The sequence below is a fragment of the Streptomyces sp. NPDC020917 genome (assembly GCF_044333795.1).
Classification (GTDB): Bacteria; Actinomycetota; Actinomycetes; order Streptomycetales; family Streptomycetaceae; genus Actinacidiphila.
Map to the genome: position 1 here is coordinate 57,672 of NZ_JBIRRR010000005.1, position 56,499 is coordinate 114,170.

A 56,499-nucleotide genomic window follows, 5' to 3' on the forward strand; every position below is an offset into this window, starting at 1 on the left:
GCCTGATCTTCGACAACATCAACGACAACGGCGGGCTGACGATCGACCGCACGACCGGGGTGGTCAGCGGCTACACCGACGTGTCCGGTTTCTGGGGCGCGCCGCGGATGTTCGTGTACGCGGTCTTCGACCGTCCGATGAACGGCAGCGGCACACTGCCCGGCGGCGGGGGTTCGAAGGTCAGCGGGTACGCGGGCTTCGACCTCGGCGCCGACCGGCAGTTGACGATGCGCATCGCCACCTCGGCGATCAGCCTCGACCAGGCGAAGCACAACCTCGAACTCGAGGTCGGCAGTGCCGGGTTCGACCAGGTACACGCGGCCGCGCAGAAGGCGTGGGACACCGCGCTGGGCGTCATCAAGGTCAGCGGCGCCAGCCAGGACCAGCTGGTCAGCCTGTACTCGAGCCTGTACCGGCTGAACCTGTACCCGAACGAGCTGTTCGAGAACACCGGCTCCGCCGCGGCGCCGGTCTACAAGTACGCCAGCCCCTACTCCCCCGGCACCGGCCAGGCGACGTCCACGACCACCGGCTCCGCGGTCAAGGAGGGCAAGCCGTACGCCAACGAGGGCTTCTGGGACACCTATCGGACGTCGTGGGCGCTGGACTCGCTGCTGTACCCGAAGCTGACCGGCGAGATGATCGACGGCTTCGTGCAGCAGTACCGGGACGGCGGCTGGATCGGCCAGTGGACGGCGCCCGGCTACCTGGGCTTCAGCGGCACCAACTCCGACGCGGCCATCGCGGACGCCTATCTGCGCGGGGTGACCAACTTCGACGTGCGCAGCGCCTACGAGGCCGCGGTCAAGGACGCGACGACGCCGTCGTCCGGCATCACCGGCCGGCCCGACGTGGAGCACTCGACGTTCCTCGGGTACACCCCGCAGACCAGCGGTTCGAGCGCGTCGGTGTCGCTGGAGGACTACCTGGCCGACTACGGCATCTCCCAGATGTCGCTGCAGATGTACCGGACGGCGAAGGCCGACGACCCGCACAAGCGCGAATACCTCGACAACTACACGTACTTCAAGGACCGCGCGCAGCACTACGTCGAGCTGTTCGACCCGTCCGTCGGCTTCTTCCAGCCGCGCAACGCCGACGGCACCTTCGAGCAGAAGGCGTCCTCGTACGACCCTCGGAACTGGAACGCCACCGACTACACCGAGGGCGACGGCTGGACGTACGCCTTCGCGGCGCCCGAGGACGGCAACGGTCTGGCGGCCCTGTACGGCGGCCGGTCCGGACTGGCGGACAAGCTCGACGCGTTCTTCTCCACCCCGGAGACCGCCCAGTTCGGCGGCAGCTGGCTCGGCCCGTACCACGAGATGTTCGAGTCCCGTGACGACCGCATCGGGCAGTGGGCGTTCAACGACCAGCCGTCGATGCACGTCCCGTACATGTACGACTACGTTGGCCAGCCGGCGAAGGCGGCGGAGCACGTCCGCGACGCGGAGAGCCGGCTGTTCACCGGCAGCACGATCGGGCAGGGCTACCCGGGCGACGAGGACAACGGCTCGATGTCGGCGTTCTACATCGACAACGCCCTCGGCTTCTACCCGCTCCAGACGGGGTCGCCGACGTGGGCCATCGGGTCGCCGCTGTACGACCGGGCGACCATCAGCCCGATCGGCGGCAAACCGTTGACGATCAGCGCGGCGGGCAACTCCGACCGCAACATCTACGTGCAGTCGCTGCGGATCAACGGCAAGAGCTCGGACCGCACCTACGTCCAGCACGCGGATCTGGCCCAGGGCGGCCACATCGACTTCACGATGGGGCCGCGGCCGTCCTCGTGGGGCACGAGGGCGTCGGACGCGCCGCCGTCGCTGACCGACGGGACGCAGGCGCCGAACCCGCCGAAGGACCTGGCCGGTTCGGGCGGCGGGACGGCGACCGCCGGGGGTGGGACCGACCCGGCGGCGCTGTTCGACGACACGTCGACGACCGCGGTGACGTTCCCGGCGGGACCGGCATCGGTCACCTACCGCTTCGACCAGCCGCAGCACGTCGACCAGTACACCCTCACCAGCGCCGCGCAGTCCGGCGGCGACCCGGCGTCCTGGACGGTCAGCGTGTCCGACGACGCCACGCACTGGACGCAGGTCGACAGCCGGAGCGGCGAGGAGTTCACCTGGCGGCAGCAGACGCGGGCGTTCACCCCGCAGCACGCGGACGGCACGTACCGGTATGTGCGGATCGACCTCGACGCGCCAACCACGGGACACCAACTGGCACTGTCCGAAGTCGAGTTGCTCGGCCGCCGCTGACGCGGCGGCACCGGTCCGGCGCGCTCGGGGCGCCGGGCCGGTGCCCTCGCCCGGCCCGGGTCCAGGCCACGGCGTGTCGCCGCGGCCTGGACCCGGGCTCCTTTGCGGGGCCGTCCCGCACGCCCTCCACCGGGGGTCAGGCCGAGTGCCGGGACGCGCCGGGGCCGTCGTGGCGGGTGCCGGCGGCGACCGTCGCGAGGAGGGCGAGGACCACGGCGGTGAACCAGGTCGCGGCGCTGGTGAGGCTCATGACCAGGCTGGCGGCGCCCAGGCCGACGGGCAGCAGCGCCAGCCCCAGGTAGGAGGCGAGGAACAGGCCGGCGAGGGCCTCGCCGCGCCGCTCCGGGGCGGCGGTCTCCGCCACGAAGCCGACGGCGGACTTGAACAGCACCCCGGCGCCGGCGCCGGCGAGGATCCCCGCGACCAGGAACACCGGCAGGCTGGCCAGGTGCACGCCGGCGGCGAGCACGGCCATCCCCGCGGCCTGGGCCAGCAGCCCGACGTACCAGCGGGCGCGCGCGCCCAGCCGGCCGGTACCGATCTGGGCCGCCGCGGCGGCCCCGAAGACGGCGAACACGACGAGTCCCGCCAGCGCCCTGGACGGGTGGTGCAGGGTCCCGCCGACGAAGCCGGGCACCACCGAGGTGAACAGGCCGAACACGGCCATCGAGGTGAACCCGGCCGCGGCGGCGGCCAGTTGCCCGCGGTCGCCGCGCCCGGCCCCGATCCGCTGCGGACGGTAGGCGGGCCTGACCGCGGGCCTGCGCACGGTCTCCGGGGTCAGCGCGACGGCGGCCGCGCCGGCCAGCAGCAGGACGACGAAGACGGCGTAGGGAAGGCGCAGCGGCGCCCCCAGGAACTGGGCGAGCAGCCCCGCCGCGAGGGGGCCGAGGCCCAGGCCGCCGATGTTGGCCGCGGTCGAGACGATGTCGAACCGCCGTGTCGGGGCGCCGGGCCGGCCGGCCCGGTGCAGCTCGTGGAGGTAGGCGGTGGCGGTCGCGGTGAGCAGGCCGACGCCGAGACCGGTGACGACCCGGGCGGCGAGCAGGACGGGAAGGGACGGCGCGGACAGGAACAGCGCGGCGGCCAGCAGCTCCAGCCCCAGCGCCGACGCCAGCACCTTCTTGCGGCCGAGCCAGTCCGAGACGTGTCCGCCGAACAGCAGGCTGATCAGCACGCCGACGGCGTAGGCGGCGAACACGACGGTGATCGTGAACGTCGAGAAGCCGTCATGGGCCTGGTAGAGCGGGTACAGGGGCGTGGGCACGGTGGAGAACGCCATGGCCGTCACGAACACTCCGGCGATCGTCCAGAACCCGGCGCCGTACCGGCGTGCGGTGGGCGGTTGCCCGGGCGTGCGGCCGTCGTGGAGGGCGGGTCGCCGGGAGGTGGCTTCCGGGGCGGTGGCGTCCCTGAGGGCGGGCCCGCGCGCGGCGGCGGCCTTCCCGGCCGCGCGGTCCGTGCGCGTCGGCGTTCCCGCGGACGAGGTCAGCGGCATCACAGCACTCCGATCCTTGACGGTGGACTCCGTCGGCGGTGGCACCGGGCGGGCCGCCCGGCCGCCGCCATGCATGCCAACAGGCGGCCGGAGCCGTTGTTTCCCTCCCGGAAGAGATGATCCGAGATGATGGTTATCTGCAGCGGAGATAGCCGACGAGGCGGCCGCGGAAACTGAGGCGGGAGCGGCCGTCGCCGTCGGGAGACCCGGGAGGATGGCCATGGACCTGCGCCAGATGGAGGTCGTCGTCGCGGTCGCCGAGGAGGGCGGCTTCAGCGCCGCGGCCCGGCGGCTGCACGTCGTGCAGTCGGCGGTCTCGGGGACGGTCCGCAGCCTGGAGCGCGAGCTGGGCGCGCCGCTGTTCCTGCGCACCACCCATCACGTGTCGCCGACGCCCGCCGGCCGGGCCTTCCTGCCGGCGGCGCGTGCGGCGCTGCGCGCGGCCGAGGAGGCGCGGGCCGCGGTCGCACTCGCCCAGGGCGAGCTGCGCGGCGAGATCACCATCGGCGTGATGCAGGGGCTCTACACCGGTCTCGCCGAGGCGCTGGCGGAGTTCCACCGCGAGCACCCGGGCGTCGTGGTCCGGCTGCGCCAGGCACCGGCCGGCGAGCTGCCGCAGGCCCTGCGCGACGGCGCCGTGGACGTGGCCGTGGCGGCGCTCGACACGCCCCTGCCGCGCAGCCTCACCACCCGGTTGTTCTCCCGCGAGGAGATGGTCCTGGCCTCGGCGCCGGGCACGGACTCGGGCCTGGCGGGCCCCGCGGTCCCGGTGACGCTCGCGGAGGTCGCCGCCATGCCCCTGGTGGACTTCTCCCCGGGCTGGGCGATCCGGCACGCGGTGGACCGCGCGTTCCGCGCCGCGTCCCTCGCCCGCACCGTCACCCTGGAGGTCAACGACCTGCTGGCCGCCGCCGACCTGGTCCGCCACGGACTCGGCGTGTGCGTCCTGCCCCCTTCGGTGGCCGCCCGTTTCCCCGAACTGCCGGTGCGGCCGTTCGCCGCGCAGGCCCCCGCCTGGGCGATCCGCATCGTCCACCCCCGCGGCGAGGTCCACCCCGCCGTCACCGCGCTCCTGCGGCACATGAAGCCGCCGCGGCGGCCCGGTGCGGGCCGGGTGCCCGAGGGGCGCGAGGATACGCGGAGTTGACAGCCCGCACGCCCGAGGAGAGAGGGAGGGCATGGCCCACGTCGTCGAGTTGGTGACCTATCCCGTCAAGGGGTGCGCCGGAGTGGCGCTGCGCACCTCGCCGGTGACACCGGCCGGTCTGGCGCACGACCGCTGTTTCATGGTCGTCAGCGACGAGGGGGTCTTCCGCACCCAGCGCCGCGATCCCCGGCTGGCCGTGGTCCGGCCCGGCGTCGGCGAGGACGGTGCGCGGCTCGCCCTGCGCGCGCCGGGCGCCGGGGAGCTGGAGATCGCCGTGGACACCGCGGGCACCCGGCGCCCGGTCGACCTGTTCGGCGCGGGCTTCCAGGGCATCGACCAGGGCGACGAGGCGGCCGCCTGGTTCTCCGAGCTGCTCGGCGCGCCCAGCCGCCTCGTGCGCGTGCCGCCGGAGCACGACCGGGTGACCGACGGCAGGATCCCCGGAACCTCCGGTTACGCCGACAGCTGCGCGCTGCACGTCCTGTCCCGCGCCAGCCTGGACCTGCTCAACCGGAAGCTGGCCGAGCGCGGAGCGCCGCCGCTGCCGATGAACCGCTTCCGCCCCAACCTCGTGGTCGACGGCTGGGACGAGCCGCACACCGAGGACCGGGCGCACGCGATCAGCGTCGGCAGCGCCGAGGCCGCGTACGCGAAGCTCGCCATCCGCTGCGCGGTGACGCTGGTCGCGCAGGAGTCCGGGGCGAAGGCCGGGCCCGAGCCGCTGCGTACGCTCGCCGGCTACCGGCGGGCCGCCGACGGCGGGGTCGCCTTCGGCACGAAGCTCGCGGTCGTGCGCCCCGGGCGGGTCCGCGTCGGCGACGAGGTCACCGTGACGGCGTGGGGCGAGTCCGAGCTGCGGCCGCCGCGGCGCGTGGTGGCGCCCCGGCGGCCGGGCACGGCGCCGGTCACCGGCGGAGCCGGAGAAATGTGACCCACCTCATATCAGCGTGGAAATGAAAACCAGAGTCGTCTTGTTGCTGAGGACATGGCACGCAACGACATCCGCCCGATCATCCAGCTCCGGTCCACGGCAGGGACCGGGTACACCTATGCGACCCGCAAGAGCCGCCGCAACGACCCGGATCGTCTTACCCTGCGTAAGTACGACCCCCGTGCCGGGCGGCACGTAGAGTTCCGAGAGGAGCGCTGACCGTTATGAAGTCCGGAATCCACCCCGACTACCACCCGGTCGTCTTCCGGGACCGGGCCGGCGACTTCGCCTTCCTCACCCGGTCCACCCTCACCAGTGAGCGGACCGTCGACTGGGAGGACGGCAACACCTACCCGGTGATCGACGTCGAGATCTCCTCCGCGAGCCACCCGTTCTACACGGGCAGCCAGCGCGTGGTGGACACCGCCGGCCGTGTGGAGCGCTTCCAGCGCCGGTACGGCGGCGGCAAGAACAAGAAGTAGCACCACGGCCGGATCGGTCACCGGTCCGGACCGCGAGGCGGGGTGGGACGAGCGTGATGCTCGTCCCACCCCGCCTTTGGTGCGCTCGGAGCCTCACGCGGGGAGGTGCGCGCGGCGTGACTTTTAGAAGGTCCACCGGGTGTGGGAGTAGACGCCCTGCTCGCGACCGAACCCGTACGCGGTCGCCGGCGCCAGCGCGAACACCGCGACGCCGCCCTGGCGGATCCCGTCGCTGATGCCGTGGAAGGTGCCCTCGGACGAGGTGATGTGCGGCCCGTACTTCGCCTCGTAGGCGGCGATCATGTTCTCCAGGACGGCCGGATCGGCCACCTTCTCGGCCCGGCCCTCGACGATGACGTCCATGCCCTCGGTGAGGGAGTTCCGCCCGGTGGTCAGGGCGCAGTGCGCGTCATGGGCCAGGTTCTTCGCCTTCTGCTCCGTCGGGCCGGTGGAGAAGTACAGCACCCCGTCGTGCTGGGCGGCGATCACGGGGGTGACGTGCAGCCGGCCGTCGTCCCGCACCGTGGACAGCCAGAAGATCTCGGCGGCGTCCAGCAGCCGCAGGGCCTCGGACCACTCGGTGGCGGTGACCTTGTCGGCACCCGGCCGCGGATTGAGCGCGGAGCTGTAGCGGGCGTCGAGTTCGGTGACGGGTTGCCGCGCGGAACCCTGAATCGTCATGGTGGTTCTCCTTCCTCTCCCCCTAACGACACCCGGTCCGCCCGGAACTCATCGCTGTTTCCGCAACGGAGTACCCGGGTGGCGGAACCGGCCCGCGGGACGGCGGCAGTTGACGCCGTCCCCCGCTCGGCGGTGGGGGACGGTCCGCGGTGCTTCTCCGGGTGCCGGCGGGAGGCGGCGGGGCGCCATCCGCGCGGCGTCGCGGCCGGTGGAAGCCGGGTGCCTCGCCGTGGGTAGGGTCGGTGGCGCCGATCTTCCGCTGCCGAGCGTGAGCCGGCCCCGGACAGGGGCCCGGGCGCCGCCGCGGGACGCCCCATGCTCAGGAGGAGCCGACCGATGCCGTACCTGCTGCTGGCCCTCGCCATCGCCGCCGAGGTCGCCGCGACCACCTGCCTCAAGCTCACCCACGGCTTCAGCAGGCTCCTGCCGACGGTCGGCGTCACCATCGGCTACATCCTGTCCTTCGTCCTCCTCGGCTGGGCCCTGAAGCACATCCCGGTCTCCCTGGCCTACGCCGTCTGGTCCGGCGCCGGCACGGTCGCGGTGGCCATCATCGGCTACACCGCCTTCGGCGAGACCCTGGGCCGCATCCAGTGGGTCGGCATCGCCCTGGTCGTCGCCGGCGTCGTCGCCCTCAACCTCCGCAGCACCACCTGACGGTGTCGGGTCTCGGATCCACGCGTAGGTGGTGTCGTCCATGAGCGGGAGGAGCGAGTGGGCGGCGTCGAGCGGGGCGCGGGGGGATGTCAGGGCGGCGATGGGGGCCGGAGGGAAGAGGGACTTGCCCGCCGTGTCCCGGCAGGGGATCCAGGCGAGGTGACCGGGGCCGGCGGTGTCGTCGTGTTCGACGGTGCGAAGCCTGGCGCGGGCCGCGCGTGGTCCAGGGCGGGACAGGTCGTCAGCCCTGCCGGGATGGGCGGGAACCGCGAAATTGGTCTACACCAGCTTTCGCCGGATCGGGTTCGCGGCCTTGACGGGGCCTATTGGTCCAGTCCAATCTGCCGTACCGCGGCACTGCCCGAACCCCGCTGACCATGCCCTGTCGGACCCCACTCCGGAGGATCAGCCATGCCAGAGAGCGAAGCGAGAGTCAGAGCCACCGCACCGCGCGGTCCGTCGGCGCGCGGCCGGCGCGCCCGGCGCGGCGGCGCGCTCACCGTGGCCGCAGCCCTCGTCGCGGCCGCGGCCGCGCTGACCGCCTCCCCCGGCCGTGCCTCCGCCGCGGACGTCCAGCTCCTGGCCGACCCCGGATTCGAGACGGGGACGCTCGGCAGTTGGACGTGCGCCGGCAGCGGTGCGGTCGCGGGTTCCCCCGTGCACTCCGGGTCCTACGCGCTGGTGGGCACCGCCACCGCCTCCGACACCGCGCAGTGCCAGCAGACGGTGGCCGTGCAGCCCAACACCTCGTACACGCTGGCGGGTTGGGTCCAGGGCAGTTACGTCTACCTGGGCGCCACCGGAACCGGCGTCAACGCCAGCACCTGGGCACCGAGCGCCACGTCCTGGACGCAGCTGTCCACGACGTTCAAGACCGGCGCGGGCACCACGTCGGTCACGGTGTTCACGCACGGCTGGTACGGCCAGGGCGCCTACCACGCGGACGACCTCAGCCTCACCGGTCCTGACGGCGGCGGCACGACCCCGCCGACCACTCCCCCCACGACCCCGCCGACGACGCCCCCCACCACTCCCCCGACCACCCCGCCCACCACGCCGCCGACGTCCCCGGGCGGGCCCACCGGCGACGGCAAGATCACCACGCCCACCGGGCTGACCGCGACCAAGGTGACCGGTGGCGCCGTCGTGCTCAGCTGGGCCAAGTCCACCGACAAGTCGCAGAACGGCGACGTCGCCGCGTACAAGGTGTACTCCGGCGGCCAGATCGTGGCCACCTCGATGGGGGCCACGGTCGCGGTCACCTCGCTGCTGCCGAGCACCGCGTACACCTTCGCCGTCCAGGCCTACGACCGGTCCGGGCACGCGTCGGCCACGCTGTCCGACCCGGTCACCGCCACGACCTCGGCCGCACCCGCCGCGCACCCGTTCCGCTCGGCCTACTTCGACCAGTGGGGCATCTACGAGAACGCCTACTACCCCAAGCAGATCGGCGCCACCGGGGCGGCCGCCAAGCTGGACGTGGTGACCTACGCGTTCGAGAACGTCCACCCGAGCACCCACCAGTGCTTCGAGGCGATCAAGGCGTCCGACGCCGGCAACGAGGACGACCCGAACGCCGGTGACGGCGCGGGCGACGCCTACGCCGACTACCAGGCCGACGTGGCCGCGGGCGACAGCGTCGACGGCACCGCGGACGTCTACGAGCAGCCCCTGAAGGGCAACTTCAACCAGCTGCGCGCGCTCAAGGCCAAGTACCCCAACCTGCGCCTGACCGTGTCCCTCGGCGGCTGGACCTACTCCAAGTACTTCTCCGACGCGGCGGCCACCGACGCCTCCCGCAAGGCGTTCGTCTCCTCCTGCATCGACATGTTCCTCAAGGGGAACCTGCCGGCCAACGTGCAGGGCGACCCGTCCGGCGGGACCGCGTCCGCCGCCGGGCTCTTCGACGGCGTGGACATCGACTGGGAGTACCCCGGGTCCCCCGGCGGGCACACCGGCAACCACTACTCCGCCGCCGACAAGGCGAACTTCACCCTGCTCCTCCAGGAGTTCCGCACCCAGCTCGACGCCTACGGCGCCACCGTCGGCAAGCACTTCCTGCTGACCGCGGCGCTGCCCAGCGGCCAGGACAAGATCGCCTACCTGGAGACCGACAAGATCGGCGCCTACCTGGACTACGCCGACGTCATGACGTACGACATGCACGGCTCCTGGGACGCCACCGGCCCCACCAACCACCAGGACCCGCTGCACGACAGCCCCGCCGACCCGACGGCCCCCATCACGCCCGGCGACGCGAAGTACAACGTCGACACCGCGGTCACCGCGTACACCGCCGGCCTGCCCGCCTACGGCATCCCCGGCGGATTCCCGGCCTCCAAGCTCGTCCTCGGCGTGCCGTTCTACTGGCGTGGCTGGACCGGCGTGCCGGCCGGCGGGGACTACGGCCTGTACCAGGCCGCCACCGGCCCGACGCCGGCGAAGGCCCTCAGCCAGGAGGCCGGGCTCGCGGCCTGGAAGGAGCTGGCCCCCACGGCGGCGAACACCCACTGGGACCCGGTGACGGAGAGCTCCTGGATCTACGACGGCACCAACTTCTGGACCGGTGACACCCCGCAGGCGATCCAGGCCCGCGCCGCGTACGCCAAGGCCAGGGACCTGGCGGGCATGTTCGCCTTCTCCCTGGAGAACGACGACGCCTCGGGGACGCTGGTGAACACCATGGCCGACAGCCTCGGCTGACCCGTTCGCGCGCCCGGCGCACCCGCGGGCCGCCCGGTTCACCGGAACCGGGCGGCCCGCGGAAATGCTTTGCGGCCCGGGCGGAGCCGGCCCTAACCTCGGGCATCCGGGGGCGTGATGGCGCGTCCCCTCGGCTTCGAGCACTGGATCGGAGGTGTGGAGCGGGATGACCTCTGACCTCCTCGCGCTCTGCTTCGATGCGAACGACCATGCCCGGGTGGCCGGCTTCTGGGCCGGGTTCCTCGGGTGGGAGACGGTCGAGGATCCGCGCGGCGGCCTCGCACTGCTGCCCGCCGACGACACCGGGTTCCGGCTCCGCTTCGTGCCCAGCCAGGAGCCGAAGATCCGGCAGAACCAGATCCACTTCGACCTGACGAGCCAGTCCCCCGAAGAGCAGCAGCAGTCGGTGGAACGGGCGCTCGCCCTCGGCGGCCGGCACATCGACGTCGGGCAGAAGCCGGAGGAGGGGCACGTGGTGCTCGCCGACCCGGAGGGCAACGAGTTCTGCGTCATCGAGGCGGGCAACAACTTCCTCGCCGACTGCCCGTTCATCGGCGCGCTGTCCTGCGACGGTTCTCAGGCGGTCGGCTACTTCTGGAGCAAGGCGCTGGACTGGCCGCTGGTCTGGGACCAGGACCAGGAGACCGCGATCCGCTCCCCGCACGGCGGCCCCAAGGTCACCTGGGGCGGGCCGCCCGTGGCGGCCAAGACCGGCAGGAACCGGCTGCACTTCGATCTCGCGCCGCCCGCCGGCGAGGACCTGCAGGCGGAGGTCGACCGCCTCGTGGCCCTCGGCGCGACACGCCTCGGCAGCGGCCCGGCCGACACCGCGCAGGTGGTCATGGCCGACCCCGACGGCAACGAGTTCTGCGTGGTCCCCTCCGCCTAGGGGCGGGCGCGCGTCGCCCGGCCGGAGCACGCGGCGGGCGGCGCGTCGCGGCGTTCGGGGCGTTCCGGTGGAAACCGCGCCCGCGGGACCCCGGTGAGGCGTACGTTGCGGCCATGACGATCCTGCACCTGGCCGACGGGCGGTCGCTGGAGTACCTGGTGGCCGGCCCCGAGGACGGGACACCGCTGGTGCTGCACAACGGAACCCCGTCGGCGGCCCTGCTCTTCACGCCGATGGTCGAGGCCGCCGCGCGGCACGGGCTGCGGATGGTGGTGTACAGCCGGCCCGGATACGGCCGGTCGTCGCCGTTGCCCGGCCGCCGGGTCGCCGCGGTGGCCGACGACGTCACCGCCGTCCTGGACGACCTGGGCGCCGACCGTTTCGTGACCGCGGGCTGGTCCGGCGGCGGGCCGCACGCGCTGGCGTGCGCGGCGCTGCTGCCCGTCCGCTGCGCGGCCGCCACGTCGGTGGCGGGCGTCGCGCCCCGCGCCGCGGAGGGCCTCGACTGGCTCGACGGCATGGGCGCGGAGAACGTCGAGGAGTTCGGGGCGGCCGCGGCCGGCGAGGGCCCGCTGACCTCGTACCTGGACACCCAGGTCCCAGGCCTTGCGGAGGTGCGGGCCGGTGAGGTCGCCGCCGCGCTGGGCGACCTGGTGTCCGACGTGGACCGCCGCGCGCTCACCGCCGAGTTCGCCGAGTACACCGCCGCCCTGTTCCGTGCGGCCGTGTCCGGCGGCGCGGCCGGGTGGCGGGACGACGACCTGGCCTTCGTCACCGACTGGGGCTTCGACCTGAACGCGGTCAAGTCACCGGTGTCGGTGTGGCAGGGCGGCGAGGACCGGATGGTGCCGTTCGCCCACGGCCGCTGGCTGGCCCGCCGCATCCCCGGCGCCTCCGTCCACCTCGAACCGGGCGAGGGCCATCTGTCCCTGATGCTCAACGCGTTCGACGCGATCGTCGCCGAACTGGCGGCCTACCTGGACTGAGCCCGTGCCGGTCCGCTCGCCGGTCCCCGGCATCCGGTGGCGGCCGCCCACGTGGTGGGCGGGGTCCTCGGGATCCCGGCCGGCGCGTCGCCGCCCGAAGGGGTGCCGGTCAGCCTCGGCTTCGGCCTGCTCGGCCCCGGCCGGCGCTCCCGGCGCGGGGCACCTCGTGGACCCGCCCCGGCAGGGGTTCCTGCCGGGGCGGGCCGCGGGCGCAAGTGCCCGGCGAAGTGCGGGGCGTCAGAAGGCGGTGATGCCCCGGGGTGTGCCGTTGCCGGTCGGGCCGTCGTAGCCCGGCACGGCGTTGCACTGGTAGTCGCCGCCGCAGTCCGGGCCGTTGGCGCCGCCGACCACGTCGTTGAGGTCCGCGGCGTGCGCGTAGAAGTACGACGCGTCCGGGTAGCGGCCGGGGTTGCCGGCCAGGCCGATCACTCCGGCCAGGAACGGCGAGGCGGCGCTGGTGCCGCCCACGATGGTCCAGCCCGGGTCGAGGGCGGCGGGCGCGAGGTGGCCGCCTCCCCCGCCGCTCCGTGCGCTGTAGTACACGGCCGGGCCGGTCAGCGGGTCGGCGACGGCCGAGACGTCGGCGGTCATCCGGCCGGGGCAGTTCTCGTCGGTCTGCCAGGCGGGTTTGTCGACCCAGGCCGAGCACCCGCTGCCCGCGCGGGCCCACGCGGTCTCGCTCCACCCGCGCGGGTCGGCGGACCGGGTCAGGGAGGTGCCGCCGACGGCGATGACGCTCGGGTAGACCGCGGGGGCGCTGGGGATGGTGTAACCGCTGTCGCCGGACGACGCGAGGATCGCGACCCCGGGGTGGGCGTAGTCGGCCGCGTGCGCGGCGATGCCGTGGTACTCGGTGATGCCGTAGCTGTTGGACACCTCCGTCGCGCCGAGGGCGACGGCGGTGTCGACCGACGCGGCGAGGTCGGCGTCCAGGGCCGAGTCGGCGCCGACCAGCAGGATGCGGCAGGACGGGCAGGCCGCGGACACCATGTCGAGGTCGAGTGCGATCTCCATCCCCCAGCCCACGTCAGGGAGTTGGTCCGTGCTCTGCCCGTCCTGGCCGACCTGCCGGAAGCAGCCGTCGGCGGTGGTGCAAGGCGGCAGGCCGTAGGTGGCCCGGTAGACCGCCAGGTCGGCCTCGGCGGCCGGGTAGCCGCCGGCGTCGACGATCGCCACGGTCTGGTCCTGCCCGCCGTCGGCGGGCAGCCGGTAGGCCGATCGCAGGTCCGCCGGACCCAGGCCGTCGGGCAGGTCGCCGTCCGACGCGTGCCGGGCTGCCGGGCCGCGCAGTCCGGTGCCGCCGTGCACGTCGGTGCGGGCCTGGGCCAGGCAGCGCGCGAATCCGGGCGCTGCCCGGCCGCACACGTCGACGGTGGTGGCAGGGGCGTGTGCCGTGGCGGGCGCGTCCGGTGCGGAGGGCGCGGCCTGGGCGGTGGCCGGCAGCAGCGCGCCGAGCGCCGCGGCCGTTGCGATCAGGGCGACGGCCAGGCGCCGCGTGCCCGTTGTCCGTTCTCGTGCCATGGGAAGGTCTCCTGTCTGCGCGGGCCCGCAGAGCCGGGCCCGCGCGAGGGACGTCGTGAGGCGTGATGTGGGGTCCGGGGAGGCGTGTGCCGCCTCGCCCGGTGTGCCGCGGGCCGCTGTCAGTGGCCGTGGGCCGGCGCCGCCGCGATGGTGTAGGCGTCGGTGACGGTCTGCGTGACCGATCCGCCGAGCGTGTCCTTCGCGGTGACCTGCAGCATCGGTGAAGTGCCCGCCGCCGAGGCGGGGTTGTCCCACCGCGCCGCGTAGTGGCCGTGCGCGCCGGAGACGGACGCGCGGTGCCAGGTCGTTCCGCCGTCGAAGGACACCCGCACCTCCAGCGAGGTGATCGGCGCGGTCGAGCCCTTGCCGTCGTAGGTGAGGTGGCCGACGGTCACCGCCATCGCCTGCACCGGTGAACTGCTGGTGTTCGCCGGGTCGGTGGCCAGGTCGTAGTGGAGGTCGAGGGCCGGCAGGATCTGGCAGGGCGTCCCGTCGGCGCCGCCCTGGCAGGCCTGGGTCGGTGGCAGGGCGCTGCCCGGGTCGGGGACGGCGGGGCTGTGGACGGTCAGGTCGGTGACGGTGTGGGTGGACTGGCTGACGCCGGGATCGCCGCCGGAGTCGGTGGTGAGCACCACCCGGTAGGTGGCGGCGCCGGTCGGCACGCCGGTGAGGACGGCGCTCGGGTAGCCGTTCTCGGCCACCAACTGCCCGTCCACGTAGGCGGTGAGGGTCGAGGGCTGGAACGAGAAGCCGAGGTGGTCGGGGGTGCTGTCGCCCAGCGTCTCGTAGCCGAGCAGGGCCACCGGGCCCGCGGTGCACATGAGGCAGGTGTAGTCGTAGCCGTCGGTGTGGTGCACGCCCAGGGTCGGGGCGAGTGGCCCGTGGAGCCAGTCGACGTCGTAGGTGGCGCCGCCCGCGAAGGCGCGGGCCTCCCCGTGGATCATGCCCGTGGAGGCGCTGACCGTCTCGGACCAGGTGCTGCCCGGGTAGGTCTGGACGTACTCGGTGAGGCGCTGCGGGAGCGTCAGGAAGGTGTAGCCGGAGACCTCCTCGGTGCCCGGCAGGTAGCCGCTGTCGAACGGGCCGGCCAGCAGGGACGCGCCGGGATCGGCCGCGGGGTCGGCGGAGAAGCGGTGGTGCACGGTCGCCAGGAGGCGGGGGTCCGCGGTGTACGCCTGGTCGGCGTCGATGTGGTCGGCGCTGAACGCCAGGTCGTAGCGGTACGCGTCGGCGGGGTCGGTGGCGACGGTGTCGAACCGCGCGCGGAACTGCGCGCGGCCGACGGACGGCGCCGCGGCGGGCGCCATCTCGAAGGCGGCGTCGCTCCAGCTCTCCACGCCCAGGCCGACGGCGGACTGCCCGGTCGCGTCGACGCGTTCGAGGTCCAGGGCGGTGACCTCGCGCACCGAGGGCCGGGGGGTGTGCAGGCTGACGGACGCCGTCGCGGTCCGCGCGTCGAGGGCGACCGCGGCGGCGCCGGTGTCGGGCACGGTGACGTCCATCTGCGTCACCTGGCGCAGGTCGGTCAGATGGCCGTCCTCGTCCCAGGTCGGGAAGATCGTGGCGACGGTGTAGTCGCCGGCCGGTACGGCGACCCGGCCGATTCCGCCGGCGATCGGCACGTCCGCGGCCTCGCGCGCGATCGCGTCGTTGTTCACCACGATCGCGTCGCCGTCGGCCGGGGCGCCGAGCGCGTCGGTGGAGGTGAGCTGCAGGATGTGCAGCGGGTAGTGCGGGGTGACGGCAGCCGCCGTGGGGGCGCCCACCACGGCCAGGGACGTCAGACCGCCGAACAGCGGCGTGCTGCCGGGCTTGCGCCCCGCGGCCACGTCCGCGCCGATGCGCTGCCGCAGCGCGCGGGCGAACGACGCACCGGAGCCCGGGTCCAGGTATCCCTGCGCGGTGGAGCCGGTCACCGACGTCAGGGTGACGCCGGGCGGTGCGGTCGGGGAGGTGCCCGCGGTGAACGCGAGCGTGACGGGTATGCGGGCCCCGGCCTGGACGTCCGGGCGGGCGGCCGCCGGGTCCCCGGTTCGCGTCTGCGCGGCGCCGACGGACCGGGCGTCGCGGGCCAGCGCCGTCACGTCGAACAGCGAGGCGTCGAGCCCCCTCCCGAGGAACGGCAGGGCGTCGATCGGCACCACGTAGTGGTCCGCGCCGGCGCCCAGCTCCCACGAGACGACGCCGTCGTCCCCGGGTCCCGCGGGTTGCAGCAGGTACGACGCGGGCCCACTGCCGTGGCCGGTGACCGTCACCTTCTGCCCGGTCACCAGTGTCACCGAGGCGGCGTCCGCCACGGCGGTGGACCGCGCCTCGGCGGCGGGCGCTGCCGGCGCCGCGTCGGCGCTCGCCGCACCGGGTAAGGCGGCGGCCGTCGCCGCCGCGACCAGCCCCACCAGCAGCCCCCTGGAGGTGCGGCCGCGGGTCGTGCGTCTGGGAATCGTCACTGCGTCCTCCTGAAACGGTGGCGGCCCACCGCAGGAACGGAGGGCCGCACGGGAAGTCCCACCCCTAACAACTCCCGTTCACCGCCGTCAGGTTGACACCGGACACGCATCGGCCCAGACGCCGCCGCCCCGCCGCCCGGCCGGCGCGTGACACCACCCGGGGCGGAGCAGGCGCGCCGGGCCGGGCGCCTCAGGCCACGCGGGTCAGGCCCGCGGCCTCGACCAGGGCGGCGACCCGGCGCGCCTCGTCGGGGGTGAGCGGCAGCAGCGGGTCCTGCGTGCGGGCGTTTGCGATGACGCCGCGGGCGGCCAGCGCCGCCTTGAACGCCCCCAGCGCCGCGGAGATCCGGCCCACCCGGCCCGGGTCGGCGACCGCGATGATGCCGAAGAGGGCGGCCAGCCGCCGCTGTTCCGCGCGGGCGGCGGCGAAGTCCCCGGTCCGGGCCGCGTCGTAGAGCCGGACGTAGCCGTGCGGGTCGACGTTGCCGAGGCCGGGCACGATCCCGTCCGCGCCGCGGGCCATCGCCAGGTCGGCGAGCGTCTCCGACCCGGTGAGGCAGGCCGCGCCGCTGCCTGCGGCGCCGTCGAGGGCCTTCTGGAAGCCCTCCAGGTCGCCGGAGGAGTCCTTGACGGCCGCGATCACCTTCGCCTGCGCCAGCTCCCCGACCACCGCGGGCGGCAGCTTGAAGCCGACGTTCGCCGGGATGTCGTAGGCGACGACGGGCAGTTCGAGCGCCGCGTGCAGCGTCTCGTAGTGGGCCCGCACCTCCGCGTCCCCCACCCCGACGTAGAACGGCGCGGTGACCACCACCGCGTCCGCGCCCAGCGCCTGGGCCCGGCGCGCGTGCCGCAGCACCCGCCGGGTGCCGGTGTCGATGGCGCCGGCCAGCACCGGCACCTGCCCGGCGGCGGTGGCGACCACCGTCCGCAGCGCGGTGTCCCGGTCCTCATCGGTGAGTTGGGCGACCTCCCCGGTCGAGCCGCCGACGAACAGGCCGTGCACGCCCGCGTCGAGCAGGAAGCCGGTGAGGCGCTCCAGCGACGCGGTGTCCACCTCCCCGTCGTCGGTCAGCGGGGTGCACAGGGGCGGGATGACTCCGTGGAACATCAGACCTTCTCGGTGATGACGGGGATGGGGCTGGGGTGGCCGTCGCGCCGCGCGTCCGCCGCCCGCTGCACGCGCGCCGGCACGTCGAACGCGATGAGCAGCACGAGCAGGGCGGTGACCGCCAGCGACAGCACGGAGATCGCGGTGCCGAGGCTGAGCGGCTTGGCCAGTTTGGCGCCGAGCACGGGTGCGGCGGCGCCGCCGAGGGCGCCGACGTTGTAGCTGAACCCGAGGGCGGCGGCGCGCAGTTCGACGGGGTAGTGGTCGCTGACGTACTTCGGCAGCACACCCGAGGCGCCCGAACTGGTGCCGACCAGCAGGAACAGCAGCAGCCACAGGGCGGTGGTGTGGCCCTCGCCGAGAGCGAAGACCGGGTAGACGAAGAACAGCGAGGCCACCAGCATCGCGATGTACGCGCGCCGGGTGCCGAACCGGTCGCCGAGGTAGCCGACCAGGACGCTGCCGACGGCGTACCCGAAGCCCGCGTACAGCAGCGCGTCGGACACCTGCGCGGGGTCGTAGTGCAGGTCGGTCTTCAGGTACGTGGGCAGCAGCGACTGCAGCGGCCATGAGTACAGGAAGGCGCAGAAGACGGTGACCATCAGCGCCACCACGACGGGCCACAGGCGCTGGGCGAACCCCACCGCGAGCACCACGAAGCAGGCGGCGATGACGGCGACCAGCGCCAGCGTGACGGCGAGCGACTCGCCGCGCAGCACCACCAGCAGGGCGACGGCGGCGACCACGCACACCGGCAGGTTCCACAGCTTGGCGCGCCCGGCGAACAGCCGCGCGGTGGCGCTGACCTGTGGCCGCCCGGACTTCCTGGCCTGCTGCCACTCGGCCGCCTCCGGCAGTCGCCGGCGCAGGTAGATCGCCAGCACCACCGGCAGCACCCCGATCCAGAACAGCACCCGCCAGCTGGTGTGGGGCACCACCCAGGCGTAGGTCTTGGCCGCGAGCACGCTGCCCAGCGGGTAGCCGGACAGCAGCATGCCGCTGGCGGTGTTGCGTATCCGCTGCGGCCAGCTCTCGATGATGTAGGTGGCGCTGGCGCTGTACTCGCCGGCCATGCCGAGGCCGACGACCATCCGGAACGCGAACAGCGACCAGTAGTTCCAGGCGAAACCGCACAGCACCGAGCCGAGCGCGTACAGGCAGATGCTGAGCACCATGGCCGGGCGCCGGCCCAGCCGGTCGCCGAGCGCGCCCAGCGCCAGGCCGCCGAACCAGCGGGAGACGAAGGCCGCGGAGACGAGGGTCGCCGCCCGGACCGTGGACAGGTGGAAGTCCTTGCCGATCTCGGTGAGGACCAGCGTGATCAGGACGAAGTCGAAGCCGTCCATGCCGTACCCGAGCCAGGCGGCGCTGAACGCCTTCCAGTCCTGCCGGGCCAGCGTGGCGCGCCACCGCAGCGGCGGTGCTGGGGAGTTGCTCATGGGGCTCGCATCCTCGGGAGCAGGTGACCGGGCACATAGGACGTAGGACGTCCAACGTCCTACTGGGGCGGTAACCTAAACTCCATGCCAGCCCAGCGCAAGCCCCCTGCCGCGGTGTCGGAGATTCCGGAGAGGTTGCGGCGCCCGACGGTCCAGGACCGGATCGTCGACCTGGTGGTGGAGATGGACCTCGACCCGGGCGATCCGCTGCCCCCCGAGCCGGAGCTGATGCGCACGCTCGGTGTCAGCCGCAACTCGGTGCGTGAGGCCCTCAAGGGCCTCCAGGCCCTGGGCATCGTGGACGTCCGGCACGGCTACGGCACGTACGTCGGCAGCGGCGCGCTGCGCTCGCTGGAGCCGGGGCTGCTGTTCCACTCGCGGCTCGGGGTGCGGCGCGAGAACCCGCGGGCGCTGCTGGACATCGTCGAGGTCCGGGCGCTGCTGGAAAGCGGGCTGGTCCGCCGGGCGGCCCGCGAGCTGGAGCGCGCCGACCTCGACCGGCTGCACGAGGAGCTGGCAGCGCTCGCCGCGGACGGCGACGCGGGCCGCGCCGGCCACGACCGGCGCTTCCACGAACTGCTCTACGAACCGCTGGGCAACGTCCTCGCCCTCCAGCTCATCGCCCTGTTCTGGGACGTGTACCGGCAGCTGGAGGCCGACATGGCCAAGCCGCGCACCGACCACGCGCACGTGGTGCGGCAGCACCGGCAGGTGCTGGAGGCCCTGGAGGCCCGCGACCCGGACGCCGCGGCGGCCTCCCTCGCCGAGCACTTCGCCGACGTCACGGCCCGCATCGACCAGTGGGCGGCGGCCCGCTGAGCCACGGCCCGCCGGCCGGTCCGGCAGCCCGCGCGTCCTTCCCCGCTAGTGGTGGGCCCCGGGGTCGAAGCCCTCGGGAGCCTGGTCGAGGAAGGCGCTGACGGAGGCGATGCGGCCGTCGGGGGCGAACACGAGGACGTCGGTGCCGGCGGCGAAGACGGGCTTGCCTCCGGCCTCGATCTCCCACATCAGCCGGGCGCGGCCGTGCAGGATCTGCGCCTCGGCCCGCGGGCGGAACGCCACGTCGCCCATGTGCCCGGCGAACTCGTCGCGGAAGGCCGCCAGCTCCGACGGCCCGCTGAGAACGCCGATCAGCGCGTAGTACGTGACGTCGTCCGTGAACGCCTCGGCTGCCAGGCGCCGCTGCTCCTGCGGCGTCGCGGCGTTCCAGAAGCGCACATAGCTCTCCACTGCCGCCCGCTGCTCGGTCGGGGCCTGCGCGGTGGTCTCGGTCATGGCCGGTTTCCTTTCGTGGCTGGGTGCTCCGGCGCCGGTGGTCCGGCGCGGAGGGTGCGGTCCGCTCGGGCCGCTCGGGCCGCTCGGGCCGCTCGGGCCGCTCGGGTGCGTGCCGCTCGGTCCGCTCGTCCGCTCGGCCCGCGAGTGAGACTGTGCGGCGGGCGCCCGTCCGGTGTCGATGACCTCTGAGGTCATTGCCACCGCGCACCGGGTGGTCCAGCCTCGGAGCATGGTCGACGACGAGCCCGTGGGAATGCTGGTGCGGCGCTGGCGCGAACGCCGCCACCGCTCGCAACTGGACGTCGCCGTGGCGGCGAACCTGTCGACACGGCACCTGAGTTGCATCGAGACCGGACGGGCCAGGCCGAGCCGGACCATGATCGAGCGGCTCTGCGACGAGCTGGAGGTGCCGCTGCGGGAACGCAACGCCCTCCATCTCGCGGCCGGCTTCGCCCCCGCCCACCCGGAGCGGCCGCTCGCCGGGCTGGGCGCGGCCGGCGACGCGGTGCACGCCGTGCTCTCCGGCCACGAGCCCAATCCGGCGATGGCCGTCAACGTGCGGTGGGAGCTGCTCGCCGCCAACCGTGCGGCCGCCGCGTTCCTGGAGGGTCTGCCTCCGGCCCTGTGCACGCCGCCGCTCAACGTCCTGCGGGCCACCCTGCATCCCGACGGGCTCGCCCGGCGGATCCTCAACCGGGCGCAGTGGCACGCCCACGTCCTGCGCCGCGTCCGCCGCCAGCTCGCCCGGACCGGCGCCGCGGGCCTGGCCGACCTGCTCGCCGAACTCGAGTCGTACCCGGTCGCGGAGGACGGCGCCCCCGGCGGCACGGGCAACGGCGCGGGCATGGGCGACGGCAGCGGCATGCGGCCGGTCAACGACCTGGCGATGCCCCTGCGGCTGGCGACCGGCCAGGGCGAGCTGGCCCTGCTCTACACCACGACGGTCTTCGGCTCCCCGCGCGACGTGACCCTGGACGAGATCGCCCTGGAGACCTTCTTCCCGGCCGACGCCGCCACCGCCGAACTGCTCCGCTCCCTCTCCCCCGCGACGTCCCCCGTGCCGCCGCCGGCAACGCCTCCCGCACCGGCGGCCGCCGGCGTCCCCTGCCCGCGGCCCTGCTGCGCTCCCGGCACAGGGGTGTCGCACGCCGGGGGCGACGGGCCGCCCGTGGCAGTCTCTCCCTGAGCACCGCGCGGCCGAGCGACCGCCCGGCCGACGGAGGGAGGCGCCATGCGCCTGCTGCTGACCACCGACACCCATGTGCCGGCGCGGGCCCGGCGGCTGCCGGCCGAGCTGATGGCCGCCGTCGACGCCGCCGACGTCGTCTTCCACGCGGGTGACTGGGTGGACGAGGCCACCCTCGACCTGCTGGCCGCTCGCTCCCGCCGGCTGGTCGCGGTGTACGGCAACAACGACGGCCCGGGGCTGCGGGCCCGGCTGCCGGAAGTGGCCACCGCCGAGGTGGCGGGCGTGCGGTTCGCGGTGGTGCACGAGACGGGCCCGGCCCGCGGGCGCGAGGAGCGCTGCGCGCGGCAGTTCGCCGACGCCGACGTCCTGGTCTTCGGGCACAGCCACATCCCGTGGGACACCGCGGCCCCCGGCGGGCTGCGGCTGCTCAACCCCGGCTCGCCGACCGACCGGCGGCGCCAGCCGCACTGCACGTACATGACGGCGGTCGCCGACGCCGGCGCGCTCTCGGACGTCGCCCTGCACCGGCTTCCGCCCCGCAGCGCGGCGGGAGGCGGCGTGCAGGTCCGGTGAAAGCCGCGCGGTCAGGGGTGGCGGCGGGCATCGAGCGGCGGCCCCGCGGGTAGCGATGGGTGACGTGGATGACCTGAGCGACGCGAACGACACGAGAGACCCGAACCAGCCGGAGCGGAAGGCGGGGACGGCCGGTTCGCCCCTGCCCGCGCGGCCCGGCGACGAGGGCGGCACGCCGCAGGACGCGCAGGTCGTGGTGGTGGGTGCGGGCCCTGCCGGGTCCAGTGCCGCCTTCCATCTGGCGCGTGCCGGTCTGGACGTGCTGCTGCTGGAGAAGGACGAGTTCCCCCGCGAGAAGGTGTGCGGGGACGGGCTCACGCCGCGCGGCGTGCACCAGCTCATGCGGATGGGCGTCGACATCGGCGGCGACGGCTGGCACCGTTCGCGCGGCATGCGCTGGGTGTGCGGCGACCGGGACGTGTGCATCGACTGGCCCGGCCTGGCGCGGCTCCCGGACTTCGGACTGACCCGCACCCGGCACGACTTCGACGAGATCCTCGCCCGGCACGCGCAGGCGGCCGGCGCCCGCCTCCAGACGGGGGTGAAGGTCACCGGCCCGCTCACCGACCGCACCGGCCGGGTCGTCGGCGTCCGCGCGGTCGCCGGACCCGACTCCCGGCCCGTCGAGCACCGTGCGCCGCTGGTGATCGCGGCCGACGGCGCCTCGGCGCGCCTGGCCGTCGCGCTGGGCGCGCACCGCGACAAGGCCCGGCCGATGGGCACCGCGGTCCGCCGCTACTACCGCAGCCCCGAGCGCTCGCACGAGGAGTACCTGGAGCTGTGGGCCGACCTGCCTCACCCGTCGACCGGGGACCGGCTGCCGGGCTACGGCTGGATCTTCCCGCTGGGCGACGGCCGGGTGAACGTCGGTCTCGGCCTGCTCACCCGCCACCGCAAGAACTCCGCCGACCTGCGCGGGGCGCTGGCCGGGTGGCTGGAGCGGACCCCGCCCGAGTGGGGCCTGGACGAGGCGGGCGCGGACGGGCCGCTGCGCAGCGCCGCGCTGCCGATGGGCCTCAACCGCCGTCCCCAGTACGGCCGCGGCCTGCTGCTGGTCGGCGACAGCGCGGGCACCATCAGCCCGTGGAGCGGTGAGGGGATCTGCCAGGCGATGGAGTCGGGCGAGGCGGCGGCCGAGGCCGTGGCGCTGGCGCTGAGCCGTCCGGACGGGCCGGCCCGCGAGCGCGCGCTGCAGAACTACCCCGCGGAGCTGACCCGCCTGTGGGGCCGCTACTACCGGCTGGGGAACTTCACCGCGACCTACATCCTCAGCCGTTCGGGCTTCCAGCCCGTGCTGCAGCGGATCATCGACCGCCCCTTCCTCGTCAACGGCCTGGCGCGCCTGCTCACCAACCTGACCGACGATCCGTCCCACGACGCCATCGACCACATCCTCAACACCCTCGTGCGCATCACCCCCGCTCCGGTCCGCGGCCGTTGACGGCGGTGCACGGCGGCCGGGGCCCTGCGAACGGGCCCCGGCCGCCGGCTCCGCCGGTCAGCCGATCACGGCGTCGAACAGGTGCATGCCCGGGAGTTGGGGCAGGGTGACGTAGGCGACCTGCTTGCCCGCGGTGAGCGGGAGCGACGTCGCGTACACGCTGACCTGGTGCGGGCCGCTGCCCGTGGGCGGCTGGTTCCAGTTCGCGGTGGTGGCGACCAGGGTGTCCCCGGCGGCGGGCGAGTTGGCCCACCAGTCGGCCAGGGTGACCGTCGCGGTGGACGTCGTGCCGTCGGTGTAGGTGACGGTGAAGTCGCCGCTCTGGGTTCCGGGTCCGCCCGCGCCCAGCAGGCTGAGCCTGGTCCCGCTGCCGGACATCGGGATCACCTGGCCCTGGGTGGCGATGTTGTCGGGCGTGCCCGGGGCCACGTCGGGCCAGGTGAAGGTGGCCGGGCCCGCGGTGACGGGCTGCCCAGGCGTGATGCCGACGGCGGCGAGCTGCTGCGCCGAGTAGCTGTAGCCGGAGCCGTCGAAGTTCGCCGAGCCCGGGTCGGAGTCGTCGCTGACACCGGTGTTGCCGAAGGCCGCGGACCAACTGGTGTAGGGCGTGGTGACGTTGCCGACCGCCTGGGTGACCTTGGCGTGCCCGACCTTCTCCTCGTCGAACGCCGCGTCCAGGGTCAGCTGCCGGGATCCGGGGGTGGCGGTGGCCGGCGGGGTCACCGTGAAGGCCAGGTGGGTGGTGGAACCCGGTGCGGCCTGCGGGAGCCGGACGGTCGCCGGGCTGACGGTCCAGCCGGCCGGGACGCCAGGCGTGACGGCCACGTTCCGCACGGGCACGTCGGCGTCGTTGACGAACGTGCCGGTCACCTGGAACGCCCGGGCCGGCACGATGGACGGCGCCTGCAGGGTGACGCCCTGCGAGCCGTAGGAGCGCACGACGCGCACCGAGCCGCGGGCCGGCAGGTCCTGCGACGAGTCCCCGACCATCAGGCCGTACGTGCCGTCCGCCACCTGCCAGTTGCGGGTGGTCTCGTTCCAGGTGCGGAAGTCCGCGGCGGGGACGTCGAAGGTGACCTTGCGGGTCTGGCCGGGAGCGAGCGCGACCTTCTGGAACTCCTTGAGCTGGCTCGGCGGTTCGCCGGTCGTCGCAGGGTCGCGCACGTAGAGCTGGACGACGTCGGAGCCGGCCCGACGGCCGGTGTTGGTGACGTCGACGCTGGCCTTGACGGTGCCGAGCGAGGTGGTGGCCGGTGCGGAGACCTTGAAGTCGCCGATACGGAACGAGGTGTAGGACAGGCCGTACCCGAAGGCGAACAGCGGGTCGATGTGCCGGTCGTCGTACCAGCGGTAGCCGACGTCCAGGCCCTCGGAGTACTGCACCTTGCCGCCGGAGCCCGGCCATTGGGCGGTGGTGGCGGCCGGTACGTCGCGCAGGCTCTTCGGGAACGTGACGGGGAGCTTGCCTGACGGGTTCACGTCGCCGAACAGCAGGGCCGCGATGGCGCTGCCGTCCTCCTGGCCGGGGTACCACGCCTCGAACACGCCCTGTACCGAGTCCAGCCAGGGCATGGTGACCGCGGAGCCGGTGTTGAGCACGACGACGGTGTGCGGGTTGACCGCGGCGACGTCCTGGATGAGCGTGTTCTCCTCGGCCGGCAGGTCGATGTCCGCGAGGTCGCTGCCCTCGCCCTCGAAGTCACTGGCGAACACCACTGCCACGTCGGAGGACTTGGCGACGTCGACGGCCTGCTGGAGCGGGCTGCTGGGGCCGCCGGGCGGCTGCCAGCCCAGGTCGAGCATCGAGCCGCCGCCGTCCTGGTAGTAGTCGACCTCGATGCTCACCGGCTGACCGGCGGTCAGCGTGACGGTGCCGGTCTCCGTGGTGCCGCCCTGGTCGCGCCAGTTGTCGATGATCCGGTGGCCGTCGACGAGCAGCCGGCTGCCGTCGTCGCTGGTGACCGAGAAGGTGTAGGTGCCGGTGGACGGCGGGGTGAGGGTGCCGGTGTACTTCGCGGACCACTGGCTGGCGGGGACCGACGGCGCCGGGGGGCTGCCGTTCCAGTCGTAGTCCAGCAGTTCGGTGTCGCGGGTGGCGATCGGGTCGCCGGACAGCGTCATGCCCTGGTAGTAGGTGCCGGTCAGTCCCGCGCCGGTTCCGGAGCTCGGCGTGAGCACCGAGGCCGGCACCGTCGGCAGCGCGCCGTCGGGGCTGTCGCCCGCCGCGTACCGCACGGTGGTGTTCTTCCCGGCGCGCGCGGCGATGCCCTGATAGGGGGTGACGACGGAGTCGGCGGCGACGGCGGCGGACCCGCCGCCGGTGGTGAGCGCCTCGTTGCCGGCGTCCCTGCCGATCACGGCGATCGACGACGTCGCGTCCGGGGACAGCGGCAGCAGGCCGCCGCCGTTCTTCAGCAGCACGGTGCCGTCCTCGGCTACCTTCCTGGCCACGGCGGCGTGCTCGGGCGTGGTGACCACCGAACTCGGCGTGCCGGTGGGCGAGTCGGTGAACAGGTGGTACTGGAACATGGCGGTGAGGACGGGCCGCACCAGGTCGTCGATGGTCTGCTGGGACACCTGGCCGTTCTGCACGGCCTGCTTCAACGGCGCACCGTAGTACGCGTCGCCGGGCATCTCCATGTTCATCTGGGCTTGCGCGGAGGGCACCGTGGAGTGGGTGGCGCCCCAGTCCGAGGTGACGAAGCCCTGGTACCCCCACTGGTCCCGCAGGACCTGCTTCATGATGTACGGGTCCTGGCAGGCCGGTTGGCCGTTGATGAAGCTGTAGGAGCACATCAGCGAGGCCGGGTGGGACTGCTTGACGATGGTCTCGAACTGGGAGAGGTAGATCTCCTGCTCGACGCGCTGGTCGATGATCGCGTCGTCGTCGGAGTTGTTCCGGTTGGCCTCCTGGTTGTAGACGGCCCAGTGCTTGAGCTGCGCCATCTCCCCGGTGCCCTGGATGCCGGAGACGTCGGCGGAGCCGATCTGGCCGGCGAGGTAGGGGTCTTCGCCGTAGCTCTCGAAGGCGCGTCCCCAGCGCGGGTCGCGGACGATGTTGACCGTAGGCCCGAGGTCGACGTCGTCGCCCTTGCCCCATTGCTCGCTGCCGACGACCGCGCCGTACTGCCGGGCGAGACCGGAGTCCCAGGTCGCCGCGTCCGCCACCGGCGCGGGCAGCTGGGTGACGCCGGTCATCTGGTGCCCGACCCCGGCGGGCGAGTCGTCCAGGGTCAGCCGGGGGATGCACAGCCGCGGCACGGCCGGCACCGTGCCGGCGTACGCGCTGCTGCCGTCCCCGTGCAGCTCGCCCAGTTTCTCGTCGAGCGTCATCAGGCCGAGCACCTGGTCGACGCGCTGGTCCACCGGCGCCGTCGAGGTGACCCACGGGCAGTCGGACGGGGCGGCAGCCGGCGCGGCATGCGACGACCCCGCCTGTGAAAGGACGAGAACTGACGCTACAGCAACGGTCAGCGCATGAATTCGCCTGCGGCGATAACGCCGCGAAAGGGTACGCATCGCTCGAACTCCTCAGCCTCTGCGGTCGAGTTAGACATCGTTGTCGAGGTGGGACGGGGAGCGCGCCGCGACGGCGCGTTTCCCGGGGAACGATCAGAGCGGGACACCAATCTGCCGCCTACCGAAGGAAACCCGTACACTGCCCGGCATGGACAGCAACGGCTCCGGGGCGCTCTCCGCGCGTCGCAAGCGCACGCGCGACCAGGTCCTCGCGATACTGGCGCAGCACAGCAGCGGGTTGACCAGGGCGAGTCTGAGCCGGATGACCGGGCTGTCGGCGAGCGCGATCAGCGACTGCGTGTCCGGCCTGCGGTCCAGCGGGCTGGTGGTGGAGTCCTCCGCGACGCTCGGGACCGCTTCCGGCCGGGGCCGGCGGGCGACGGTCATCAGCCTGGTGAACGACGAAGGCGTGGTCGTCGGCATCGACTTCGGCCACTCGCACGTGACCGCGGCCGCGGCCACCACGTCCGGCGAGGTGCTGTACCGCTGCGCCGGCACCCTCGACGTGGACCACCGCCCGGGTCCCGCCATGGACCTCGCGGCAGACCTGGCGCGGAGTTGCGTCGAGCGCAGCGGCCACTGTCTGGACGACGTGCTCGGCATCGCGGCCGGCATCCCCGGCCCGCTGGACATCCGCACCCAGGTGGTCCGCCCGCCGACGATCCTCGCCGACTGGGTGGGGCTGGCCCCCGCCGCCGAACTCGCCCGCAGGCTCGGGCATCCGGTGTCGATCGGCAACGACGCCGACATGGGCGCGCGCGGCGAGCAGGCGTACGGCGCCGCCCGCGGTCTCGAGGACTTCCTGTACATCAAGGCCTCCCATGGCATAGGTGCCGGCATCGTCATCGGCGGCCGGCCGTACCGCGGCGCGACCGGGATGGCCGGCGAGATCGGGCACACGCAGATCCCCGACGCCGCCAACTGGTGCCGCTGCGGCAGCCGCGGCTGCCTGGAGACCGTGGTCTCCATCAGCAGCGTCCGCCGGCAGCTCGCGCACGTCCTCGCCACCCACGAGGCCGCGCTCGACGAGAGCGCCGTGCCGCCGCTGTCGCAGCTCAGCGACAACCCGGCCGCCGCCCGGGTGCTGAGCGAGGCGGGGCGGACCGTCGGCCAGGTCCTCGCCGGACTGGTCAACTGCCTCAACCCGTCCGCTCTGGTGCTGGGCGGCGAACTGGGCGCGGCCGGCGAGCCGTTCGCGGCCGGTATCCGCGATTCGGTGGCCCGCTACGCCCAGCCGGCCAGCGCCCAGGCCGCCGAGGTGATCACCGGCCGGCTCGGATCCGAGGCCGAGGTGCGGGGCGCCATCGCCGCCGCCGTGGCCGCCACCAGGACCCGGCGGACGACCGCTTCCTGACGCGGCGGCGAGGCGCCCCGGCACCGCCGGCTCAGCCGCCGGCGGCGTGGAACTCGACCCAGTCGAGGTTGATCCGCCCGCTGTCACCGGCCCCCATGGAGACGGTGACGACCGGGTGGCTGCCGCTGACCGGGATGTCGTCGACGGTGACCGTGCCCCAGCTGTCCCAGCTGTCGGAGACCTTGGGGAAGCCCACCTGGCGCACCGGGTGGCCGTCGACCGACAGCGTCATCGTGCGGGCGTCGCCGTTGGCGTTGGCGTAGCGCAGCGTCAGCGAGCCGGTTCCGGGCGCGGAGGTGGTCCGGTGCAGGGTGTAGGAGGATGCCGCGCCCTCGGACCAGATGCCGTCGATGAAGGCCCGGCCGCTGTAGCCGGTGTGGTTGACGTTGGTCTTGGCGCCCCCGGTGTTGAGCGCGTCCTCCGCCTCGATGTGCCCGGGGTCGGGGCAGCCGTCGAGGGCGGGCGTGCCGGCGGTGTCCGGGCACCGGTCGAGGGAGTCGCGGACGCCGTCGCCGTCCCTGTCCTGGTCGACCGCACCGGTCAGGGTGATCTCGACGGTGTGGCTGCCGCTGAGCGACGCCGGGATGGCGGCGGCGTGCTGCGGCCTGCCGTCGAGGGTGACCGACCGGATCCTGGTACCGGCGCCGTGCAGGGCGATGTCCAGGGTCGCGTCGCGGAAGTGCAGGCCGTGCAAGGTGACGTCGCCCCATCCGGCGGGCAGCGTCGGCGCGAGGGTCAGGGCGTCGTCGCCGAAGCCGAGTCCGAAGACCCCGGAGTCGATCATGTCGAGGAAGGCGGTGGCCGACCATGTCTGGTCGGGCTGCGATCCCCAGTGGAACTTCACGTCGCCGCCGAGCCGCTGGTAGCCGCCGTCGACCACGCCGGTGTGGCCGTTGTAGATCTCCCAGAACCCGCTGTTGGCCTGCGCGAGGTGGGCCAGGTGCGCGGTCTCGGAGGCGAAGGCGGACTGAGCGCCCTGCTGGGCCAGCGCCTTGGCCCACATTCCCTGGACGACGGGCCAGACGATCGCGTTGTGCCGGCCGGGCTGGTCGTCGGAGTAGCGCGCCCAGTTCGGGTAGGTGTCGGGCATGCCCCAGGCCATCTCGGTGGCGTGCGCGAGGACCGACCGCGCCTGGGCGGGGTTGGCGATGCCGAAGATCAGCGCGAACGCGAGCCCGGTGCCCTCCTGGTAGGCGCCGGTGGTGCCGTCCGCCAGCAGCATGTAGTTGTACAGGCCGGTCTTCCGGTTCCAGAAGTGCTTGTTGATGGCCGACTTCAGCGCCTGGGCCTTGGACCGGTAGGCCGAGACCTGCGCGGCGGGCAGACCGAGCCTTGTGGCCATGTTCGCCAGGTTGGTGTAGGCGGCGTAGTAGACCTCGTTGGTGCTGAGGAACATGCCGGTCGCCACCCCGGGCCACGGCATGGAGCCGGTGCTGACCGACTCGGTGGCGTCGGCCGGCGGTGCCGGGTAGCCGGCGATGCCGTCGTTGAAGAAGGACGCGCCGGTGAACAGGCCGTAGGTGGCGTTGTATCCGGCCGTGGTGGCGTGTTCGCGGATGGTCAGGGTGTCGGCCGCCGTCCGGTAGGCGTCCCCCAGGAACGCCCGGTCGCCGGTGACCAGGTAGTGGTTCCACGCGGCGGTGACCCAGATGACCTGGTCCCACTGCTGGTCGTCCTGCTGGATCTGCAGCTTGCCGTCGGCGTCCTTGTCGACCGCCGACCACAGGGTGTTCCGCGCCAGCGCCGGATCGAGCAGGCTGGTGGCGTTCCAGCTGTTCACCGACGCGTCGCGGGTCCAGGGCTGGGGGTAGCCGCCGCCCGCGCGCACGATGCCGACGCCGGGGTCCATCAGGCCGCTCTTGTCGTACACGGCCGGGTCCCAGGTGATGGTGTTGGTCTGCAGCAGGTTCTGCAGCGCCTCCTGGTACGCCGTGCCGTACAGCGCCTGGCTGTCGGGGTGGGCGAACTCCAGCGAGGGGGCGGACGGCGCCGGTGCGGCGTCCCCGCTGCCGGCCGCACCCACCGTGCCGGCTCCGTAGAGCAGGGTGCTGAGCGACACCACGGTGGCCGTGACCAACCCGATGGCACGCCTGCGCCGGTCGACCGTCGATCTGAACCTCATGTCGCACCTTCCTCGGCACCGCATGCGGCAGCACCGGCAAGAGGGGGAGGGTTCGCTTTCCATCCGGAAAAAACATCCGGAGCCAACGGAGTTCGACCGTAGTAAGGAAAAAGTCACGCCGTCAACGGTCCTGCAGCAAGTCGAGCCCGGCCGCACGGCGAACAGCACGAGCAGCACAGAGTGACTGAAGGGGCACCAACACCCGCCCTGCCCTGCGCTTTTGACATGATGTGCGGCGCTTCGGCCCTCGCCGCCGGACGACAGCGCGTACCGCGGGCGCGGCGGTCCACGGCTCGGCGAGGGCGAGAAATTCCTTTCAACGCAAGAACATGTGGGTCTCCTCACCGCTCATGTGATGCCGGGGCGGGCACCGCTCCCCCGGCGCGCGCCGCGGCCAGACGGCGGCGGACCGGCGCGTAGTGGGCGTGGACGGCCCGGGCGAACGCGGCCGCGTCGCCGCTGTGCAGCGCGGCCACCATCGCGCGGTGAGCGGCGACGGTGTCGGCCTGGTCCTGGACGCTGACCATGCTCAGGTGCGGCGCGACGATCTCGTGCACGTCCCAGCAGGCCGAGGACAGCTGCCCGAGGAGTTCGTTGGGGAGGGGTTCGAGCAGCAGCGCGTGGAAGCGCCGGTCGACGGCGATGACGTCGAGGCCCTCACGAAGCCCCTGCTCCATCTCCGCGACCGTGCCGTCGAGCCGCTCCAGGTGCTCCGGCCGCAGCGACGCGATGATCCGGTCCGCCATGCCGCGCTCGACGAGCTCGCGGACGTCGACCAGCTCGGACAGCACCCGGAAGTCGTCCGCGGGGCTGAGCAGTCCGCGGAAGGTCAGGCCCTCGACGAGTGCCGAGAGGCTGAGCCGGCCCACATAGGTGCCGTGGCCGTGCCGGACCTCGACGATGTCCAGCGCGGCCAGCGTCTTCACCGCCTCCCGGATGCTCGACCGGCTCGCCCCCAGGGCCGCGCACAGCTCGTTCTCGGTGGGCAGCGGATCCCCCGGCCGCAGCCGGCTGTCGAGGATGTACCTCTTGATCTCCTCGGTCACCTCGCGCCGCAGTGGCGTTCGGCCGTTGTCGAATCGTGAAATAAGCCGACTCGTCATCCCTTGACGTCCCCTCTGCTGCCAGCTACTTTCAGCCGACAGTACCGGACATCAGATGTCCGATGTTCATCGCCTCGCACATCCGGCGGTGAACCGGCAGTGAACCCGACCCCTCCCGCCTCCCGAGGAGCGAACGTGTTGGAACGGATGACCAAGGACGTCGATCGGCGCGGCTTCCTGCGCATGGTGGGCGCCATGTCGGCGGCCGCCGCCATAACCGGTTCGGTGGCGGCCTGCGGCGGGCCGTCCTCCACCGGCGGCAGCACGCACAGCGGCTCCACCCCGAACGCCGGCGGCACCATCGAGGCCGGCATCTCGTACACGCTGTCCTCGGGCTTCGACCCGATGACCTCGTCCGGCGCCACGCCGGTGGCGGCGAACATGCACGTCTTCGAGGGCCTGGTCGACCTGGACCCGGTGACCCGCGAGCCCTACGCGGCCCTCGCCACCGCGATGCCGCAGCGGGTCGACGGCACCACCTACCGGGCGTCGCTGCGCAAGGGCGCCACCTTCCACGACGGATCGGCGGTCACCGCGGACGACGTGGTCTTCAGCTTCACCCGCATCCTGGACCCGAAGAACGCCTCCCTGATGGTCCAGTTCCTGCCCTTCCTCGACACCGTGCGGGCCGTCGACGCCTCGACCGTCGAGTTCAAGCTGAAGTACGCGTTCCCGCTGTTCCCGACGCGGGTGTCGGTGGTCAAGATCGTGCCGAAGAAGATCGTGCAGGCCGACCAGAAGGCGTTCGACGCCAAGCCGGTCGGCTCCGGTCCCTACCGGCTCGTCGAGGCGACCAAGCAGGACAAGATCGTCTTCGCCCGCTGGGACAAGTACAACGGCTCCCGCCCGGCCAAGGCCGCGGCCATGAACTGGCGGCTGGTGGACAACAACACCGCCCGCGTCAACGCCCTGGTCTCCGGCCGGGTCGAGGCGATCGAGGACGTGCCCTACGTGGACGTCGCGACGGTCAAGGGCAAGGCGGAGACCGAGTCGGTGCAGTCCTTCGGCAACCTCTTCCTGATGTTCAACTACGCACGCAAGCCGTTCGACGACAAGCGCATCCGGCAGGCGCTGCACTACGCGCTCGACGTCGACAAGATCGTCACCACCGCGATGTACGGCCAGGGCATCGCGTCCACCAGCTACCTGCAGCCGAGCCACCCGGACTACCAGCGCGCGGCGACCGTCTACGGCCACGACCCGGCCAAGGCCAAGGAGTTGCTCGCCGCGGCCGGCGCGTCCGGCCTGAAGGTGACGCTGACGACCACCAACACCGGCTGGGTCAGCGACATCGCGCCGCTGATCAAGGAGAGCTGGGACGCGATCGGCGTCAAGACCACGTTGGACGTGGGCGAGTCCTCCGGGCAGTACGCGAAGGTCGACGCGGGCAACTTCCAGGTGATGGCGGCACCGGGCGACCCGTCGGTCTTCGGCAACGACGCCGACCTGCTGCTCAGCTGGTTCTACGGCGCCGGGGTGTGGACCACCAAGCGCTTCCGCTGGGCCGGTTCGCCGCAGGACGTCCAGGTGCGGGGCCTGCTCGACCAGGCCGCGCGGACGTCCGACGAGACCGCCCGCAGCCGGTACTGGGGCCAGGTGATCGACGTCATCGCCGACCAGGCGGTGCTGTACCCGATCGTGCACCGCAAGCTGCCGACCGCGTGGGAGTCGGCGAAGCTCAGCGGCTTCAAGCCGCTGCCCACCACCGGCCTGTCCTTCCTGGGCGTGTCCACCACCTGACCGGCCCGGGCCGGCCCGCACGCGGGCGGCCCCCGCATTCGGGGCCGCCCCGCCGGGCCGGCCCGGCGCCGCCCCCCTTCCCGCAACCACGGTTCCCCCGCAACCAAGGACTCCCGATGCTCCTCTTCCTCCGGCTCGCGCTGCGGCGTGTGGCGATGCTGCCGGTGATGGTCCTGGGCGTCGCCGCGCTGGTGTTCGCGGTGATGCAGTTCTCACCCACCGACCCGGCCTACAACGCCCTCGGCGACAGCGCCACCCCGCAGGCCCGGGCCGCCTTCGCCGCGGCCAACGGCCTCGACGACCCGCTGCCGGTGCGCTACGTGCACTTCCTGGACCGGCTGCTGCACGGCGACCTCGGCGTGACGGTCCCGCCCAGCCAGCCGGTCGCGGACCGGATCTCCACCGCGTTCCCGCTCACCCTCCAACTCACCCTGCTCGGCCTGGTGATCGCGATCGTGCTCGCCCTGGCCCTCGGCGTCACCGGCGCGCTCTGCCGGGACCGCTGGCCGGACCAGCTGACCCGGGTGCTGTCGATCTCCGGCGTCGCGATCCCGTCCTTCCTGGTCGGCATCGTGCTGATCCAGGAACTGGCGCTCGACCACCCGGTCTTCCCGACCGGCGGCTACGTCAACCCGGGAGACTCGTTCACCGGCTGGCTGAAGTCGATGGCGCTGCCCTCGATCGCGCTCGCCGTCCCGGTCGCGGCGGGCCTGGCCCGGCTGGTGCGCACCTCGATGGTCGCCGAGCTCGACCGCGACTACGTCCGCACGGCCAGGGGCAACGGATTGCCGCCCTCGGTGGTCATCCGCGGGGTGCTGCGCAACGCCATGGTCACCCCGCTCACCGTGCTCGGCCTGCGGGTCGGCTATCTGCTGAGCGGTGCCGTGGTCATCGAGCAGATCTTCGACCTGCCCGGCATGGGCCAGCTGATCGTCCAGGGGGTCACCGGCGGCGACGTCGCGCTGGTCCAGGGCACCGTCCTCACCATCGCGGTGGTGTTCCTGGTCGTCAACATCATCTCGGACCTCGTCGTCCTGCTCGTCAACCCCCGCGTCAGGACGGTGTGACATGCGTACCGGATTCCTCCGCAGCCTGGCCCGGCCGGGCATCTCGTTCCGCCGGCTGCCCGTGGCGTCACGGATCTCCCTCGGCGTGCTGGTCGTCCTGGCGCTGGCCGCCGCGTTCGGGCCGATGCTCACCCAGGACCCGCTGACCACCGGCATCCCCGTGCAGGCGCCGAGCGGCTCCCACTGGTTCGGCACCGACCGGCTCGGCCGGGACGTGTTCGCGCGCGTCGTGGGAGGCGCGCGCTACTCCCTGCTCATCGGGCTCGGCGCGACCCTGGTCGCCCTGCTCGCCGGCAGCGTGCTCGGAGCGTTCGCGGCGACCGCCCGCAAGGCGGCCGACGAGACGGTGATGCGGGCGCTCGACGTGGTGATGGCCTTCCCGCCGATCGCGCTCGCCGCGGTGCTGGTCACGATCTTCGGCACGAGCGTGCCGGTGCTCGTCCTCACCATCGCCTTCGTCTACGTGCCGATGCTCACCCGCGTGGTGCGGGCCAACGTGCAGGCGCAGTACGGCGAGGACTACGTCGCGGCGGAGAAGGTGATCGGTGCCCGGCGCTCGTTCATCGTCGTACGGCACGTGGCCGCCAACTGCGCCGCTCCGGTCGCGGTGTTCGCCACCGTCCTGGTCGCCGAGGCGATCGTGTTCGAGGCGAGCCTGTCGTTCCTCGGCGCCGGCGTCCAGCAGCCCAACCCCAGCTGGGGCAACGTGGTGTCGTACGGGCAGCAGATCCTGCAGGCCGGCGGCTGGTGGGCGGCGATCTTCCCGGGCCTGGCGATCCTGGCCACGGTCCTGGCACTCAACGTCCTCGCCGAGGGGCTGACCGACGCGTCGGTCGCACCGTCCTCGTCGCGGGCCGCGGCACCGGCCGAAGCGGTCGCCGCACCCGCGCCGGCGCCCGATGCGGCGAAGGCCGACGTGGCCACGGAGGCCGCCGGCCCCGGCGACGACGTGCCGGCCGACCCGTCATCGGCCGCCGGCTCCGCACCCGCGCCCGCGGGCGCGCCTGCCGCCGCTCCCCCGCAGGACGGCGTGACGGCCTCGCTCGCCGCGCTCGCCCGGCGCATCACGGAGCGGCCCGTGGGCCCGGACCCGGTGGCGGCGAGCGCACCCGAACTCCTCGCGGTGCGCGACCTGTCGATCCGCTTCCCCGACCGCTACGGCGACGTCGCGGTGGTCGACGGGATCTCGTTCAGCGTGCGCGAGGGCGAGACGCTGGGCCTGGTCGGCGAGTCCGGCTGCGGCAAGTCCGTCACCAGCCTGGCGATCATGGGCCTGCTGGCCCGCAACGCCACGGCGAGCGGCACGGTGGACTACCGCGGCCGGAACCTGCTGGCGATGGACGCCCGGGAGCGGCGCGCGCTGGCCGGCCACGAGATCGCCATGGTCTACCAGGACGCGATGTCGTCGCTGAACCCGTCGGTCCTGGTCGGCCGGCAGCTGCGGCAGCTCACCTCCCGGGGCGGCTCGAAGTCCCCTGCGGAACTGCTGGAACTGGTCGGGCTCGCGCCCGACCGCACGCTGCGCAGCTACCCGCACGAGCTGTCCGGCGGGCAGCGCCAGCGCGTGCTGATCGCCATGGCGCTGTCGCGCGACCCGCGGCTGCTCATCGCCGACGAGCCGACGACGGCGCTGGACGTCACGGTCCAGGCCCAGGTCGTGGAGCTGCTGGTCAGGCTACGCGACGAACTCGGGTTCGCGATGGTGCTGGTGTCGCACGACCTCGCGCTGGTCGGCGACCTGGCGCACCGGGTCGCGGTGATGTACGCGGGCCAGCTGTGCGAGCTGGGCGCCACCCGGTCGGTGCTGACCGACCCCGCGCACCACTACACCCGCGGCCTGCTCGGCTCGGTGGTCTCCCTGGAGGCCGGGGCCGACCGGCTGCACCAGATCCGCGGTGTGGTCCCGGCGCCGCAGGCGTTCGACGCCGGCTGCCGGTTCGCCTCGCGGTGCGCGGCGGCCACCGAGCTGTGCCGGACCACGCCGCCCCCGCGCGCCGACCGGGCGCCGGGCCACGGCCTCGCCTGCCACCACCCCGCACCGGCCGTCCTCGAAGGGAGCCTGCGATGAACCGCCCCACCGCTGCCGACGGGCAGCCGGTCCTGCAGCTGGCCGGCGTGCACGTCCGGCACCGCGCCCGCACCGGCGGGCTGCTGCACCGCGACACGGTGCACGCGCTCACCGACGCCGATCTGGAGGTCCGCAAGGGCGAGATCGTCGGGCTGGTGGGCGAGTCGGGCTGCGGCAAGTCGACGCTGGCCAAGGTGCTGACGGGCCTGGGCAGGCCGTCCGAGGGCACGGTGTCCTTCCGCGGCGAGGACCTGTGGACGATGCCGGCCGCCCGGCGGCGCCGGGAGTTCGGCTCGTCGGTCGGCATGGTGTTCCAGGACGCCTCGACCGCGCTCAACCCGCGGATGCCGGTCGGCCGGATCCTGCGCGACCCACTGGACGTGCACGGGCGCGGCACCCGCGCCGCGCGCGAGCAGCGCGTCGACGAACTCCTCGACCTGGTCGGGCTGCCGGGCCATGTGCGCGGCAGCCTGGCGAGCGGGCTGTCCGGCGGCCAGCGGCAGCGGGTGGCGATCGCCCGGGCGCTGGCCCTGGAGCCGGACGTGATCGTCGCCGACGAGCCGACCAGCGCGCTGGACGTCTCGGTCCGCGCGCAGGTCCTCAACCTGCTGGTCGACCTGCGCGAGCGGCTGGGCCTGGGCATGGTCTTCATCTCCCACGACATCCAGACGGTGCGCTACCTGGCCGACCGGATCGCGGTGCTGTACCTGGGCCGGATCGTCGAGGAGGGCCCGGCCGCCGAGGTCGCCGGCGCGCCCGCGCACCCGTACACCAGGGCACTGCTGTCCGCCACGCCGAGCCTGCTGTCGGCCGGCGAGCGGATCGTGCTCACCGGCCGCGTCCCGTCCGCCACGCACCCGCCGTCGGGCTGCCCCTTCCGCACCCGGTGCTGGAAGGCGACCGACGAGTGCGCCACCACCTTCCCCGCCGCGAGCGGCCCGCAGGGCCACCGGCGGCACTGCATCCACCCGGAAACCCCTGCAAGGAGCACCGCATGACCATCCGGCAGACCCGCTTCACCGGAGTCGTCCCCCCGGTCGTCACCCCGCTGACCGCCGAGGGCGAGATCGACACCGCGTCGCTGGAGCGCCTGGTCGGCTTCCTGATCGAGGGCGGCGTGGACGGGCTGTTCGCGCTGGGCAGTTCGGGCGAGACGGCGTATCTGACCGAGTCCGGGCGCACCCGGGCCCTGGAGGTCGTCGTCAAGGCGGCCGGCGGCCAGGTCCCGGTGATCGCCGGGTGCATCGAGACGACCACCGCCCGCGTCGTGGAGCGCGCCGCGATCGCCCGCGGGCTCGGCGCGGACGCCGTGGTCGCCACCGCGCCCTTCTACACCCGCACCCATCCGGCGGAGATCGAGCGGCACTTCCGGCAGATCGCTGCCGAGGCCGAACTGCCGCTGCTGGCCTACGACATACCGGTGTGCGTGCACAGCAAGCTGGACACCGGGATGCTGCTGGAGCTGGCCGCGGACGGCGTGCTGGCCGGGGTCAAGGACTCCAGCGGCGACGACGGCGCCTTCCGCTACCTGTGCCTGGGTGCCGCGGAACTGCCCGGGTTCTCGGCGCTCACCGGGCACGAGGTGGTGGTCGACGCGATGCTGCTCGGCGGCGCGGACGGCGTGGTGCCGGGCCTGGGCAACGTCGACCCGCACGGTTACCGTCGCCTGATGGACGCTGCACGCGCGGACGACTGGGCCACCGCCCGGCGGGAGCAGGACCGGCTCGCCGAGCTGTTCCGGATCGTCACCGTCGCCCGGGACACCTCCGGTACGGCCGCGGGTCTGGGCGCCTTCAAGACCGCGCTGATGCTGCGCGGCGTGATCGCCAGCAACGCGGTGAGCGCGCCGATGGCCCCGCTGGACGCCGACGAGACCGCGGGCGTGCGGCGCATCCTCGACACGGCGGGACTGCTGTGACGGCGGTCGCCGGGGTCGACATCGGCGGCACCAAGATCTCGGCCGGGCTGGTGGCCCGGGACGGGACGCTCGGACGCACCGTCACCGTGCCGACACCCGGCGCCGACGGGCCGGGCGCGGTGCTCGCCGCGGCGGCCGGCGCGGTGCGCCGGCTGGGCGAGCCGGTGGCGGCCGTGGGGGTCGGCAGCGCCGGCGTGGTCGATCCGGTCGCCGGCGTCATCGTGTCGGCCACCGACGCGCTGCCGGGCTGGGCGGGCACGGACCTGCGCGGCGGGCTGCGGGCCCTGCTGGGCGTGCCGGTCGCGGTGGAGAACGACGTGCACGCGCACGCCCTGGGCGAGGCGTGGACCGGCGCCGCGGTCGGCGGGCGGACGGTCCTGCTGGTCGCGGTGGGCACCGGCATCGGCGGTTCGCTGCTCGCCGGCGGCGCGGTGCACCACGGGGCGCGGAACGTCGCCGGGCACGTCGGCCACCTGGCCGCGCCGGCCGCGGCCGGCCGGCCGTGCACCTGCGGCGGCGCGGGGCACGTGGAGGCAGTGGCCAGCGGGCCCGCGCTGCTGGCCGCCTACCGGCGGCACGGCGGCGACCCGGCCGCGGCCGGCCTGCACACCGTCGCGGAACTCGCCCGCCAGGGCGACGCGCTGGCCGCCGGCACGCTCGCCGAGGGCGCCGCGGCGCTGGGCGAGGTGCTCGGCGGGCTGGCGAACGTGCTGGACCCGGACGCCGTCCTGATCGGCGGCGGCGTCAGCGCCTGCGGGGACGTCTGGTGGCGGCCGCTGCGCGCCGCGTTCGCCGCCGCGCTGCTCCCCCCGCTGCGTCCCCTCCGCCTGACCCCCGCCCGGCTCGGCCCCTCGGCCGCGGTGATCGGCGCCGCCCGCCTCGGCTGGGCGGAGCTGGGGGAACGGCCGGACGACGTCGACCCGCCCGGCCTGCCGGGCGGTGCGGTGGTGGGCTGGTGAGCGCGGAGGCGCTGGAGCGGCTGCGGGGGCGGCTGGTGGTGTCCTGCCAGGCGTATCCCGGCGAGCCGCTGCGCGACCCCGACGCGATGCGGCGGATGGCGCTGGCCGTCATCGAGGGCGGGGCGGCCGGGATCCGGGCGCAGGGCATCGCGGACCTGGAGGCGATCCGGGCGGCAACCGACCTGCCGCTGATCGGCCTGTGGAAGGACGGGGCGTCGGGCGTGTTCATCACCCCGACCGCCGCGCACGCCCTCGCGGTCGCCCGCACGGGCGCCGACATCGTCGCGCTGGACGCCACCGGGCGGCCGCGGCCGGACGGCAGGCCGCTGGCCGAGTCGATCGACGCGGTGCACCGGGCCGGGCGGCTGGTGATGGCGGACGTGGCCACCGAAGAGGAAGGGCTGCGCGCCGCCGGGCTCGGGGCGGACGTCGTCGGCACCACCCTGTCCGGCTACACCGCGGACGCACCGCGCCTGCCCGGGCCCGACCTGGGACTCGTCGAGCGCCTCTCCCGGGCCCTGGACGTCCCGGTCGTCGCGGAGGGGCGCATCCACACACCCGAGCAGGCCCGTGCCGCGATGGCGGCCGGCGCGTTCGCGGTGGTCGTCGGCACCGCGATCACCCATCCGACCACGATCACCGGGTGGTTCGCGCGGGCCGTCGGCAACGGACAGCCCGGCCAGGGGGCCTGAGGCCCCGTCCGAGGAACCCGGTGCCGGGCCGCTGACATCGCGTCAGCGGCCCGGCACCGGGTTCCGTCATGTCCGGGCAGTGCGCCTCGCGGTGCGTCAACGCCCGGGCCGTTCACGGCCCTTGACCATGCGGCGGGGGCACCCCTACCGTCATGGGCATCAGACATCTGACGTCATCTGTTCAACTGTTCTGCGCGTCGTGTTCCCCTTGCGCGGGGTCGGGCCCGGCCCCGCGCAACGGTGAACACACCCCCCACGTCCCGCGGTGCCCGGCCCTTCGGGCGGCACCCTGCCCTGCGCCTGGCCCGCGGGCCCTTCCGACGAATGCGAGCGAATCCTTGAGACTCTCCCGTGGATCCCTGCGGCACCGCGCCCTCGCGGCGACCGCCACGCTCGGGGTGGCGGCGGCCGCGGTGCTCGTCGCCCAGGCGCCGGCGAGCGCCGCCACCGGCCAGTCGGCGGTCGTCAGCCAGGACTGCGCCTCCGGTGGCCGCATCCAGGAGACCGTCGTCAACGCCACCTCCACCCCGACGACCTTCACCCTGACCTGGCCCGGCGCCGGCACCTGGACCGCGAACGTCGCGGCGCACGACAGCGGGCACTTCTTCTTCACCAAGCCGACCGGCACCGCGTACACGTTCACCACCACCACGCCCCAGGGCTACGCGAGCACGGTCAGCGGCACCCTCGACTGCGCCTCCGCGCTGCACGCCCTGGTCAGCATGGAGTGCCCCCGCAACGCCGACGGCTCGCTGCCGGCCACCCACCGGCTGCGCCTGACGCTCGACAACCGCACCTCCGCCGCCCGGACCTTCACCGTCGCCTGGCCCGGCCGCCCGTACGGTCCGTGGACGGTGACCGTGCCCGCCATGTCCGGCGACAGCAGCCTGTACTGGACGGTCCCCAACGGAACGCCCTACACCTTCACCACGACCGCCGGCGACTGGAGCCGCACCGAGTCCGGCACGGCCACCTGCGGCCTGGGCGCGGGCACCCCGGGCATGAACGCCCAGACGGTCCTCACCACCGGCACCCCGATCAGCGGCGTCAACACCCTCGCCGCCGACGGGGTCTCGTACACCACCACGACGGCCACCGCGAAGTCCGTCCGCATCCCGGCGCTCGCGGTGACCGCGTCCGGCACCGTCATCGCCACGATGGACGCCCGCATCGACGGCGGCTCGGACCTCGGCGGCGGCACCAACAACATCCAGATCGCGATGGCCCGCAGCACCGACGGCGGCACCACCTTCTCCGCGCCGCGGATCATCGCCCACCCGGCGACCACGACCGAGGGCTACGGCGACCCCAGCCTGCTCGTCGACCGCGCCACCGGGCGGGTCTTCTGCTTCTTCACCTACGCGCCGAAGGTGGGGGTCGGCTACTACGGTTCGGTGCCCGGCGACACCTCGGCCGGCAGCACCACCAACACCCACGTCATGTACGTCACGTCGGACGACGACGGCGCCACCTGGAGCGCCCCGGTCGACCTCAACCCGTCCGTCAGGAACGCGGCGTGGGCCGGCATGTTCGCCTCCTCCGGCCACGGGATCCAGCTCGCCGACGGCCGCCTGGTCCAGCCGCTCGTCTACCACGACACCGCCGGCGACCACGCCGCCAACCTCTACTCCGACGACGACGGCGCCACCTGGCACGCCGGCACCTCCGCGGGTACCGGCGTCAACGAGAGCAAGGCCGTGCAGCGCGGCACCGGGAAGGTCGTGCAGAACATGCGCAACAACGCCGGCGGCAACCGCTGGTACGCCACCGCGGGCGACAGCGGCGCGTCCGACGTCGCCTCCGCGTACGGCACCGCCTGGAACTCCGGGCTGCTGGACCCGGGCTGCAACGGCGACGAGATCTCCTACACCCGGCCGGGCGCCGTGGACGCGCAGCACCACCCGCTGCTCAGCGGCACGGCGGTGCTGAGCAACGCCGCCACCGCGGACAACGCCACCCGGCAGGACATCACGGTCCGGATCAGCCACGACGACGGCGCCAGCTGGCCGCACGAGGCCCTGCTCAGGGCCGGCAGCGGCGGCTACTCCACCACGGCCGTGCTGCCCGGCGGCGGCATCGCCGACCTGTACGAGATCGGCAGCACCGGAGGCATCGTCTACACCGCTTTCACCACGGCCTGGGTGGAGGGCGACTGACGCCCGGTCACCGGCCGTCGCACTGAGCGGGTGGCCCCGGCCGGTTCGTCCGGCCGGGGCCACCGGCAGGTCAGGCGGCTATCCGAGGTGCCGGCGCAGCCAGGCGAGCTTCTCGGCCAGGTGCAGCTCGGTGCCGCCCTCGTGGCCGCTGAACTCGTAGACGCTCACGTCCTTCGGGCCCCCGTACCGGTGGTACGCGGTGAAGCAGGTGGAGGGCGGGCAGATCGGATCCATCATGGCGACGGAGAACAGCGAGGGCGCGGTCGCCCGCTCCACCAGCAGCGCCGCGTCGAAGTAGGACAGCGTCCTGAAGACGTCCTCGGTCCGGTCGGCGTGCAGCCGCAGGTACGCGGCGATCTCGGTGTACGGCGGCTGGCCGGCGATCTCCGCGCCCCGGCGGAAGTTGCACAGGAACGGCACGTCGGCCAGGACGCCCGCGAGGCCCTGCACCAGGCCGGCGGCGGCCAGCGCGATGCCGCCGCCCTGGCTGACGCCGGTGACGGCGATGCGGTCCGGGTCGACCATCGGCAGCGCCCGGGCGGCGGCCACGCAGCGCACCGCGTCGACGTAGACGCGCCGGTAGTAGAACGTCTCCGGCGACTCGATGCCGCGGGTGAGGAAGCCGGGCACGCAGCCGGCGTTCTGCGGCGCGGCGTCGTCGGTCGCGCCGGGAGCCGCCGACCAGCCCTGCCCGCGGGTGTCCATCACCAGGTGCGCGTAACCGGCGCAGGCGTAGGTGAGGTTCTCGTGCGGAAGCCCGCGGCCCCGGCCGTACCCCAGGAACTCCACGACGCAGGCGAGCGGTCCCGCCGCGCCGGCCGGCACCCGCAGCCAGCCGCGCACCGGCCGGCCGTCGAATCCCGCGAACGTGACGTCGTAGGTGTCCACCAGGGCCAGCCCGTTGGGCACGGGCGTCACGACCGGGTCGGCCCCCGCGGTCCCTGCGGCCCCGGCCTCCGCCAGCGTGCGCGCCCAGAAGTCCTCGAAGTCCTCGGGCACGGCGAGGTCCGGCCGGTACTCCCGGCATTCGGCGAGCGACAGGTCGGTCAGGGGCATGGTGACTCCTCGCGTCGGCAGGCGCATCAGCGCCTCAGGAGTACATAGGATATCTGACATCAGATGTTCTCCCTCAACCGCTTCTCCGGTGACGGGCCTGGTCAGACCGCCGGGAACCGCGGGTGGGAGGAGTGCGAGGAGGGAGACGCAGGGGCCGAGCGGGTCAGCCTGCGGTGCCGCGGGCGCGCGCCGCGGCGATACGGCGGCGGACCGGCCGGTAGTGCGTCTGGATCGCCCGGTCGAAGGCTGCCAGATCGGCGTCCCGCACGGCGTCGACGATGTCCCGGTGCACGGCCACGATGCCGGCCTCGTCCTGCTTGGTGACCACCTGCAGGTGCGGGGCGACGAGCGCGTAGACGTCCCAGCACACCGAGGAGAACTGGCTGATCAGCTCGTTCTCCAGGGACTCCAGCAGCAGCGCGTGGAAGCGCCGGTCGGCCTCGACGGTGTCCTCGCCGTCGGCAAGCCGCCGTTCCATCTCCGCCACCAGGTCCTCGAGGGCGGCGATGTGGTCGGAGTGCAGGGTGTCGAGGATCCGCTGGCCCATGCCGCGTTCCATCAGCTCGCGGACGTCGACGAGTTCCTCGAGCACCTTGAAGTCGTCGCCGGGGCTGAGCATCGCGCGGAACGTGAGCCCCTCGACCAGGGCCGACATGCTGAGCCGCCCGACGTAGGTGCCGTGCCCGTGCCGCACTTCCACGATGTCGAGCGCGTCGAGCATCTTCACGGCCTCGCGCACGCTGGACCGGCTCGCGCCGAGCGTGTCGCACAGCTCGTTCTCGGTGGGGAGCAGATCACCGGGGCGCAGCCGGTTGTCGATGATGTACCGCTTGATCCGCTCGGCGACCTCCTGGCGCCGCGACGACCGCGCGCCATTGGTTGCCGCCATCGGCGGAGTCACCACCCCATGCCCCTCTCCTCGCACGACTGCAGCCAGGTTATCAGCAGGACACGGCGACATCAGATGTCGGCGCACCGCCGCCGGTCCGCCGTCACGGGGGCGCGAGGTGGTCCCGGCCCGCGTGCTCGTCGATCAGGCGGTGCAGGCGGGCCGGCACGTCGAAGAAGACGAGGGCCGCCATGAGGAGGGTCAGCGAGAACGTCAGCACCGCGAGGGCCGTGCCGAGCGACACGCGCTCGGCGATCCGGGCGCCGATGACCGGCGCCACCGCACCGCCCAGGGCGCCGACGTTGTAGGTGAAACCGAGCCCCGCGGCACGGCGCTCGGCCGGGAAGTGCCCGCCGATCCAGCGCGGCAGCAGTCCCGACGCGCCGAAGCTGGTCGCCTGGAGCACGAACAGCAGCACGCCGAGCACCGCGAGGTCGTGCCGGACCGCGAAGACCGGGAAGACGAACGCCAGCGACGCCGTCAGGCTGAGCGCGAACGCCCGGGGCGCGCCGAGGCGGTCGCCGGTGAAGCCGGCGAGGACGCAGCCGGCGACGGTCCCGAAGCCGGCGTAGAACAGCACGTCCCGGACCTCGTCGGGCGTGTAGTGCAGCTCGGTCTTCAGATAGGTCGGCAGCAGCGCCTGGATCGGCCAGGTGGCGAGGAACCCCACGAACACCACGGCGATCAGGGCCAGGAACAGCGCCCAGCCGCGCCGGCCGCCGAGCTGCACCCCGAGGGCCGCCAGGCACGCCGCGGCGACCACCGCGGCGGCGGGTGCGGCGGCTCCCGCGGTCCCGGTGAAGACCGCGAGCAGCGAGGCGAGCGCGGCCGCGCTCAGCGCGGCGTTGGCCCAGGCGCGCGCGGCGGTCGCGAACAGCGGCCGGAAGGGGCTGGGGCGGACGGCCGTCTCGGCGATCGCCTCCTCCCAGTCCCGCGCCTCGGGCAGCGCCCTGCGCATCCACAGCGCCACGGCCGCGGGCAGCGCGCCGAGGTAGAACATCCAGCGCCAGCCCAGGGACGGCACGACCCAGGTGTAGACCTGGGCGGCGAGCACGGTGCCGACGGAGTAGCCGGCGATCAGGAAGCCGCTGGCGCGACCGCGCAGCCGGGCCGGCCAGCTCTCCATCACGTACGCCGCGCTGGCGCTGTACTCGCCGGCCATGCCGAGCCCGATGACCAGGCGGGCGGCGAACAGGCTCGCGTAGTTCCCGGCGAAGCCGCAGGCCAGGGTGCCGAGCGAGAACAGCAGGATGCTGGTGGTCATCGCGGTGCGCCGGCCGTAGCGGTCGCCGAGGCCGCCGATCGCCATGCCGCCGATCCAGCGGGTGACGAAAGCGGCCGAGACCAGCGAGGCGGCCTCGACCGCGGTCAGCCCGAAGGCGCTGCGCACCTCGGTGAGCACCAGGGTGATCAGGACGAAGTCGAAGCCGTCGAGGACGTACCCGAGCCATGCGGCCAGGAACGACGTCCAGCCGCTCCGGCCCACCTCCCGGTACCAGGGGACGGCGGGCGCGGCGGGCTTCGGGTGGCTCATGGTCCCCCCAGCATGCCCGGCGCGTGCCCCGCAGGCCCGCAGCGACGGCGCAGGTGCGCGGGCGTCGCCGGGCGGCACTGCGGGCCGGCGGCCCTCTGCCGGGTCCAGCCGTGGCGGGCCCCGGCCGATGGCCCGAGAATGGGAGCGGCTCTGACGGCGCGAGGGGAGCACTCCCATGACCACAGCCTGGGACCTGATGATCGTCACCAGGGACGGCGCGGGCGGGCCCGTCGATCCTGACGACCTGTCCCTCGCCCTTGCCGGTGCGGAACTGCTGGACCTGATGGAAGCGGGTGCGGCGTCCCTGGACGGCGACCGGATCGTTCCCGGGCTGCCGACGTCCACCCGCGACGCCCTGCTGGACCAGGCGGCCGGGTCGCTGCAGCGGGAGCGGCCGCACGAGAGCGTCGGCGCCTGGCTCTGGCGCCGCGGCGAGCGGCTCTCCTCGGCCTATCTGGCCGGGCTGGAGACGGAGGGCTACGCCGTGCGGGCGCGGCACCGCTGGGTGCCGATCCGCTCCGACGACCCGTCCCTGGTCGACTCCCCGGCCCGCGAGCACGCGGCCGAGCGCTGGGCGTCGGGCGAGCCGGTGCTGTCCGTGCTCGCCGCCGCGGCCGGCGTCCCGGACCGTGAACCCGACGTCGCGGGTCACCTTCCCGACGACGTGACCACCGTGCTGGCGGCGGTCGGCAACGCGGTGACGGAACTGGAGGCCGTGCGGCAGCGGCGGCGCGTCGAGCAGCAGGCGTTCGACAACATCTGGCGCGCGCCGTAGGGCGTGCGCGCCGCTGGGTGCCGGGCGGCCGCGGTTCAGCCCGTCATGGTGAGGACGACACGGAACCGGGCCTCGCCGGACATCATCCGCTCGTAGGCGCGGGGCGCCTCGTCCAGCGGGAACACCTCGTCGGAGGGGTGGATCGACCGGTCGACGGCGAACCTGAGGTTGTCCTCGTTCTCGATCGCGGTGCCGGTGAGGTTCCCGCGTACGACGCGCGTGCCGAAGATGAGCTCGCTCGTGCTCAGTTGGAGCGGATCGGGGGCGGCCCCGACCACGACCAGCTGGCCGCGCGGGGCGAGCCCGGCCACGAGCGGCGACATCGACGCGCCGGAGGCGGCGGTCGCGACGACGAGCGCCGCCCCGCCGAACCGCTGCAGGGCGTCGCCCGGGGCCGCCTCGGTGCTGTCGACGTACTCCTGGGCGCCCAACTCGCGGGCGAGCGCGGCCTTCTGCGGGCCGCGGGCGACGGCCACCACGCGGTACCCCATCGCGCGGGCGTACTGCAGGCCCAGGTGGCCCAGGCCGCCGATGCCCTGCACGGCGACCAGCGCACCGGGCCGCACGGCGGCCGAGGCCAGCGCGTTGTAGACGGTCAGGCCCGCGCACAGCAGGGGGGCGCCGCGGGGAACGTCGAGGCCGGGTGGGAGCCGGACGAGACCGGTCGCCCGCGCGTAGACCACCTCGGAGTATCCGCCGTCGACGTCGGTGCCGGTGCTGGGCTGGTCGGAGCAGTTGACGAAGTCGCCGCGCCGGCACGCCTCGCACACGTTGTCCTGGCCGCCGAGGTAGCCGACGCCGACCCGCTCGCCGACCCGCCAGCCGGCCCCCGCGCCGTCGCCGAGCGCCTCGATGGTGCCGATGATCTCGTGTCCGGGCACGACCGGGGTCTCGGGGTCCGGCCGCAGTCCCTCGACGGCCAGTACGTCGCTGTGGCAGACGCCGCACGCGTCGACCCGGATGCGCGCCTGCCCGGGTTCCGGCTCCTTGCGGATGCGTTCGACCGCGGTGAACTGCCGCTGTCCCGCGACCGTCCAGGCGCGGTAGGTCTCCCCGGTCATGACGGCGGCTCCGTGCCGGCCTGCTCGCTGACCATGTAACGGGCGTACCAGCCCGGCCAGTCGGGGTCCTCGCGGCCGATGCGCTTCTCGTGCTCGCCGTGCGCGGCGGCGGCCCGCCGCATCGCGCCGGCCAGGTCCCCGGCCGAGGCGAACGCCGTGGTCGCGGGGTCCAGCCGGCCGGGCAGCCGGGTGGTGATCTCCTGCAGGACGAAGCCGTTGCCGTCGGGGTCGCTGAAGGACAGGAACGAACCGTAGCTGCCGTGCTGCGGATCGGGTCCCGGCACGCGCGCGTCGGTCCCGGCATGGTGGAAGACGCCGCCGGCGTCGTGGAACACCTCGCTGGGGTCGGCACCGTGCCGGGTCAACTCCTCGTGGGCGGCCCGGATGTCGTCCACGATCAGGTGCAGTCCCTCTGCCGAGCCCGGGGCCTGGTCGGTGAGCGAGGAGCCGAAGATGACCGAGGCCGGCGAGCCGGGTGGGGTCACCTGCACCACCCGGAACTTCTCGTCCGGCGCGACGTCCGCGTCGAGCCGCCAGCCCAGCGCCGTGTAGAAGTCCTTGGCCCGGTCGACGTCGGACACCGGCACGACGACGACCTCGAGTTTCATGTCCATGGGATGCGCCTTCCGTCTCGCCCGGCCGTACGCCGCGGCCCGCCTGCGGCCATCAGCCGAGGATCTTCATCAGCCGCTCCGCGAGAACGGCGGCGGAGTGCGGGTTCTGGCCGGTGATGAGGTTGCGGTCCTCCACCATGTACGGCTGCCACATCTCGCCGCGGCTGAAGTCGACGCCGACCTTCTCCTTGATGTCCGTCTCCAGCAGCCAGGGGGCCCGGGGCGCAAGGCCGACGGCCTCCTCCTCGTCGTTGGTGAAGCAGGTGACGCGGTAGCCCTTGAACGGCGACTCGCCGTGGATCCTGGTGGACAGGATCGACGCGGGCGCGTGGCAGACGATCGCGAGCGGCCTTCCCGAGGCGAGCTGGGCCGTCAGCAGCCGGCCCGCGTCGGCGTCGAACGCCAGGTCCGCCATGGGGCCGTGGCCGCCCGGGAGGTAGACCGCGTCGTAGTCCTCGAGGCGGACGTCCGACAGTTGCAGCGGCCGCCGCATCACCTCGGCGTCGCGGATGATGGCCTCCAGGTCCAGCGCGCCCTGCTCGCCGCCGGCCATCGAGGGGCGCAGGCTCATCATGTCGACGTTGGGTGTCACACCGCCGGGTGTCGCGACCACGACCTCGTGGCCGGCGTCCGTGAGTGCCTTGTACGGCATCGCGAACTCCTCGGCCCAGTAGCCCGTCGCATAGCGGGTGCCGTCCTTGAGCACCCAGTACGTGGCTCCGCTCACGATGAACAGCACCTTGGCCATCGCTCGTCCGCCTCCTCCGACCCCTTCGGCACGCGGGGAGATTCCGTCGATTCGGTACGAATAGACCTCTCACCACCGTAGGCACGCCGTCGACCGGGCGCATGCGGGCGCGCTGCGGCGGGGCGCCGCCGTCCGGCGAGGACCGCCCAACGCTCAGTCCCCGAGCAGCTGTTGGCCGCCGTCGATGTCGTACGTCGCGCCGGTGAGCGCGTCGTTGACCATCAGGTGCAGCGCGAGGGCGGCCACGTCCTCCGGCCCTACCACCCGGCCGATCGGCAGGGTCTTCCTCAACTGCTCGCGCCGGGCGTCGAGTCGGTCGCCGAGGAGGGCGGCCGACAGCGGCGTGTCCACGAAGCCGGGGGCGATCAGGTTGACCCGCACCGGGGCGATCTCCAGCGCCAGGTTGGCGGTCATCGCCGGCAGCGCCGCGGTGACGGCGCCGATCACGGCCATGCCGGGTGCGGGCCGCCGGCCCCCGGTGCCGCCGATGAACAGCACGGTCCCGCCCGGCCGGACCTTCTCGCGCGCCGCGCGCGCCGCCGCCAGCATCATCGCGATGCGCGCGCCGAAGTCGCGCGCGGCCTCGGTGACGTCGATCTCGTCCAGCGGCGTGTACGACGGACTGCCCGCCGTGACCAGCACGTGGTCGACCCGGCCGGGCAGTTCCCGCAAGTACCGTTCCAGGCGGCCGGCGTCCATGGCGTCGAACGCGGTGGTGCTCACCGCGTTCAGCTCGCGCCCGACCCGCTCCAGGCGGGCGGCGTTACGCGCCGCGAGCACCACGTCACCGCCTGCCGCGCGTACCTGTTTCGCGGTCTCCAGGCCGATTCCGGCACTGCCCCCGACCACCACGACCGTCTGTCCCGCGAGCGCACCGTCCGCCGCGGCGCCCGCCGGGTCGGCCGCGCCGGCCCCGCTCACCGCGTGTCACCACCTTGCACGCCGGGCTGCCGCCGGTCGCCGCGCTCGCCGGTCATGATCGCCTCCACAGTGCTCGGGCGTCCCCCCGCCAATTGTCATGCGCCCTCCCCGGCCTCGCCTCCCGGCGGGCCCGCCCGTCGCCACGCTGCCGTCCCGCGTTCTGGACGAGGTTCCGGCCCCTCGCCGGGACGACCGTCAACTGCGTGGGGAACAGGCACTCCTGACGACCCGGGAGGTCCGCTGCGGCTCCGGCCGAGGCGGGGGGCGTCACCAGGTCTGCTCGCTCGCACGCACCAGGATCTCGTTGACGGCCACCCTCCGGTCGCGCGTGACGACGTACGTCACGGCATCGGCGATGTCCTCGGGACGCAGCAGTTCCAGTCCCTCGACCTGCTGCGCGACCGCCTCCCGCACACCGTCGCGCAGGTGCGTGCCGAGTTCGGTGGCCACGGTGCCGGGCTCCACCACGCTCACCCGCACACGCCGGCCCATGACCTCCTGCCGCAACGCCTCGCTGAAGCCGTTCACGCCGAACTTGGTCAGGTTGTAGACGGCCGTCCCGGGCCGGGCCACCCGGCCGCCGGTGGAGCTGATGTTGACCAGGTCGGCCACCTGCCGCGGCGAGTCCTGCGCGGCGCGCAGCAGGTGCGGCAGCGCGGCGTGGGTGACGTGGAGCAGGCCCTGGACGTTGACCGCGAGCATGCGGTCCCATTCGTCGAGCGGCGCGTCCGCGACCGGGCCGACGCCCATGAAGCCCGCGTTGTTGACCAGGGTGTCCAGGCGTCCCAGTTCGGCCACGACGCGCTCGACGGCCGCGGCGGCCTGCTTGGGGTCGGCGATGTCGGCCTCGACGGCGAGGGCGGTGGCGCCGTCGGCCCGCATGCTGTCCGCGAGTGCGGCCAGCCGGCCGCGGCGGCGCGCGAGCAGCCCGACCGCCGCGCCCTCGGCGCCGAGGCTGCGGGCGGTGGCCTCCCCGATGCCGCTGCTGGCGCCGGTGACCAGCGCCACGGTTCCGTCGAGCCGTCCGGTCATGTCGTCCTCCAGGTGGTGTGCGGGGCCCAGCCGTCGCGGGTGGGCGTCGATCTGAAGTGCTTCCCGATCGGGCCCGCGCGGTCGCGCCGGAGCCCCCGCCTGCACTAATCTCCGATGCGGAACTGGTTGCGACGCGGCCCCCGAACTCGCCGCCTCACTGCCGCCGGACCAGGCACTGCGCACCTGGATGACCCGGTTTGTCGCCTGCATGACCACCAAGCACGGCATGGCCGACGCGCTCCGGGTCGTGCTCACCGACGGCAACGAGCGCCTGGAGACCCGCCGCAACCTCGCCGGGGTGGTGCGCCGGCTGCTCGCCGCGGCCGCCGCGGAGGGCGCCGTGCGACCGGGGGTGGAGGCGCCCGCGGTACTGATGGCGCTGGGCGGCATCAGCGTCACCGCCGAATCCGAGGGCCGGCCGGACCTCACGGCGCAGATGATCGACCTGCTCCTGCACGGCGTCCTGGCCGGCTGACCCGGCGAGGGGCGCGGACGCACGGGGTGGAGGGCTGCGAGACGACGGACCGTCAGCGGCGGGGCAGCGCCCGGCCGTCGGGCAGCGTGCGGCCGCCGAGCAGGGACACCAGCTCGGCCCTTCCGGCACGCACAGTCGTGCCGCTCCCCCAGCTCCAGTCGGCGTCGGTGGCTTCCAGGCGGACGCCGGTCAGGTCCAGCCCGAACCAGCCGCCCTCGGCGCCGGCGAGCAGGCCGAGGATCGCGTCGACCGCGCCGTCGGGGGCGACAGGGGGCCGGTCCAGGGCGATCGTGACGTCCAGCGAGTGGATGACGGCGTGGCTCAGCGCGCCCTCCGCGCCACCGCCCGGCGGCTGCCACGCGTGGAGGCCGGGTGCCCTCAGCTGCGCCAGCAGGTCGGCGGCCGGCAGCGCGGCGTCCCGCTCGGCCACGGCGTCGGAGAGCACGGTGAAGTCCCCGCCGGCCGCGGCCATCTCGGCCCCGAACCGCTCCGGCGTGAGCCGCACCGGCATGGTCACATGCGCCACCACATGGCGGACGAGCCACTTCTCGCACAGCGACGGGGCGTCCCAGACAGCGGCGGAGCCGGTGATCCCCGCGGGCTCCTGGGCCCGCGCGGTGGTCCCCGGGGCCAGCAGATCGGCGAGACCGGTGTACGTCGGGGCCACCCAGGTCTGCAGGTCGGTCATGATCAGTCTCCTTGCATCAGGGAGGCGAGGTGCTCCTCGAGCTTGTCGAGGGAGGTGAGGAAGCCCGCACGGGCTTCGGGCACGCGCATCGCCTCGGGCACGTGCCGCTGATGGATGACCACCTCGGTCCTGCCGTCGCCGAGGTCGTCGAGCGTGCTCGTGGTCCGCATGCCGCTCGCCGGCTCGGTCCAGGCGAGCCGCTCCGGCGGGACGACCTCGGTGAACACGGCCACCATGCGGTGGCTGCCGTGCTCGCCGGTCATCAGGGTCTCGAAGCGGCCGCCGGGCCGGAGTTCGACGACGATGCCGTCGACGGGGGTGGACATCCCGCGCGGACCCCAGAACCGCGCCAGCTCGGCCGGCTCGGTCAGGCAGCGCCACACCAGCTCGCGCGGAGCGCGGAAGGTCCGCCGGTAGACCAGCTCGTCCTCGCTCACCGCTCCGCCCCTCCCCTGCCGCGGCCCGCCCGCTGCGCGGGGTCCGGCTCCTGACCGGGGTCCTGCTCCTGCAGGCGCGCCAGGTGCGCCTCCAGCCGGTCCATCCGCTCCGCCCAGACGCGCCGGCTCTCCTCGATCCACGACACCGCGGCCTCCAGCACCGCCGGTTCGAGCCGGCAGGGCCGGGTCTGCCGGTAGCGGCCCCGGCTGATCAGCCCGGACTGCTCCAGCACCCGGATGTGCTGCGACACCGCCTGCATGCTCATCGCGTACGGCTCGGCCAGTTCCTTGACCGTCGCCTCACCCTCCGCCAGGCGCGCGAGTATGCCGCGCCTGGTCGGGTCGGCCAGCGACATGAAGACGGCGTCGAGCCGCCGCTCGTCCACGGGAGTGCTCATGGTCTTTAATCAAGCACTCACTTTATCAAGTGTCAACTGGAGGAAGCGCCGCCGGAACGGTCCGGGCGGGGCCTGACCGGCGGATTCGGGGCCCGGCAGCCGGCAGCGCGCCCGGCTCGCGGACGGGACCTCAGCGGGACGCGGCGGACGGCGGGGCAGTGGAGCCGCGCGGCACCAGGCTCGGGACCTGGGCGGCGTGGGACACGGCCTCCCGGTGAGCCATGACGTCGAAAAGCGTCGCGGTCACGTCCGCGCCGAACGAGAAGATGTCGTGCCGCATCGCCGACAGCATCGGCCGCGTCAGCTGGCAGAGCTGCGAGTCGTCCCAGGCCAGCAGCGACAGGTCACGGGGCACGGAGAGGCCGAACTCCGCGACGACGCCCAGCGCGGTGACCGCCATGAGGTCGTTGTCGAAGACGATCGCCGTCGGCCGCTCCGGCGAGAGGAGCAGGGAGCGGCAGGCCCGGCTGCCCTGGTCGGCGGAGAAGTCGGCGACCACCGTGCGTGCGGTCAGGCCGAGTTGGCGGGCGGTCTCGGCGAACGCCTCGGTGCGGATGGCGCTGTGGCCGAGTTCCGCGGGCCCGCTGACCCGGGCGATGCTGCGGTGGCCGAGGGCGGCCAGGTACCGCACGGCCTCCGCGGTCGCCGCGGCGTCGTCGGTCCACACCGAGGTGAACGGCCCGGCCAGGGAGGGGTGTCCGACCACGACGGCCGGCAGGCCGATCCCGGCCAGCGCCGGGATGCGCGGGTCGTCCACCCGCAGGTCGACGAGGATGGAGCCGTTGACCCGGTTGCCCTGCCACCATCCGCGCTGGACCTCGATCTCCTCCTCGGGCTCCACCAGGCGCAGCAGCAGCGAGCAGGAGTGCCGGGACAGCACGCTCTCGATCCCGGAGATGAACTCCATGTAGAAGGGTTCGAGTCCCAGCATCCGGGCCGGGCGGGCGATTGCCAGGCCGACGGTGTGCACCGAGCGCCCGGAGAGCGACTGCGCGGCCTGGTTCGGGCTCCAGCCCAGGTCGCGGGCCGCCTGGAGGATGCGCTCCCTGGTCCTGGCCGAGACGCCCGGCTTGCCGTGGACGGCGATGGTCACCGCCGAGGGCGACACCCCCGCCCGTTTGGCCACGTCCTTGATCGTGGCCTTGCGGCCCTCCCCAGACGCCGTCGTCCGAGCCACCAGGATGCCCACCTTCACGTCGATGCCGGGATTCCGGGCGCGGCCCGGGGGTAGAGCGCACGAGTACCCGCGAACCCACCCTTGGTGCGCCGCGAGCCCGGCGGCAGGCCGGACCGGTACGGCGCGCTCCACCCTATCCCCCACCTGACGTGCGGCACCACGGCCGCCCAGCCGTCAGCGCCTGCCGGCGCCGGTCGAGCCCGCGCGCCCGCCGATGTCACCCTCGAACGTTTTATGTCCGGCGGCGATCCACCCGAGCCATCGAGGCGCGGGGCGCCGCGTCCCGCTCCGATCATCCGCGCTCCCTGCACGTCCCTGCGGGCCGGGGACGCCTCCGGCCGAGGTTTTCCACCGTTATCCGCCCATCCACGCGATTTATGCGTTTTGGCTGCCTACAGTGGTCTGCATGGGGTCCTCAGGCGCGCCCGGCAGCGCGCGCGACGGCTGCCGCTACCTCCCGATCGCGGAGCACGGGCTGATCGGCGACCTGCGAACGGTCGCGCTGGTCGGCACGAACGGGACGATCGACTGGTACTGCTGCCCGCGGTTCGACTCCCCCAGCGTCTTCGGGGCGATCCTGGACGCCGAGCGCGGCGGCGCCTTCGAGCTGGCCGCGGAGGGCCCGGCGACGACGAAGCAGTTCTACTTCCCCGACACCAACGTCCTGATCACCCGCATCCTCACCGAGGAGGGGGTCAGCGAGATCCAGGACTTCATGCCGGTGACCACCGACGTGGGGCCGGCCGCGCAGGCGGTGGGGCACCGGCTGATCCGGCGGGTGCTGTGCGTGCGCGGGAGCATGTCCTTCCGGGCCGCGGTGGCGCCCCGCTTCGGCTACGGCACCGTCGAGCACACCGTCCACTCGATCGCCAACGGGGTGTGCTTCGAGTCCGCCGACCTGTCGCTGGCACTGACCTCCTCGGCGCGGCTGGAGCACGACGGCCGGGACGTGACCGCGCGGTTCACGCTCAGCCAGGGGCAGTCGACGATCTTCGTGCTGGACTGCCTCGACGGGCGGATCCCGCAGCCGATGTGCTCGATCGGCCAGGCCGAGGAGCTCGCCAACGGGACCGTGGCGTTCTGGCGGCACTGGATCGGCCAGTCCCGCTACCGCGGCCGCTGGCGCGAGATGGTGCACCGCTCGGCGCTCACCCTCAAGCTCCTCACGCACGCGCCGACCGGCGCGATGGTCGCCGCGCCGACCACCAGCCTGCCGGAGCGGATCGGCGGCACCCGCAACTGGGACTACCGCTACCTGTGGGTGCGGGACGCCGCGTTCTGCGTCTACGCGCTGCTGCGCCTGGGGTTCACCAGCGAGGCCGAGGCGTTCATGGGCTTCCTGACCGAGCGCGTCCAGCAGGGCACGGTGGGCCCCTCCGGGCCGCTGCAGATCATGTACGGCATCGACGGCCGCACCGACCTGCCCGAGCGGGAGCTCCGGCACCTGGAGGGGTACCGCGGCTCGGCCCCGGTCCGGGTCGGCAACGGCGCGGCCGAGCAGCTGCAACTGGACATCTACGGCGCGCTCATCGACTCGATCTACCTCTACGACAAGTGGGGCCGGCCGATCTCCAGCGACCACTGGGAGGCCGTGTGCGCCCTGGTCGACTGGGTGTGCCAGAACTGGGACACGCCGGACGAGGGCGTGTGGGAGACCCGGGGCGGCCGCCGCAACTTCCTGTACTCGCGCCTCATGTGCTGGGTGGCGATCGAGCGGGCGATGCGGATGGCGCGGCGGCGCGGCCTGCCCGCCGACGTCAACCGGTGGGGGCGCGAGCGGGACACGATCTACCACCGCATCATGGACAAGGGCTGGTCGGTGCAGCGCCAGGCGTTCGTGCAGCACGAGGACGACGACGTGCTGGACGCCGCGGTGCTGATGATGCCGATGACGAAGTTCATCGCGCCCACCGACCCCAAGTGGCTGTCCACCCTCGACGCGCTGACCGAGCAGCTCGTCTCCGACTCGCTGGTCCACCGCTACGACCCGCTCAGGAGCCGCGACGGCGTCGGCGGCGAGGAGGGCACCTTCTCGATCTGCTCGTTCTGGTACGTGGAGGCGCTGACCCGGGCCGGTCGGCTCGACGAAGCGCGGCTGGCCTTCGAGAAGATGCTCACCTACGCCAACCACCTCGGCCTGTACGCCGAGGAGATCAGCCACGCCGGTGAGCAACTCGGCAACTTCCCGCAGGCGTTCACCCACCTCGCCCTGATCAGCGCGGCCTTCAACCTCGACCGCGTACTGGGCTGAGCCCGGACCGGACCCGCGCGGCGAGCGGCAGCACCGGCTGCACGCGGCAAGCGCTCCGGCGTGCCACCGCCGGTCGCGCCGAGGGTGACGTCGATGTCACTCGGCGGACTGGCGTCCCGGTTGGCGGCCCGCCACGAGGAGATTCACCCGCTCGGCCCACACGCCGCGGACGGCCTCCGCGCCGGACGCCCGTGCCGTGGCCGGGACCGCCGCACCCCGGCCGGGCGGCCGCCGCCCGCACCGATCACCCTCCGCCACCGATCCCGGCCGTCGCGTGACCGGGCTCTTGTGGGCGAAGCGGACACCTGTGTTATTCAATAGGGGGTGCGGTAGGGATCTCGGGGCTTCATCGCACGATCTCGGGTATGCCTCCGGTCATGGACGCCGGGGTGGGCGAGTGAGGTGAGCGAGCCGCATGGACTCCACATCCTCCCCCTCGTCATCGTCGCCGTTCGACCTGGTCAGCCGCGCGTTGGGGGAGTACATCCCGCACAGCGGCCCGGCGGCGGCG

48 protein-coding genes (2 of these 48 running past the window's edge) are annotated in these 56,499 nt (G+C 73.6%); 26 read left to right on the plus strand and 22 right to left on the minus strand.

Annotated features, from left to right (window positions below; translation table 11 throughout):
• Positions 1-2,267: the 3' portion of a GH92 family glycosyl hydrolase gene (locus ACH4TG_RS12545; protein WP_398242192.1), read on the plus strand. The gene continues 1,603 nt to the left of window position 1, outside the view; the window shows 2,267 of its 3,870 coding nt (coding positions 1,604-3,870); its start codon lies beyond the left edge, outside the window; it ends in the stop codon at positions 2,265-2,267.
• 136 nt (positions 2,268-2,403) lie between these two features.
• On the opposite strand, the gene ACH4TG_RS12550 is transcribed toward ACH4TG_RS12545, so the two are convergent.
• Positions 2,404-3,765 (minus strand): MFS transporter, encoded by a 1,362-nt coding sequence (locus ACH4TG_RS12550; RefSeq protein WP_398242193.1) that lies wholly within the window; start codon positions 3,763-3,765, stop codon positions 2,404-2,406.
• A 220-nt stretch (positions 3,766-3,985) separates the two neighbouring features.
• Between ACH4TG_RS12550 and ACH4TG_RS12555 the strand changes: the two genes are divergently transcribed.
• The 4 genes from ACH4TG_RS12555 to ACH4TG_RS12570 are packed head-to-tail and all read left to right on the plus strand — an operon-like array spanning position 3,986 to position 6,325.
• On the plus strand, positions 3,986-4,912 hold the full coding sequence (locus tag ACH4TG_RS12555) for a LysR family transcriptional regulator (RefSeq protein ID WP_398242194.1): 927 nt from the start codon (positions 3,986-3,988) through the stop codon (positions 4,910-4,912).
• 31 nt (positions 4,913-4,943) lie between these two features.
• A complete protein-coding gene (locus tag ACH4TG_RS12560) occupies positions 4,944-5,843 on the plus strand; it encodes an MOSC domain-containing protein (RefSeq protein WP_398242195.1) in 900 nt (299 codons plus the stop codon).
• A gap of 54 nt (positions 5,844-5,897) precedes the next feature.
• Positions 5,898-6,062: a 50S ribosomal protein L33 gene (gene rpmG / locus ACH4TG_RS12565; protein ID WP_398242196.1), complete on the plus strand. Its 165-nt coding sequence runs from the start codon at positions 5,898-5,900 to the stop codon at positions 6,060-6,062.
• Positions 6,063-6,067: 5 nt separating this feature from the next.
• On the plus strand, positions 6,068-6,325 hold the full coding sequence (locus ACH4TG_RS12570; protein ID WP_398242197.1) for a type B 50S ribosomal protein L31: 258 nt from the start codon (positions 6,068-6,070) through the stop codon (positions 6,323-6,325).
• A gap of 123 nt (positions 6,326-6,448) precedes the next feature.
• Here ACH4TG_RS12570 and ACH4TG_RS12575 read toward each other — a convergent pair whose 3' ends face one another.
• Positions 6,449-7,006: a pyridoxamine 5'-phosphate oxidase family protein gene (locus ACH4TG_RS12575; RefSeq protein WP_398242198.1), complete on the minus strand. Its 558-nt coding sequence runs from the start codon at positions 7,004-7,006 to the stop codon at positions 6,449-6,451.
• Between the two features lie 315 nt (positions 7,007-7,321).
• On the opposite strand from ACH4TG_RS12575, the gene ACH4TG_RS12580 reads away from it, so the two are divergent.
• From ACH4TG_RS12580 to ACH4TG_RS12595, 4 genes are all read left to right on the plus strand, one after another.
• Positions 7,322-7,663 carry a DMT family transporter gene (locus tag ACH4TG_RS12580; protein ID WP_398242199.1) on the plus strand — a complete coding sequence of 114 codons (342 nt, stop codon included), beginning with the start codon at positions 7,322-7,324 and terminating at the stop codon, positions 7,661-7,663.
• Between the two features lie 411 nt (positions 7,664-8,074).
• Positions 8,075-10,366 (plus strand): glycosyl hydrolase family 18 protein, encoded by a 2,292-nt coding sequence (locus ACH4TG_RS12585; RefSeq protein WP_398242200.1) that lies wholly within the window; start codon positions 8,075-8,077, stop codon positions 10,364-10,366.
• 166 nt (positions 10,367-10,532) lie between these two features.
• Positions 10,533-11,255: a VOC family protein gene (locus ACH4TG_RS12590; protein WP_398242201.1), complete on the plus strand. Its 723-nt coding sequence runs from the start codon at positions 10,533-10,535 to the stop codon at positions 11,253-11,255.
• A 113-nt stretch (positions 11,256-11,368) separates the two neighbouring features.
• A complete protein-coding gene (locus ACH4TG_RS12595; RefSeq protein WP_398242202.1) occupies positions 11,369-12,241 on the plus strand; it encodes an alpha/beta fold hydrolase in 873 nt (290 codons plus the stop codon).
• 237 nt (positions 12,242-12,478) lie between these two features.
• On the opposite strand, the gene ACH4TG_RS12600 is transcribed toward ACH4TG_RS12595, so the two are convergent.
• The 4 genes from ACH4TG_RS12600 to ACH4TG_RS12615 all read right to left on the minus strand — a co-directional run bounded on the left by ACH4TG_RS12600 (position 12,479) and on the right by ACH4TG_RS12615 (position 18,756).
• Entirely contained in the window at positions 12,479-13,762 is a 1,284-nt protein-coding gene (locus tag ACH4TG_RS12600; RefSeq protein ID WP_398242203.1) for a S8 family serine peptidase, read from the minus strand.
• 119 nt (positions 13,763-13,881) lie between these two features.
• Positions 13,882-16,209 carry a hypothetical protein gene (locus ACH4TG_RS12605; protein ID WP_398242204.1) on the minus strand — a complete coding sequence of 776 codons (2,328 nt, stop codon included), beginning with the start codon at positions 16,207-16,209 and terminating at the stop codon, positions 13,882-13,884.
• Positions 16,210-16,399: 190 nt separating this feature from the next.
• The gene (locus ACH4TG_RS12610) at positions 16,400-17,317 is read right to left on the minus strand and encodes a dihydrodipicolinate synthase family protein (protein WP_398242205.1); all 918 of its coding nucleotides are present in this window, start codon (positions 17,315-17,317) and stop codon (positions 16,400-16,402) included.
• Positions 17,317-18,756 (minus strand): sialate:H+ symport family MFS transporter, encoded by a 1,440-nt coding sequence (locus ACH4TG_RS12615; protein WP_398242206.1) that lies wholly within the window; start codon positions 18,754-18,756, stop codon positions 17,317-17,319. The genes ACH4TG_RS12610 and ACH4TG_RS12615 overlap by 1 nt, the downstream gene beginning before the upstream one ends.
• An 84-nt stretch (positions 18,757-18,840) precedes the next feature.
• Between ACH4TG_RS12615 and ACH4TG_RS12620 the strand changes: the two genes are divergently transcribed.
• The gene (locus ACH4TG_RS12620; RefSeq protein ID WP_398242207.1) at positions 18,841-19,575 is read left to right on the plus strand and encodes a FadR/GntR family transcriptional regulator; all 735 of its coding nucleotides are present in this window, start codon (positions 18,841-18,843) and stop codon (positions 19,573-19,575) included.
• A gap of 45 nt (positions 19,576-19,620) precedes the next feature.
• On the opposite strand, the gene ACH4TG_RS12625 is transcribed toward ACH4TG_RS12620, so the two are convergent.
• Positions 19,621-20,031: a nuclear transport factor 2 family protein gene (locus tag ACH4TG_RS12625; RefSeq protein ID WP_398242208.1), complete on the minus strand. Its 411-nt coding sequence runs from the start codon at positions 20,029-20,031 to the stop codon at positions 19,621-19,623.
• A 229-nt stretch (positions 20,032-20,260) separates the two neighbouring features.
• On the opposite strand from ACH4TG_RS12625, the gene ACH4TG_RS12630 reads away from it, so the two are divergent.
• From ACH4TG_RS12630 to ACH4TG_RS12640, 3 genes are all read left to right on the plus strand, one after another.
• Positions 20,261-21,217 carry a helix-turn-helix domain-containing protein gene (locus ACH4TG_RS12630; protein WP_398242209.1) on the plus strand — a complete coding sequence of 319 codons (957 nt, stop codon included), beginning with the start codon at positions 20,261-20,263 and terminating at the stop codon, positions 21,215-21,217.
• A 45-nt stretch (positions 21,218-21,262) separates the two neighbouring features.
• Positions 21,263-21,793 carry a metallophosphoesterase family protein gene (locus ACH4TG_RS12635; RefSeq protein WP_398242210.1) on the plus strand — a complete coding sequence of 177 codons (531 nt, stop codon included), beginning with the start codon at positions 21,263-21,265 and terminating at the stop codon, positions 21,791-21,793.
• A 142-nt stretch (positions 21,794-21,935) separates the two neighbouring features.
• Entirely contained in the window at positions 21,936-23,234 is a 1,299-nt protein-coding gene (locus ACH4TG_RS12640; RefSeq protein ID WP_398242597.1) for a geranylgeranyl reductase family protein, read from the plus strand.
• Positions 23,235-23,291: 57 nt separating this feature from the next.
• Here ACH4TG_RS12640 and ACH4TG_RS12645 read toward each other — a convergent pair whose 3' ends face one another.
• A complete protein-coding gene (locus ACH4TG_RS12645) occupies positions 23,292-26,600 on the minus strand; it encodes a glycoside hydrolase family 3 C-terminal domain-containing protein (RefSeq protein ID WP_398242211.1) in 3,309 nt (1,102 codons plus the stop codon).
• Positions 26,601-26,901: 301 nt separating this feature from the next.
• Between ACH4TG_RS12645 and ACH4TG_RS12650 the strand changes: the two genes are divergently transcribed.
• Positions 26,902-28,107: an ROK family protein gene (locus tag ACH4TG_RS12650; protein ID WP_398242212.1), complete on the plus strand. Its 1,206-nt coding sequence runs from the start codon at positions 26,902-26,904 to the stop codon at positions 28,105-28,107.
• Between the two features lie 31 nt (positions 28,108-28,138).
• Here ACH4TG_RS12650 and ACH4TG_RS12655 read toward each other — a convergent pair whose 3' ends face one another.
• Both ACH4TG_RS12655 and ACH4TG_RS12660 read right to left on the minus strand, forming a co-directional pair.
• Positions 28,139-30,229 (minus strand): MGH1-like glycoside hydrolase domain-containing protein, encoded by a 2,091-nt coding sequence (locus tag ACH4TG_RS12655; RefSeq protein WP_398242213.1) that lies wholly within the window; start codon positions 30,227-30,229, stop codon positions 28,139-28,141.
• A gap of 341 nt (positions 30,230-30,570) precedes the next feature.
• Positions 30,571-31,332 (minus strand): FadR/GntR family transcriptional regulator, encoded by a 762-nt coding sequence (locus ACH4TG_RS12660; RefSeq protein ID WP_398242214.1) that lies wholly within the window; start codon positions 31,330-31,332, stop codon positions 30,571-30,573.
• Positions 31,333-31,479: 147 nt separating this feature from the next.
• Here ACH4TG_RS12660 and ACH4TG_RS12665 point away from each other — a divergent pair, with 147 nt between their 5' ends.
• The 8 genes from ACH4TG_RS12665 (at position 31,480) to ACH4TG_RS12700 (ending at position 41,932) form a co-directional block, all read left to right on the plus strand.
• Positions 31,480-33,072: an ABC transporter substrate-binding protein gene (locus ACH4TG_RS12665; RefSeq protein WP_398242598.1), complete on the plus strand. Its 1,593-nt coding sequence runs from the start codon at positions 31,480-31,482 to the stop codon at positions 33,070-33,072.
• Positions 33,073-33,188: 116 nt separating this feature from the next.
• Positions 33,189-34,139, plus strand: a complete 951-nt coding sequence (locus ACH4TG_RS12670) for an ABC transporter permease (protein ID WP_398242215.1) — start codon at positions 33,189-33,191, stop codon at positions 34,137-34,139.
• Between the two features lies 1 nt (position 34,140).
• Positions 34,141-36,207, plus strand: coding sequence for a dipeptide/oligopeptide/nickel ABC transporter permease/ATP-binding protein (locus ACH4TG_RS12675; protein ID WP_398242216.1), 2,067 nt, complete (start codon positions 34,141-34,143; stop codon positions 36,205-36,207).
• Entirely contained in the window at positions 36,204-37,205 is a 1,002-nt protein-coding gene (locus ACH4TG_RS12680; RefSeq protein WP_398242217.1) for an oligopeptide/dipeptide ABC transporter ATP-binding protein, read from the plus strand. Before ACH4TG_RS12675 ends, ACH4TG_RS12680 begins: the two co-directional genes overlap by 4 nt.
• Positions 37,202-38,125: a dihydrodipicolinate synthase family protein gene (locus tag ACH4TG_RS12685; protein ID WP_398242218.1), complete on the plus strand. Its 924-nt coding sequence runs from the start codon at positions 37,202-37,204 to the stop codon at positions 38,123-38,125. The genes ACH4TG_RS12680 and ACH4TG_RS12685 overlap by 4 nt, the downstream gene beginning before the upstream one ends.
• Positions 38,122-39,084, plus strand: coding sequence for an ROK family protein (locus ACH4TG_RS12690; protein ID WP_398242219.1), 963 nt, complete (start codon positions 38,122-38,124; stop codon positions 39,082-39,084). Before ACH4TG_RS12685 ends, ACH4TG_RS12690 begins: the two co-directional genes overlap by 4 nt.
• Entirely contained in the window at positions 39,081-39,776 is a 696-nt protein-coding gene (locus ACH4TG_RS12695; protein ID WP_398242220.1) for an N-acetylmannosamine-6-phosphate 2-epimerase, read from the plus strand. The genes ACH4TG_RS12690 and ACH4TG_RS12695 overlap by 4 nt, the downstream gene beginning before the upstream one ends.
• Positions 39,777-40,114: 338 nt before the next feature.
• On the plus strand, positions 40,115-41,932 hold the full coding sequence (locus ACH4TG_RS12700; RefSeq protein WP_398242221.1) for an exo-alpha-sialidase: 1,818 nt from the start codon (positions 40,115-40,117) through the stop codon (positions 41,930-41,932).
• Between the two features lie 78 nt (positions 41,933-42,010).
• Here the strand turns inward: ACH4TG_RS12700 and ACH4TG_RS12705 are convergent, their stop codons facing one another.
• The 3 genes from ACH4TG_RS12705 to ACH4TG_RS12715 all read right to left on the minus strand — a co-directional run bounded on the left by ACH4TG_RS12705 (position 42,011) and on the right by ACH4TG_RS12715 (position 45,411).
• Positions 42,011-42,988: an acetylxylan esterase gene (locus tag ACH4TG_RS12705; RefSeq protein WP_398242222.1), complete on the minus strand. Its 978-nt coding sequence runs from the start codon at positions 42,986-42,988 to the stop codon at positions 42,011-42,013.
• Between the two features lie 163 nt (positions 42,989-43,151).
• Positions 43,152-43,877 (minus strand): FadR/GntR family transcriptional regulator, encoded by a 726-nt coding sequence (locus ACH4TG_RS12710; protein WP_398242223.1) that lies wholly within the window; start codon positions 43,875-43,877, stop codon positions 43,152-43,154.
• Positions 43,878-43,980: 103 nt separating this feature from the next.
• Positions 43,981-45,411: a sialate:H+ symport family MFS transporter gene (locus ACH4TG_RS12715; protein WP_398242224.1), complete on the minus strand. Its 1,431-nt coding sequence runs from the start codon at positions 45,409-45,411 to the stop codon at positions 43,981-43,983.
• 175 nt (positions 45,412-45,586) lie between these two features.
• Between ACH4TG_RS12715 and ACH4TG_RS12720 the strand changes: the two genes are divergently transcribed.
• Positions 45,587-46,186 (plus strand): GPP34 family phosphoprotein, encoded by a 600-nt coding sequence (locus ACH4TG_RS12720; protein WP_398242225.1) that lies wholly within the window; start codon positions 45,587-45,589, stop codon positions 46,184-46,186.
• A gap of 35 nt (positions 46,187-46,221) precedes the next feature.
• Here ACH4TG_RS12720 and ACH4TG_RS12725 read toward each other — a convergent pair whose 3' ends face one another.
• The 5 genes from ACH4TG_RS12725 to ACH4TG_RS12745 form a co-directional block, all read right to left on the minus strand.
• Positions 46,222-47,247: an alcohol dehydrogenase catalytic domain-containing protein gene (locus ACH4TG_RS12725; protein ID WP_398242226.1), complete on the minus strand. Its 1,026-nt coding sequence runs from the start codon at positions 47,245-47,247 to the stop codon at positions 46,222-46,224.
• Positions 47,244-47,861: a VOC family protein gene (locus tag ACH4TG_RS12730; RefSeq protein ID WP_398242227.1), complete on the minus strand. Its 618-nt coding sequence runs from the start codon at positions 47,859-47,861 to the stop codon at positions 47,244-47,246. Before ACH4TG_RS12730 ends, ACH4TG_RS12725 begins: the two co-directional genes overlap by 4 nt.
• Positions 47,862-47,913: 52 nt before the next feature.
• Complete coding sequence (locus ACH4TG_RS12735; protein WP_398242228.1) at positions 47,914-48,609, minus strand: type 1 glutamine amidotransferase domain-containing protein; 696 nt, start codon at positions 48,607-48,609, stop codon at positions 47,914-47,916.
• Between the two features lie 153 nt (positions 48,610-48,762).
• Positions 48,763-49,530, minus strand: coding sequence for an SDR family oxidoreductase (locus ACH4TG_RS12740; RefSeq protein ID WP_398242229.1), 768 nt, complete (start codon positions 49,528-49,530; stop codon positions 48,763-48,765).
• Positions 49,531-49,797: 267 nt separating this feature from the next.
• Positions 49,798-50,562 carry an SDR family NAD(P)-dependent oxidoreductase gene (locus ACH4TG_RS12745; RefSeq protein ID WP_398242230.1) on the minus strand — a complete coding sequence of 255 codons (765 nt, stop codon included), beginning with the start codon at positions 50,560-50,562 and terminating at the stop codon, positions 49,798-49,800.
• A gap of 175 nt (positions 50,563-50,737) precedes the next feature.
• Between ACH4TG_RS12745 and ACH4TG_RS12750 the strand changes: the two genes are divergently transcribed.
• Positions 50,738-51,037, plus strand: coding sequence for a hypothetical protein (locus ACH4TG_RS12750; protein ID WP_398242599.1), 300 nt, complete (start codon positions 50,738-50,740; stop codon positions 51,035-51,037).
• Between the two features lie 52 nt (positions 51,038-51,089).
• Here ACH4TG_RS12750 and ACH4TG_RS12755 read toward each other — a convergent pair whose 3' ends face one another.
• The 4 genes from ACH4TG_RS12755 to ACH4TG_RS12770 form a co-directional block, all read right to left on the minus strand.
• A complete protein-coding gene (locus ACH4TG_RS12755) occupies positions 51,090-51,725 on the minus strand; it encodes a maleylpyruvate isomerase family mycothiol-dependent enzyme (protein ID WP_398242231.1) in 636 nt (211 codons plus the stop codon).
• A gap of 2 nt (positions 51,726-51,727) precedes the next feature.
• Entirely contained in the window at positions 51,728-52,162 is a 435-nt protein-coding gene (locus ACH4TG_RS12760) for an SRPBCC domain-containing protein (protein ID WP_398242232.1), read from the minus strand.
• Positions 52,159-52,560, minus strand: a complete 402-nt coding sequence (locus ACH4TG_RS12765; protein WP_398242233.1) for an ArsR/SmtB family transcription factor — start codon at positions 52,558-52,560, stop codon at positions 52,159-52,161. Before ACH4TG_RS12765 ends, ACH4TG_RS12760 begins: the two co-directional genes overlap by 4 nt.
• A 130-nt stretch (positions 52,561-52,690) precedes the next feature.
• Positions 52,691-53,737 carry a LacI family DNA-binding transcriptional regulator gene (locus ACH4TG_RS12770; protein WP_398242234.1) on the minus strand — a complete coding sequence of 349 codons (1,047 nt, stop codon included), beginning with the start codon at positions 53,735-53,737 and terminating at the stop codon, positions 52,691-52,693.
• A gap of 406 nt (positions 53,738-54,143) precedes the next feature.
• Here ACH4TG_RS12770 and ACH4TG_RS12775 point away from each other — a divergent pair, with 406 nt between their 5' ends.
• Complete coding sequence (locus tag ACH4TG_RS12775; protein ID WP_398242235.1) at positions 54,144-55,988, plus strand: glycoside hydrolase family 15 protein; 1,845 nt, start codon at positions 54,144-54,146, stop codon at positions 55,986-55,988.
• Positions 55,989-56,403: 415 nt separating this feature from the next.
• Positions 56,404-56,499 carry the start of a SpoIIE family protein phosphatase gene (locus tag ACH4TG_RS12780; protein WP_398242236.1) on the plus strand. The gene runs 2,076 nt beyond the window's last position, so only the first 96 of its 2,172 coding nucleotides appear in the window; the start codon lies at positions 56,404-56,406; its stop codon lies off the right edge, out of view.

What these genes read in the sequence shown, in the direction of transcription:
- ACH4TG_RS12550 (WP_398242193.1), bottom strand. Translation starts at nt 3,765, where the DNA reads ATGCCGCTGACCTCGTCCGCGGGAACGCCGACGCGCACGGACCGCGCG.
- ACH4TG_RS12555 (WP_398242194.1), top strand. Translation starts at nt 3,986, where the DNA reads ATGGACCTGCGCCAGATGGAGGTCGTCGTCGCGGTCGCCGAGGAGGGC.
- ACH4TG_RS12560 (WP_398242195.1), top strand. Translation starts at nt 4,944, where the DNA reads ATGGCCCACGTCGTCGAGTTGGTGACCTATCCCGTCAAGGGGTGCGCC.
- rpmG (WP_398242196.1), top strand. Translation starts at nt 5,898, where the DNA reads ATGGCACGCAACGACATCCGCCCGATCATCCAGCTCCGGTCCACGGCA.
- ACH4TG_RS12570 (WP_398242197.1), top strand. Translation starts at nt 6,068, where the DNA reads ATGAAGTCCGGAATCCACCCCGACTACCACCCGGTCGTCTTCCGGGAC.
- ACH4TG_RS12575 (WP_398242198.1), bottom strand. Translation starts at nt 7,006, where the DNA reads ATGACGATTCAGGGTTCCGCGCGGCAACCCGTCACCGAACTCGACGCC.
- ACH4TG_RS12580 (WP_398242199.1), top strand. Translation starts at nt 7,322, where the DNA reads ATGCTCAGGAGGAGCCGACCGATGCCGTACCTGCTGCTGGCCCTCGCC.
- ACH4TG_RS12585 (WP_398242200.1), top strand. Translation starts at nt 8,075, where the DNA reads ATGCCAGAGAGCGAAGCGAGAGTCAGAGCCACCGCACCGCGCGGTCCG.
- ACH4TG_RS12590 (WP_398242201.1), top strand. Translation starts at nt 10,533, where the DNA reads ATGACCTCTGACCTCCTCGCGCTCTGCTTCGATGCGAACGACCATGCC.
- ACH4TG_RS12595 (WP_398242202.1), top strand. Translation starts at nt 11,369, where the DNA reads ATGACGATCCTGCACCTGGCCGACGGGCGGTCGCTGGAGTACCTGGTG.
- ACH4TG_RS12600 (WP_398242203.1), bottom strand. Translation starts at nt 13,762, where the DNA reads ATGGCACGAGAACGGACAACGGGCACGCGGCGCCTGGCCGTCGCCCTG.
- ACH4TG_RS12610 (WP_398242205.1), bottom strand. Translation starts at nt 17,317, where the DNA reads ATGTTCCACGGAGTCATCCCGCCCCTGTGCACCCCGCTGACCGACGAC.
- ACH4TG_RS12615 (WP_398242206.1), bottom strand. Translation starts at nt 18,756, where the DNA reads ATGAGCAACTCCCCAGCACCGCCGCTGCGGTGGCGCGCCACGCTGGCC.
- ACH4TG_RS12620 (WP_398242207.1), top strand. Translation starts at nt 18,841, where the DNA reads ATGCCAGCCCAGCGCAAGCCCCCTGCCGCGGTGTCGGAGATTCCGGAG.
- ACH4TG_RS12625 (WP_398242208.1), bottom strand. Translation starts at nt 20,031, where the DNA reads ATGACCGAGACCACCGCGCAGGCCCCGACCGAGCAGCGGGCGGCAGTG.
- ACH4TG_RS12630 (WP_398242209.1), top strand. Translation starts at nt 20,261, where the DNA reads ATGGTCGACGACGAGCCCGTGGGAATGCTGGTGCGGCGCTGGCGCGAA.
- ACH4TG_RS12635 (WP_398242210.1), top strand. Translation starts at nt 21,263, where the DNA reads ATGCGCCTGCTGCTGACCACCGACACCCATGTGCCGGCGCGGGCCCGG.
- ACH4TG_RS12650 (WP_398242212.1), top strand. Translation starts at nt 26,902, where the DNA reads ATGGACAGCAACGGCTCCGGGGCGCTCTCCGCGCGTCGCAAGCGCACG.
- ACH4TG_RS12655 (WP_398242213.1), bottom strand. Translation starts at nt 30,229, where the DNA reads ATGAGGTTCAGATCGACGGTCGACCGGCGCAGGCGTGCCATCGGGTTG.
- ACH4TG_RS12660 (WP_398242214.1), bottom strand. Translation starts at nt 31,332, where the DNA reads ATGACGAGTCGGCTTATTTCACGATTCGACAACGGCCGAACGCCACTG.
- ACH4TG_RS12665 (WP_398242598.1), top strand. Translation starts at nt 31,480, where the DNA reads ATGACCAAGGACGTCGATCGGCGCGGCTTCCTGCGCATGGTGGGCGCC.
- ACH4TG_RS12670 (WP_398242215.1), top strand. Translation starts at nt 33,189, where the DNA reads ATGCTCCTCTTCCTCCGGCTCGCGCTGCGGCGTGTGGCGATGCTGCCG.
- ACH4TG_RS12675 (WP_398242216.1), top strand. Translation starts at nt 34,141, where the DNA reads ATGCGTACCGGATTCCTCCGCAGCCTGGCCCGGCCGGGCATCTCGTTC.
- ACH4TG_RS12680 (WP_398242217.1), top strand. Translation starts at nt 36,204, where the DNA reads ATGAACCGCCCCACCGCTGCCGACGGGCAGCCGGTCCTGCAGCTGGCC.
- ACH4TG_RS12685 (WP_398242218.1), top strand. Translation starts at nt 37,202, where the DNA reads ATGACCATCCGGCAGACCCGCTTCACCGGAGTCGTCCCCCCGGTCGTC.
- ACH4TG_RS12705 (WP_398242222.1), bottom strand. Translation starts at nt 42,988, where the DNA reads ATGCCCCTGACCGACCTGTCGCTCGCCGAATGCCGGGAGTACCGGCCG.
- ACH4TG_RS12710 (WP_398242223.1), bottom strand. Translation starts at nt 43,877, where the DNA reads ATGGCGGCAACCAATGGCGCGCGGTCGTCGCGGCGCCAGGAGGTCGCC.
- ACH4TG_RS12715 (WP_398242224.1), bottom strand. Translation starts at nt 45,411, where the DNA reads ATGAGCCACCCGAAGCCCGCCGCGCCCGCCGTCCCCTGGTACCGGGAG.
- ACH4TG_RS12720 (WP_398242225.1), top strand. Translation starts at nt 45,587, where the DNA reads ATGACCACAGCCTGGGACCTGATGATCGTCACCAGGGACGGCGCGGGC.
- ACH4TG_RS12725 (WP_398242226.1), bottom strand. Translation starts at nt 47,247, where the DNA reads ATGACCGGGGAGACCTACCGCGCCTGGACGGTCGCGGGACAGCGGCAG.
- ACH4TG_RS12730 (WP_398242227.1), bottom strand. Translation starts at nt 47,861, where the DNA reads ATGGACATGAAACTCGAGGTCGTCGTCGTGCCGGTGTCCGACGTCGAC.
- ACH4TG_RS12735 (WP_398242228.1), bottom strand. Translation starts at nt 48,609, where the DNA reads ATGGCCAAGGTGCTGTTCATCGTGAGCGGAGCCACGTACTGGGTGCTC.
- ACH4TG_RS12745 (WP_398242230.1), bottom strand. Translation starts at nt 50,562, where the DNA reads ATGACCGGACGGCTCGACGGAACCGTGGCGCTGGTCACCGGCGCCAGC.
- ACH4TG_RS12755 (WP_398242231.1), bottom strand. Translation starts at nt 51,725, where the DNA reads ATGACCGACCTGCAGACCTGGGTGGCCCCGACGTACACCGGTCTCGCC.
- ACH4TG_RS12765 (WP_398242233.1), bottom strand. Translation starts at nt 52,560, where the DNA reads ATGAGCACTCCCGTGGACGAGCGGCGGCTCGACGCCGTCTTCATGTCG.
- ACH4TG_RS12775 (WP_398242235.1), top strand. Translation starts at nt 54,144, where the DNA reads ATGGGGTCCTCAGGCGCGCCCGGCAGCGCGCGCGACGGCTGCCGCTAC.